The organism is Streptomyces sp. NPDC017979, from assembly GCF_044328175.1.
In the GTDB taxonomy this organism is placed as follows: domain Bacteria; phylum Actinomycetota; class Actinomycetes; order Streptomycetales; family Streptomycetaceae; genus Streptomyces.
On the sequence record NZ_JBIRGU010000012.1, the window covers coordinates 1 to 56,896 of the forward strand.

Genomic DNA, 56,896 nt, shown 5'->3' on the forward strand with positions numbered 1-56,896 from the left:
ACCGCCTACCAGCGCGCCGCCACCGCACTGACCGACGTCACCCGCGACGACGAAGCCCTCGCCCTCCAGATCCCCAGCGACGGCAGCCAACGCGAACTCCGCGCCATCCTCGACTGGCTCGACTCCACCAACGTCCAAGCCGACGAACTCACCCTCCACACCCCCGACCTCGACGACGTCTTCTTCGCCCTCACCACCAACACCCGGCAGGCGGAGCCCGTCCGATGAGCACCTTCACCCTCGCCGTCCGCGACTCCACCACGATGCTCCGCCGCAACCTGCTGCACGCCTGGCGCTACCCGGCGCTGACCCTGAACGTCGTCCTGATGCCGATCGTCCTGCTGCTGCTCTTCGTCTACGTCTTCGGCGACACGATGAGCGCCGGCATCGCGGGCGGCGGCGCCGACCGCTCCGACTACCTCGGCTACCTCGTCCCCGGCATCCTCGTGATGACGCTGGGCACCACCCTGGTCGGGACCTCGGTGTCCATCGCCGACGACATGACCGAAGGGATCGTCGCCCGCTTCCGCACCATGGCCATCCACCGCGGCTCCGTGCTCATCGGACACGTCATCGGCAGCGTGGTGAAGGCGCTGACGAGCGTGACCGTCGTCGGTGTGCTCGCCGTCGCCATCGGCTTCCGCTCCACCGACGCCACCGCCCTGGAGTGGCTGGCGGCCTACGGGCTGCTCGCGCTGGTCGCCCTGGCGCTGACGTGGCTGGCGATCGCGGTGGGCATGGTCAGCCGCAACGGAGAAGCGGCCGGCAACAACGCCGTACCGCTGGTCATCCTGCCGTTCGTCTCCAGCGCCTTCGTCCCCGTGGCCGCGATGCCGGGCTGGTTCCAGCCGATCGCCGAACACCAGCCCTTCACCCCGGCCATCGAGACCCTGCGCGGACTGCTGCTCGGCACCGGGGTCGGCCCCAACGGGTGGCTCACGGTCGCCTGGTGCCTGGCCCTGACCGCACTCGGCTCGTACTGGTCGAAGCGGTTGTACGACCGGGACCCGCGATGAGCGCCCGGGCCGCCCCCCGCAACTCCTGACGTCCCAGGGCGGCGTACGTCGACACCGCGTCGGCGTACGCCGCCCCGTCGGCTCCTTCGGCCGCCCGCCGCGCATGGGCCGTGGACATCGTCGGCTGGAACTCCCGCAGCACCCGCAGCCGTTCGGCCAGCGCGAGCGCCCGAACGCCACCGGTGTCACCGGCCGCGAGCCGGGCCGCCCCGAGCGCGTGCAGCACCGTACCGATCACCGGGAGCTGCCCGGGCGGGCCCGACGGGCCGGACAGCAGCGCGTCGAGCCGCGAACGCAGCCCGTCCACGAGATGCCCGACGGGGTCGAGCCGCCCGGCGTACGCGTGCGCCGTCACCGCCACCGACTGGACCTGGAGCGCCCACGGGTCGAGCCGGACCTGGCCGGAGGCGGCCGCGGCGACCTGTTCCACCGCGCTGCGCCACAGTGCGAGCCCCTCCGCCGTCCGCCCGCGGGCGAGCGCCAGTTCGGCACGCCCGCCGAGGTCGGGGGAGCCGGCGCCCTCCGCCAGCAACAGCCACTGCTCGGCCTCGTCCCACGCGCCGCGCTGGAGGCAGGCGAGCGCGAGGCCCCTGCGGATGCCGATCGCGTCGTGCTCGTCACCGAGCTGCGGCAGCGCCTCAAGCGCCGCCTTGAGGTGCCCGTACGCGGCCTCGCCCCGCTCCGCGTGCAGACACATGTCGCCCAGCCTGGCGTACGTCATGACCTGCACGGACGGCTGTGGTACCGACGCCAGGACGAAGGCCGCCCGGTGCGCCGACGCAAGCGCCCGCTCGATGTCGTGCGCGCCCTCCCACACGTGGCCGGCGACGTACTCGGCGATGCCGGCCACGAGCGGCTGCTCGCTGGCGCAGAGCCCGCGCAGCACGCCGTAGTCGGGCGGCACCATCTCGGGGACGGCGCCGAGCACCACGGCGGCGGCGCGCAGCAGCGTGTCCGGGGGTGCCGGGGGCAGCCGGCGCAGGGTGACGAGTTGGCGTACGGCTCCGGCGTGCGGCCGGTAGCCCATGAGCAGGCTCGCTGCACACAGCACCGCGGCGGTGCGGACGACGTCGACGTGCTCGGGCGCGGGGCGGAAGTGCGACAGCGACCGTCCGGTGTCGGCGGCGAGGGCGGCGAGCCGGGGGTGGTTGGAGTCGGTGGTCCACAGCGCGGCGAGGACCGCGGTCACGGCGGCCGTGGTCGGCCCGTCCGCGCGGGCCAGGGCGTGCCGGAGGGCCAGTACGAGGTTGTCCTTCTCGGCCCCGATCCGCGCCCAGGCGGCCGACGGTTCCGGGCCGAAGAGCACGTCGTGGTGCGCGCCGCCGAAGTCCCGGGCCCAGGCCAGGAGCCGGCGCACGGCCACTTCGTCCTCGCCGGCCTCCGTGCGGCGGGCCGCGCTGAACTCGCGGACGGTCTCCAGCATCCGAAACCGTACGCCGCCCGGGCCGTCGACGACGGTGAGCAGGGACTGCCCGGCCAACTGGTCCAGCAGGGACAGCGCGTCTTCGCCGAGCACGTGCTCCGCCGCCTCGGCGCAGAAGCCGCCCGGGAAGACGGAGAGCGTGCGCAGCGCCGTTCGGGCGTCCGGCGCGAGCAGGTTCCAGCTCCACTCCACCACCGCGTGCAGGGTGCGGTGGCGCGCCGGCGCGTCCCGCGCCCCGCCGCGCAGCAGGGCGAACCGGTCACCGATGCGCCGGGCGATCTCCGGCACCGACAGCACCCGCACCCGGGCCGCCGCCAACTCCACCGCGAGCGGCAGCCCGTCGAGGTGACGGCACAGGTCGGCCACGGCGTCCGGCGGAAGCGCCACACCCGGCCGCGCGGCCCGTGCGCGCTGGCCGAAGAGCACCTGCGCGGTGTCGGGGGCGAGCGCCGGCAGCGCGTACACCGCCTCCGACGTCAGGCCCAACGGTGCACGGCTGGTGGTCAGCACCCGCAGGTCCTCGACGGCCCCGAGCAGGGTCCGTACGAGTTCGGCGGCGCCCCGGACCACGTGCTCGCAGTTGTCCAGCACCAGCAGCACGGAACCCGGGCCCAGCGCGCGCAGGATGCCGGGCAGCCGGTCGGTCGCGCCGTGCCGGCCCTCGCCCGCTCCGAGCACGGCGGCCACCTCCGCGGCCACGTCCTCGTCCGCACCGACGCCCGCGAGCGGTACGCAACACACCAGGCGCTGCCCGGCGCGGCGGCTGACGGCGTGGGCGAGTCGCGTCTTGCCGAGCCCGCCGGGGCCGAGGACGGTGACGGCGCGGGAGGCGCCCAACAGCCGTTCCACCGCCGCGACGTCCGCGTCCCGCCCCAGCAGCGGGTTCGGTTCGTGCGGTACGCCGTACCTGGCCGCCGGCGCCGTGCCGCGCAGCAACTCCCGGTGAACGGCTCCGAGCGCCGCGCCGGGATCCGTGCCGAGGTCTTCGCGCAGCCCGCGCCGGTACGCCTCGAACCGCGTCAGGGCGGCGGACGGGCCCGCCGTCGCCGCCTCGCAGCGCAGGAGCTCGGCGAGCACTTCCTCGTCGTGCGGACGTTCCGCAGCGGCCAGCGCCAGCGGCCCCGCGGCCTGCGCGCGACGCCCCAGCCGGGCGAGCGCCAGCGCCCGGGCCCGGGCCAGTTCGCGGCGGACGGGCGCGCGTTCGGCGCGCAGCTCCGCCACGGGGCCGCCGAGGGCGCCGGGTTCGTCGGGGATGTCGTCCCACAGCGCGAGCCCCGCCTCGGCCGCGGCCAGCGCTGCCGCGTGGTCCCCGGCCCGGGCCCGGTCGCCGCTGGCGGCCGCGTGCAGCAGCAGCGCAGAGCTGTCGATCCGGTCCTCGGCGAGCGCGAGCCGATAACCGGCGGGGGTGGTCACGAGGACGTCGGGGCCGAGTTGCCTCCGCACCCGGGCCACGAGGACCTGCAACGCCTTCGTCGGGCGCTCGGGCAGCACGTCCGGCCACAGCCCGGCCACGAGCCGGTCGACGCTGCACCCCCGGCGCACGTCGCCGGCGAGCAGTGCCAGGAGCCCACGGAGCAGGGGAGCGGTGACCTCCCGCCCGCGGTAGGCGACGCGCGACAGCAGGGTGAGATCGGTGGTCACCCGATCAGACTAGGTCGGGTCCGGAAAGCTCCGCCCGGCCCATGGGCGGGAGGGGACTGACACGGGGAAGCCGGTTGGCGGCGACGCACGCCGCGCCCTTGCCCGTACGGGCAGTCAATTCGGTCCGCCCGGTCCGCCGGTGGTGCGCGTGCACACCTGGCGCCGACGGTTTCCCACCGGGTATCCACGAAGGGCGACGACCATCAACAGAGCGAGGCTTCCTTGCACGACCACAAGAGCGCCCGGGACAAGAGGGCCGGCGCCGGCCGCACCCCGCCCCGTGCGTCATCCCCCGCGCCGCCGCACGCTCTGCTGAAGCTCCAGGGCGCGGCCGGCAACGCCGCCGTCGTCCAGATGCTGCGCGCCGCCGGGCACTCGTGGGTCCAGGAGAAGCACGAGCACTCCGCGGGCTGCGGCCACCAGGAGAGCGGAGGAGGCGCCGCCGCGGTGCAGCGCTCCGCCGTCCACGACGTGCTGCGCACCCCCGGGCGTCCCCTGGACGCGACCACCCGCACCGACATGGAGGCGCGGCTCGGCGCGGACTTCTCCGACGTCCGCATCCACAGCGACGGTGCCGCCAGGGCCTCCGCGGCGGAGATCGGCGCCCGTGCCTACACCAGCGGCAACCACGTCGTCATCGGCGACGGGGGAGGCGACCGGCACACCCTCGCCCACGAGTTGACCCACGTCATCCAGCAGCGTCAGGGCCCCGTCGCGGGCGCGGACAACGGCTCGGGGCTGAAGGTCTCCGACCCCGCCGACCGCTTCGAACGCGAAGCCGAGGCCAATGCGCACCGCGCCCTCAGCGGCCAGCCGCCCGCCGTGGAGGCCGGCGCGGGCCCCGCACCCAAGTCCGCGCCGGCCGCCGTGCAGCGCCTTTCCAAGGTCCAGGGAAGCGTGCTGGTCAAGTCGGGCAGGGCCGGATGGGTCAATGGCGTCGACAAGTACATGACGTTGGTGACGGGCAACGCACGCTGTCACACCATCTCCTACGAGGAGATCTGCAACAGCGTCATCGGGCCGGTCAACCGGTACCTCCAGACCGGCCGGACCGACCAAGGCGGCTTCCTCTACGGGCTCGTCGATGCCGTCTTCCCCCACGGAGCCACGGCGGACAGCCACGCGGGCACGCCCAACGCCACGGCGCTCAACAACGTGGCCAGCATCAGCCATGGGCAGGCGGTCGCGCAGGTGAGGGCCATCGACAGCCTGATCAGCACGGCCGGGAACACCGCGGCGAGCCTGCAGACGCCCGTCGACGACTTGATCACCGCCCTGAACAGTTCCCCCGACAACCTTCGGGAGGGCAACGGCTCCACCAACAGCTCCATCGGCTCGGCCCTGGACGTGACCCAGAACGGCACCGTCGTTCTGGACAAGGGCACGAAGATCATCGATCAGCCCGTGGACCGCGGACCGCGGGGCGGTCTGACCTACACGACCCAGCCTCTGCAACAGCCGATGCTGGTCCTGCGTGCGATCAAGCTCCACAACGATCAGGTGTGGACCCTGCTGACCCGGACCGAGAGCACGGACGGGGTGGTCAAGATCTTCAGCGGTGGGCGGATCCTGCAGAGTTCGAACAACGTCGGCCAGACCAGCGGCAAGATGAGCACCAACCAGCCCACGGCCCTGGCCATTCAGAATCCCAGCGGTGCCAAGGAGTACTTGCTGTTCACCACCCACTGATCCATGAGGTGACGAGGGCGTGGTGGCCCACTGCGAGACGGCGGGGCCCCCCGCCTGCGGGCGCCCGCGACTCAGCGGCCGCTGATGGTCCGGCGCGCCGTCTTCCCGAGCCACCACGCCATCCCGGCGCCGACGGCCAGCGGCCACAGGATCGCCACCACGCCCAACTCGGCGCCGCGCAGCGGGCCGTCCACGACGGCCAGGCACCCGAGGGCCACCAGCGGGCCGCGCGCCTGCCACACGAGCGCCCCGAGCGGGCCCGTGTCGCCGAGCGGCGTCATCGAACCGATCATCAAGTGGACGGGCACGGGGCCGCGGTACGCGCTGATCAGCGCGGCACCGACCAGCGCCGGCACCAGCGCCGGCAACACCAGCAGCCGCTCCGACCAGACGCCGGCGCCCGCGGCTGCCCCTGCGCCCGCGGCGAACAGGACGAGCAGCGCCACCGACGGCACCAGAGCGTGCCAAAGCGCCAGCACCCGGGCGGGCCACGGCAGGTGCACCGAGCGCCGGATGTCGTCCGTCTCCAGCCGGGCCGGCTCCACCAGTTGCGCCGCGGCCAGGTAGCCGGCCGGCAGCGCCATCAGCAGCACCGGAGCGGGGGCGTCGGCCGGGCAGAGCAGGGCGACGGTCGCCGCTGCCCAGACCACCGCCCACACCACCCGCCCCGGCGCCCGCAGCAGCGCGGTCGCGTCCCGCCAGGGCACGAGGAGCCAACCGCGGCGGGGGAGGGGCAGCCGCAGGGAGATCGCGGCCCGGGGGCGCGTGGCGCGTACGGCCGCCCGCGCCTGCCGCAGGTCCAGGGAGTACAGGGACGCCTGGACGCGCAGCGCGGTGCCGGCCTGCTTGCGCAGCACCCGGGTGGGGATGCGGGGCGCCGCGGCGGCGCCGACCCGGCCGGCCGCGACCAGAGCCAGTGTCGACAAGGCGACCCCCGCCCAGCCGACCACCGGCGGCGGGCCGCCGTCCACCAGGGCCGTCAGCGGCAGCGCGGCCCAGCCCCACGGGCCCGACCAGGGCACGACGTGCTCCGCGGCCCACTCTCCGTGCACCAGCGAGACGCCGGCGAGGAGCCACAGGACGGCCACGACCGCCCACGCCGTGAGCCGGATCCACGACCGGCGCGCCAACTGCGGCTTCTCGCAGTGGCGCTGGACGGCGGTGGCGAGGGACGTTCCGACGAAGCCGACCGTGGCACCCGCCACCGCGCCCGCGCCGGTCGCCACCCACCAGGAGCCCGCGCCGATGGCGTGCAGCAGGAATCCGCCGACGGCGCCGACACCGGTCGCGATCGCGGTGCTGGTGACCGCGGCGACGACGAAGCGGGGCAGCAGCAGGGCGCGGCGCAGCACGGGCTGCGGCAGCAGCCACGACAGGGCCGCCCGCTCCAGCAGCACCGGCCCCTGCCACAGCGCCCGCCCGGCCATCAGCAGCGTCACGGTGGCCAGCACGGCCGGCAGCGCCGTCGGCAGCGCGGACAGCACCCGCTCGGCCGCAGCGCCCCGCAGCCGGCCGTCCGAGCCGGCGTCCGCTGCGGCGAACAGCAGCGGCAGCCCCCAGATCACGAACAGCAGCGCCGTGCAGTACAGGGTGTACGCGATGCTCTTGCGGCGCTCCTCGCGGCGCAGCGAGCGGACCATGCGCAGCCGTGCCAGCACCGCGCCGGTGACGCGGGCGGCTTCGGCCTCGTCCAGCGTCGGCCCGGGACGCGTCTCCAGCTCAGTCACCGGACCCGCCCGCGACCAGCAGGCCCTCGCCGGAGACGGTGTACTCGGCGTCGGCCACGGCTTTCGCCAACTCGCGGTTGTGGGTGGCGAGGAGCACGCCGGTGCCCTGCTCCTTCAGGGACTGCAACCGCTCGGCGAGCCGGCGGCGGGCGTCCGAGTCGAGCCGTTGTTCCGGCTCGTCGAGCAGGAGGAGTTCGGCGGGGCGGATGAAGGCTTGGGCCAGCGCCAGGAGCTGGGTCTGGCCGGATGACAGTTGGTGCGGCAGCGCGTCGGCACGGGCGGTGAGATGGTGCTCGGCCAACATGTCGTCCACCGCTTCGTCCGCGTCGTCGGCCAGTCCGTGCGCGAGGGCGACGAGCATCAGGTGTTCGCGGACGCTGAGGTCGGGATAGCCGGTGCCGGTGTCCATGACGGCCGCGACGGTGGCGCGCACGGCCCAGTCGTCCTCGTCGACGGCGGTGCCGCGGAGCGTGACGCTGCCCGACTCCGGCACCTCCCGTCCGGCGGCGAGCCGTAGCAGGGTGGACTTCCCCGAGCCGTTCTCGCCCAGGAGGACGACGCACTCGCCGGCTTCGACGCCGAGGCTGACCCCGTTGAGGACCGACTGGCCGTCGTATCCGTGCTGCACGTCGGTGAGCTGCAACAGGACGCTCATGACGCGGCACCGGGGAGCTGCACTTCGTGAGTGTCCGCGGGCAGATCGTCGTACGCATTCCCCATGGGGAACGAGCCTAGAGGATCCCCCTGTCGTGCGGATCAAGGGAGACGGGGGGATCTGGAGAGAAACCAACGGCGGACGACGGGGCGTCGGCGGCGCGGTGACGTGCGATCGCGACGGCCGTGTGCCGTTGGTCGGGTGCCTTTCACCGGACCGGTGGGCTCGACGATGGGCTGGGCACAAAGACAGCAGTATCGCTGTTCGGTCATGCCCATTTCAACCATGGTCAACGGTGTGTTGACGGGGTATGTTGTCGATCGCACTGCGGACACGGAGGTCCGATAAGCGGCGACCCCGCTCCCGAACCGCCGTGTCGGAGCGCGACTCTGACAAGCCGTCACGAGGGACGGATGGTCAGGTCCGACGGTCCTCGTCGCCGTCCTCCGTCGCCGTTCCGCCGTCGTGCCGCGCACCATCACCGCCGCCGTAGCGGCGAGCTGTCCCACCTTCCCGCGCCCGAGTCCGGCTCGTCCGAGGTCCCCCAAGTCCTCTGCGACCCGGGTGCGTTCCCCCACTCCCCGGCCCACGGCACCCGTGCGGCCGGACGACGAAAGGTGTCAGCCCTCCATGCGCAGAACCCACCTCGGCGGCGTCGCCGCCGGAGCCCTCGGCCTCGCCCTGCCGCTCGCCCTGATCCCCTCCACCGGCTCGGCCGCCCCTGCGCCGACCCCGCTGGTCGCGGTCGCCGAAGCCCCGGCCGCGAGCGAGATCAAGGGGAAGTACATCGTCACCGTGAAGGCGGGCGCCGACGCGGCGGCCGTCGCGAAGGCGCGGTCGATCGCCCCCGACTACGTGTACGACGAGGTCATCAACGGCTTCGCCGCCTCCCTCACCCCGAAGCAGCTCACGGCGCTGCGCGGGGACGCGCGGATCGCGTCCATCGAGGAGGACCAGCAGACCGCGTCGGCGGCGACGCAGAGCAACGCGCCCTGGGGCCTGGACCGCATAGACCAGCGCACCGGGCGCAACACCACGTACACCTACAACGGCACCGGTGCCGGCGTCACGGCGTACATCATCGACTCCGGCATCTACACCGCCCACCCCGACTTCGGCGGCCGGGCGCGCAACGTCTTCGACGCCTTCGGCGGCAACGGCCAGGACTGCAACGGCCACGGCACGCACGTCGCCGGCACCGTCGGCGGCTCGACCTACGGCGTCGCCAAGGGCGTGCAGCTGCGCGGCGTGAAGGTGCTCAACTGTCAGGGCTCCGGCTCCTTCTCCGCCATCATCGCCGGCTTCGACTGGGTCCGGCAGAACGCGGCGAAGCCCGCGGTCGCCAACGCCTCCCTGGGCGGCGGCTACTCGGCCGCGCTCAACAACGCCGCCACCGCGCTGGCGAACTCCGGCGTCCACACCACGGTCGCGGCGGGCAACAACAACCAGGACGCCTGCAACTTCTCCCCGGCCAGCGCGCCGAACGCGCTCTCGATCGCCGCGTCGGACTCCGGCGACAACAAGGCGGGCTTCAGCAACTACGGCCGGTGCACCGACCTGTACGGGCCGGGCGTGAACGTCACCTCCACCCGGATGGGCGGCGGCACCACCAGCATGAGCGGCACGTCGATGGCCGCGCCGCACGTCGCGGGTGTGGCGGCGCTCTACAAGGCGGCCAACGGCGAGACCGCCAGCACCACGCTGAACAACTGGCTCATCAACAACAGCACGGCCAACGTGATCCGGGGCAACGTCACCGGCACCCCGAACCGTCTGCTGTTCAAGTCGACCCTGTGACCGCCTGAGGCGTGATCCATCGGCCCGATCGCTGAATCCGATCGGGCCGATGCACGTTCAACCTATTGACTGTTCACCATCAATAGGGGGTATGGTCCAGACCAAATGGGCTCGACGACGGCCCTTCCGGGGATCCCCCGGCGGCTGGTGCCCCACGCCCGCCGCCGTACCGGCCGACCGCCGTCGCGCCCTGCACGCTCCTCCCCACACTTCTAGGAGCTGACATGCAGCGAAGCAAGAAGTTGGCCGTCGCCATCGGTGCGGGTGTCGCCCCGCTCCTGGCGGTCATGCTGCCGGCCAACACGGCAAGCGCGCACGGGTACATCTCCTCGCCACCGAGCCGCCAGGCGCAGTGCGCAGCCCGCACGGTCCCCTGCGGGGACATCAAGTACGAGCCGCAGAGCGTGGAGGGTCCCAAGGGACTCCGGAGCTGTAGCGGCGGAAACGGCCGCTTCAGCGAACTCGACGACGACGGCAGGGGCTGGAAGGTCACCGACGTCGGCCGGTCGACCACCTTCAACTGGCGCCTCACCGCGCAGCACGCCACCAGCACGTGGCAGTACTACGTCGGCGGGCAGAAGGTCGCCGAGTTCAACGACGGCGGAGCCCGGCCGGGCGCCACCGTCTCCCACTCGGTGAACTTCGGCGGCGCGAGCGGAAAGCAGAAGGTCCTCGCGGTGTGGAACATCGCCGACACGCCGATGGCCTTCTACGCCTGCATCGACGTCAACATCCGCTGACCGACTGACCGACTGACCGACTGACCGACTGACCGAATCGGTCGCCGGCCGGTCGCGGTCGAGCAACGGCAACGGACCGCCCCGGGCCCTTCGCCCGGGGCGGTCGCGCGTACGGCCATCGGAAGTGCTCTGCGTTCGACCTCGGCCGCGCCGAGCGGGCGGAACGGGGAGGAAACGTATCCTCTAGCCCGTTCACCGCCGAGCGGAGGAGCAGCAGCACGTGATGCGGATCGTCGTCGACCTCAACCGGTGCCAGGGCTACGCCCAGTGCGTGTTCCTCGCCCCGCGGGTGTTCGAACTGCGCGGCGACGAAGCCCTGGGGTACGCCTGCGCACCCGCTCCCGAGGAGTACGAACGGGTCCGCAGCGCCGTCGCGGCCTGCCCGGTGGGCGCCGTGTCCTTCGGCGAGCGCGCCGGAGCCGACGGTGCCTGAGGCCGCACCGACCGGCGACGCGGACGGCCGGATCGTCGTCGTCGGCGCGTCACTGGCCGGCCTGCGGGCGGCCGAGGCGCTGCGCGACGCAGGGTTCGCCGGGTCGCTCACCCTGATCGGGGACGAGCACCGGGCCCCGTACGACCGACCGCCGCTGACCAAGCAGGTGCTGTTGGGCCGGGTCCGGGCCGCGGACACCGGGCTGCCGCGCCGACGCCCCGTCGACGCCCGCTTCCACCTCGGCGTCCCCGCGGCCGGCCTCGACGTGGCCGCGAAGAAGGTGCTGCTCGCCGACGGCGAGAAGGTCCCGTACGACCGGGTCCTCATCGCCACCGGAACGCGCGCCCGGCCCTGGCCCGACGCGGTCGAGGCCCGGCTCGACGGGGTGCTGACGGTCCGTACGGACGCGGACGCAGCAGCCCTCGCCGAACGCCTGGACGCCGGGCCGCGCCGGGTGCTGGTGATCGGAGCGGGTTTCACCGGCTCCGAAGTCGCCTCCGCGTGCCGGGCGCGCGGCATCGAGACCACCGTCGCCGAACGCGGCCCGGCGCCCCTGGTCGGCGCCCTCGGCGGCCGGCTCGGCTGCTTCGCCGCCGACGTGCAGCGGGCCCACGGCGTCGACCTGCGCTGTGGAGTGACGGTCACCCGGCTCGTCGGCCGCCGGGGCCGGCTGACCGGCGCGCAGTTCTCGGACGGGCGGAGCATCGAGGCGGACGTCGCCGTGGTCTGCCTCGGCGCCGTGCGCAACGTGGAGTGGCTGGACGGATCGGGGCTCGCCGCCGGCGTGCGCGGGCTGGCCTGCGACGCCGGCTGCCGGGCCTTCGACATGTACGGCATCGTCACGGACGACGTCTTCGTCGCCGGCGACGTGGCACGCTTCCCGCACCCGCTGTTCGAGTACCAGATGCTCTCCCTGGAGCACTGGGGCAACGCCGTGGCCCAGGCCGAGGTCGCCGCGCACAACATGGTCAGCCCGCCCTCGGACCGCCGCCCCCATCTGACCGTGCCCGCGTTCTGGTCCAGCCAGTTCGGGCTCAACATCAAGTCCGTCGGGGTGCCGACCTTCTCCGACCGGGTCGTCTTCGCCCAGGGATCGCCCGACGAGGGACGGTTCGTGGCGGCGTACGGCTACCGCGGTCGCATCACCGCCGCCGTCAGCGTCAACCGCGCCAAGTGGCTCGACCACTACCTCGCCCTGATCGAGGCCGGCGCGCCCTTCCCGCCGCACGGCGCGGCCGACCAGGACCCGGCGGCGGCGCCCCTGCCCTCCGAGGTCCCGGACCCCGCACTGCTCTCCCACGGCCCCACCGTCGCCCTCACCGGCCACACCCCCGACCGGCGGCTGACGCTGCTGAGCGGCGAGACCTGAACAAGGCACCCCAGGAGTTCCCCGATGCCCGCCCCCTCTCCCGCCGACTCCTCCGACGTCCCCTCCCAGCCGTCCGCGGCCACGCTCTTCGAACGGATCACCAACTACGCCAACCGCGCCGACCCCTACCCCCTCTACGCGGAACTGCGCGAACACAAGGTCGCCGAGCAGCAGGACGGCAGCTACCTCGTCGGCACCTACCACGAGATCAGCGCCCTGCTGCACGACCCCCGCATCAGCTCGGACGCGCGCAACCGCACCGACCCCGATCCGCTCGTCGTCGGCCCCGACGCCCGCACGCCCGCCTTCATCAGCCTCGACGACCCCGAGCACGAACGGCTCCGCGGCATCGCGATGCGCCCCTTCGGCCCGCCGCACACCCCCGGGCGCATCGACGCCCTGCGCACGTCGATCACCGACATCGCCCGGGACCTGATCGCCGGCTTCGGCACCCGGGACCGCATCGACCTCGTCGACGACTTCGCCCACCCGCTCCCCGTGACCGTCATCTGCCGACTGCTCGGCGTACCGCACGAGGACGTGCCGCAGATCCGCGAGTGGACCGACACCATGATCGCCGCGACGGATCCCACGCCCGGCCAGGACCTGGCCGAACAGCGCCGCGCCGCCGTGGCCGCCAGGGACGCGATGGCCGGGTACCTCGGAGCCCTCGCCGACCGCCGCCGCGGCCACCCCACCGACGACCTGCTCTCGGCCCTCGTCAACGACCACGGCCCCGACGGCGGGCTGACGCAGAAGGAGCTGATGAGCACCGCCGTGCTGCTGCTCATCGCCGGGCACGAGACCACCGTCAACCTGATCGCCAACGGCATGCTGACCCTGCTGCGCCACCCCGACGCCCTGCGGCGACTGCGCGCCGAGCCCGAACTCGTACCCTCCGCCGTGGAGGAACTGCTGCGGTACGAGCCCCCCGTCCACCTGCTGCCCCAGCGCACGCCGCTGGTGGACGTCGATGTCGCCGGCGTCACCGTGCCGCGCGGCGTGCCCCTCATCCTCGCGCTCGCCGCCGGCAACCGCGATCCCCTGCGCTTCACCGACCCGGACAGGTTCGACCCGACGCGCGCCGACAACCAGCACCTCGGCTTCGGCAGCGGGATCCACTCCTGCTACGGCGCGCCGCTCGCCCGCGTCGAAACGCAGATCGCCCTCACCGAACTCCTGCGGCACCTCGTCGAGCCGAGCCTGGTGGCGGACCCGCCGCCCTACCGCCGCAGTCCCCTGTTGCGCGGCCCCCGACACCTCGTCGTCGCGCGGCGTACGTGACCCTGGGGACGGACCACCCGCACGCCACGGACCCCTGGAGCCAAGCGCGATGAGCACCGACCCCGCCGAGTCCGCCAACCCGTCCGCCGCGTCCGCCGAGTCGGGGGACGCCCGGCCCATGCGCTGTCTGGTCACCGGCGCCACCGGATACATCGGCGGACGCCTCGTCCCCGAACTGCTGGCCGCCGGGCACCAAGTGCGCTGCCTCGCCCGTACGCCGGCGAAACTGCGCGACCACACCTGGGCGGGGAGCGTGGAGGTGGTCCGCGGCGACGTGACCGACCCGGCGTCGGTCGCCGAGGCGATGCGGGACGTCGACGTCGCGTACTACCTGGTGCACGCCCTCGGCACCGGGAAGGACTTCGAGGCGACCGACCGGCGCGCCGCGCGCGTGTTCGGGGAACGGGCCCGGGCCGCGGGCGTCCGCCGCATCGTCTACCTCGGCGGACTCACCCCGCGCGGCGTCCCCGAGCACACCCTCTCGCCCCATCTGCGCTCCCGCGCCGAAGTCGGCCGCATCCTGCTGGACTCGGGCGTCCCCACCACCGTGCTGCGGGCCGCCGTCATCATCGGCTCCGGCTCAGCGTCCTTCGAGATGCTGCGCTACCTCACGGAGCGACTGCCGGTCATGGTCACCCCGCGCTGGGTGCGCAACCGCATCCAGCCCGTCGCCGTACGGGACGTGCTGCGGATCCTCGTCGGCAGCGCCCGCATGCCCGAAGACGTCAGCCGCGCCTTCGATGTCGGCGGCCCGGAGGTGCTGACCTACCGCGAGATGATGCTGCGCTACGCGGCCGTGGCGGGCCTGCCGCGCCGGCTCGTGCTGCCGGTGCCGGTGCTCACCCCGAGGCTGTCCAGCCTCTGGGTCTCGCTGGTGACCCCGGTGCCCGCCTCCATCGCCCGCCCGCTCACCGAGTCGCTGCGCCACGAAGTGGTCTGCCACGAGCGCGACATCACCCGCTACGTGCCCGAGCCGCCGGGCCACCCCCTCGACTTCGACACCGCGGTGTCACTGGCCCTGCGGCGGGTGCGCGAGGCCCAGGTGACCACCCGCTGGTCGTCCGCGGCCGTGCCCGGCGCCCCCAGCGACCCGCTGCCCACCGACCCCGACTGGGCCGGCGGCAGCCTCTACACCGACCGGCGCGAGATCGCCGTGGACGTCCCCCGCGAGGCGCTGTGGCGGGTCATCGAGGGGATCGGCGGCGAGAACGGCTGGTACTCCTTCCCCCTCGCCTGGGCGGTCCGCGGTTGGCTGGACCGACTGGTGGGCGGGGTGGGGCTGCGCCGCGGCCGGCGCGACGCCGCCCGGCTCAGGACCGGCGACTCGCTCGACTTCTGGCGGGTGGAGGAGATCCAGCCCGGGCGGCTGCTGCGGCTGCGCGCCGAGATGCGGCTGCCCGGACTCGCCTGGCTGGAGATGAGCTGCGAACCAGGCGCCGACGGCCGGACGCGCTACTGCCAGCGCGCCTTCTTCGTCCCGCACGGACTCCTCGGGCACGCGTACTGGTGGAGCGTCGCGCCCTTCCACTCCGTGGTGTTCGGCGGGATGGCCCGCAACATCACCCGTACCGCCGCCGCACACGCCAGCCGCGCAGAAGCCACCCGCTGAGCCGCCGAGGTCCGTGCGGCGTACGCCCACGACCGTGCCCGATGGCTCCGAACGGGTACACGTATCAGCATACAATAACGCAACGTAGTGAATCCCTACGGACGGTCATGGACTCGTCGATCCCCGTTTGCTTGGGTCGCAGCCATGTCCACGCATACGAGGCTTCGTGCCTGTGCCGTGGCAGCGGTCGCCCTCGTCACCGCCGCCACACCCCTGATCGCCACCGGCTCCGCGTCCGCCGCCCCCGAGCCGGGGCCGTCCGTCAGCACGGGAGCCACCCGTGCCGAGCCCGCGCCGCTGCGCCGGGCCGCAGCTCCGATCCCGGGGCAGTACATCGTCACCCTGAAGAAGGGGGCGAGCCCGGAGTCCGCAGTCAAGGAAGCGGCCCCCTCGGTGGAGCCGATCTTCACCTACTCCGCGGCGCTGAACGGCTTCGCCGCCAAGCTCACGCCCGCCGAACTGGCCGCCGTGCGCGCACTGCCGAGCGTCGAAGCGGTCGAGGAGGACGGCACCGCCGCCGGAGGCCCCGTCGAGGCGCCGGAACCCCAGTACCACGCGTACAGCTGGGGCCTGGACCGCATCGACCAGCCGTACCTGCCGTTGAACCAGGAGTTCGACGTCAACGGCAGCGGCGTCGGCGCCACCGCGTACATCATCGACTCCGGCATCGACTACGGTCACCCCGAGTTCGGCGGGCGGGCCGTCTTCGGCTTCGACGCCATCGGCGACGGCCAGGCCGGCGCCGACTGCGCCGGGCACGGCACCCACGTCGCCGGCACCGTCGGCGGCGCCACCTACGGCGTCGCCCGCCAGGCGCGCCTGGTCAGCGTGCGCGTGCTGGGCTGCAACAACCGCGGCGCGTGGTCCGGCATCATCGCAGGCTTCGACTGGGTGGCGCGCAACGCCCGCCAGCCCGCCGTCGTGAACGCCTCCCTCGGCGGCGGCCGCAACCAGGCCGTCAACGACGCCGCTGCCAACGTCGCCAACCAGGGCGTCCTACCGGTCGTGGCCGCCGGCAACGACGGCAAGGACGCCTGCGACTACTCGCCGGCCAGCGCCTCGGGCGTGCTCACCGTCGGCGCGACCGACCACAACGACGTCGAGACCGACTTCAGCAACTTCGGCTCCTGCCTGGACGTGTACGCCCCCGGCAAGGCCATCTTCTCGGCGAAGCTCGGCGGCGGCAGCATCGCGCTCGACGGCACCTCGATGGCCAGCCCGCACGTCGCCGGCGTCGCGCTGCTGTACAAGGCCGCCAACCCCGCGGCCAACCCGGCGCGGGTCTCCCAGTGGCTCCTGGAGCAGTCCACCAAGGACATCCTCACGGTGAGCAAGACCTCACCCGACCGACTCCTCTACGCGGGCGGGATCTGACCGCCACCGCCTTTGGCGGGCTTTGCGCCCCGGCCGCCGTACCCACGGCGCCCGGGGCGCCCCCTTTTGGCTGGATTCAGCCGCCTGTGACCTGACGGTCATGCAACCTCCCCACTTCCTGCACGTGGTTGTATGAGCAGCTCTGCACCTCGTAGCAGAATGGGCGCGTCGACGGGCCCGACAGGTCGAGGCCCCGACCCCGGCTGGTTCGCGTCGCTGCGCGGCGCGCCCGGCGAGGGGCGGGAAATGGCCGAAAGGGGCCCGCCGGCCGCACAGCGCACCACCAACGGGGAGGAGGTCCCGCCATGGCGTGGGACGAATGGGAACAGCTGAAGTCGGACGCTGCGGAGCGGCAGTCGACCCAGATGCAGTTGAACCGGGTGCCCGACGAGCCGGGCGACGGCAAGTCGCTGGCCACGAACAGCCAGGGCGACCTCAAGGTCGACCAGCAGCACCTGGCCAAGGTGGGGGACCACGCGTACAAGCTCTACAACCGGCTGTGGAACGAAGCGCGCGTCCACGAGCGGAACACGGACGGCGCCGGCACCGACCTCACGACGCAGGGCTTCGAGCTGGGCGGCGCCCTGTCCCACGTCAGCATCAAGTGGGCCTCCTCCCTCGCGGACCTGATGGACGCCTGTGCGCACATCTCGAACCACATGGACTTCACGAAGAACGCGCACGCCGGCGACGAGACGTTCATCGAGCGCCGCATGAGCAGCATCACCGCGTTGGAGTCCGGCTTCGACGAGCGCGCGGGCGCCCCGGGCAAGCGCAACGACGTCTACGGCGAGGACGAGAAGAAGAAGGACGACAAGTAATGGACTTCGACACTCTCCTGCACGCCAACTTCGGCAAGCTCGACGCGGCCGTCTCGGACTGGAACACCCTCGTCGGCAATCTGGAGAAGCTGGACACGGACGCCAAGGACGGGCTCAAGAAGACCGCCTTCGGCGGCGACTGGCGGGGCGTGAACTCGGACGTCACGCGCAAGTTCATCAGCAAGACCGTCGGGGAGTTCGCGGACGCCCACACCCAGGCCGACTCCATCCGCAACATCCTCCGCGACACCGCCAGTGAGCTGCGCACCTTCAAGGGCGATCTGACCGAGGCGATATCCAACGCCCAGAACCGGAACATCTCCGTCCGCCCGAACGGGACGGGTTTCATCGTCCGGGCCGTCGACGGCGACGCCGGCAAGGACGTGAAGCAGGGCGACGTCGACTCGGTGCGCGACCAGATCAAGGGCATCCTCGACAAGGCCAGCGAGAGCGACAGCACCGCGGCACGGGTGCTGCGGTCGCTGGTCGACCAGGCGGACAAGGGCTTCGGCGACGCCTCGTACAAGGACCGCGACCAGGCGGCGGACGCCGTGAAGACGGCCGAGGACCTCGCGGAGCTGGCGAAGAAGGACCCCAGCAAGCTCACCGTCGAGGAGTTCGACCGCCTCAACGCCGGGCTCGCCAAGTACAACAAGGACGACCTCTTCGCCGAGGCGTTCGCGCAGAAGCTCGGCGCCCAGGGCACCCTCGACTTCTGGGCGAAACTCAACGACGCGAACGCACGCGACTTCCCCATGGACGGGAAGCGGCTGGACCAGTACTCGGAGCTGCAGAAGAACCTCAGCCTGACCCTGGCCAACGCCACCCAGAGCGCCTCCCCGGAGATGTCCTCCTGGAAGACGGACATGCTGATCGCGGTCGAGAAGCCGGTGAACGGGGTCTCCGGCTACGTGGTGATGAGCAACCTCATGCGCTGGGGCGACTACGACGACGACTTCCTGACGAGCTACGGCTCGGGCATGATGGCCAAGGAGCAGGAGGGCGTCCGCAACGGCCGCAGCCCCGACCAGATCTGGGGCTACAACGGCGGCGGTCTGTGGCCGCACCTGAACTCCACGGGCACCGACCACGGCTTCGACCCGATGACCGGCTACATGAAGGCCCTCTCCAACAGCCCGGACGCCGCGACGCAGTTCTTCAACTCGGAGTTCATCGACAAGGACGCCGACGGCAACCCGTACAAGCGCGACACCGACGGCAACGGCAAGAAGGGCCACGTCGACCTCACGAACTTCCAGTACCTCTTCGAGGAGCGGGACTGGATGCGCGAGCAGGACTCCAAGGGCGACGAGAGCATCTCCGGCAAGAACTACCTGGCCGCCGCGCTGGAAGCCGCGACGACGGGCCACCCGGCCGGCGAACTGCCGACGTCCGAGACGGTCGCCCACTCCAAGGAGCAGGCGGACCTGTACAAGAGCGTCGTCGAATCGGTGTCGAAGAAGCCCGACCTCCTCACCGGCAACGGGTACATGTCGGACAGTTTCGGTCAGATGACGGCGGAGTACATGCCGGACATCAACCGTGCCCTCGCGCCCGAGCAGGAGAGCAAGGCCGATCTGTTCATCGCCCCTGGTGCGGCCTCGGAGCTGAAGGAGAGCGATGTGACGCGCTTCCTCTACACGCTCGGGCGCAACCCCGAGGGCTATGCCGCCGTCACCCTCGGTCAGCACAACTACTCCTCGAACCTCTTCGAGTACCACGCGGCCAATCCGAACACCTTCATCCCGGACGAGAAGGCCCTTAGCGCGTTCGAGCGGGTCGGTGAGGTCTCCGGCGAGGTCCAGGGCATCCTGGGCAGCGGTCGTGCCTACGAGTCGGAACTGCAAGGCGGCGAGCAGGACGCCAAGTACAACGACGCGTTGGACAAGGCCAGCGAGTGGGGTGGCGCGCTGGCTGGCACCGGTATTGGCCTGCTCGTGGCGCCGACCGCCGGGCCCGGTGCCGTCATCGCGGGTGACCTGGCGGGAACCTTCGCCGGAGAGGCCATCAGCGCCATCACCGGCGGAATGAAGAAGGACAGCACGGACGACGTCATCTTCCGCAACGGCAAGGAATGGGACGATACCTCCACGGAGACGTACCGCCTGCTGGAGCGCCAGGCCACCGCGGCGGGCGAGGCCGCCGGGTCCGGCGACATCGCGCGGGAGCGCAAGGTGGCCGCCGCGGCGGAGGACGGTTTCAACAACGCCGGGACGAATGTCGGAAGGTACCTCAACGGCGAGGGGGTCCCCCAAGCCTTGGAGACGAAGAAGTGAACATGCGTAAGAAGCGGGTGACCGCTGGTCTGGCCGTCGCGGCCGTCGTGGTGGGTGGTGGTGTGTACTACGCGGCGGGGGGCCCTCCCTTCGGCGCGGACGCCACCGTCAGCGCGGGCCAGATGTGCAAGCAGGTCGGTCCGGCGGAGGCGGCCGCGGAAGTGCTGAACAAGGCGCTTCCTGCCAGCGGCTCGTACGCGGTGGGCTCGAACACGACGAAGAGTCGTATCGACGACCGTGACGGCTACACCACCTACTGTTCCGTCGACAACGCCGACAAGAGGTCGGTCTTCGACCTGCAAGTCGAGATGCGCCGGTACGACTCAGTGGACGACTGGTTCGCGCACGCCGCGATCGACGAGGACTACCTTCCGAAGGGCGAGGTCCGGAAGTTCGGCCCGGAGGACAGGGGGCGACTCTCTCCCCGGGCCGGAATGTTCCTGCTGCCGTGCGCGTCCAAGGAACAGTCCCCGGGAGGGCAACGCGATCTGCACGTGTCTCTCCGGTTCCCCAAGGGGACCCGCGTCGACAGCACGGATGCTTCGCGTGAGGCTGTGAAGGAGTTGCTGATCGCGACGGTGAAGCAGAGCCACACGGACGCCAAGTGCGATCTGCCCTTGGCTCTGTCCTGACGCGCTGAACGGCGGGTACGGCTCGGGTCTTCTCGGTCCCGAGCCGTACGCAACGCATCGACGATGGTCCCCGATGGGGTTCCTGGAATGAGAAGCGTGACGAGGATGCGCAAGAAGCGCGTGATCACCGGCGCGGCCGTGGCCGCGCTCGTGGCGGGCGGCGGTGTGTACTACGCGGCCGGGGGGCCTCCGTTCGGCAAGGACGGCACCATCAGCGCGGACCAGGTGTGCAGTGACTTCGGGTCGGCCGACGCTGCCGCCGAGCAGTTGAACAAGCTGCTCCCGGCGAGTGAGTCGTACTCGGTGGACTCGAGGAAGAACCTCCGAGTGCAGACCAGGGACGGGTTCACCAGCAGTTGCTTCATCTCCGGCGACGGGAAGCAGGTGCTGTCCCTGGTGTCCGAGTTGCGCAACGGCGAGTCGCTGGACGAGTGGGTCGACCACGTGAGCGTCGGCACGGACTACCTCCCGAAGGAGGAGACGAGGAAGTTCGGCCCGGGGGACCACGGACTGGTCTCCCGCAAGGCCGCTTCGATCCTGGTGCCGTGTGTTTCCGAGAAGCAGGACCCGCGGATGCCACGGAACCTCGGGGTGTCCCTGCGGCTGCGGGAAGGAACCCGGATGGAAGGCGGCGACGCGATACGTGCCGCCGCCAAAGAGTTGGTGACCGCGGCGGCGAAGCAGGCCCACGAGAAGGCCGAGTGCGACGTGCCCTTGGAGCTGTCCTGACGCACGACACGGCGGGCTGACGCCCCGGGGGTACGCCCCGGGGCGTCAGCCCGCTCAGCTTCTGCTCGGTCGCCGACGGAGCTTCCGCGTCGCCCCAGACAGCGCCGCGTCCAACTCCGTCAGCTTCAGCGGCCGGGCGAGCAGCGCGAAGAGCAGTCCTATGACGGCCGCACCGGCGATGGCCGCGGCCACCGGGCCCGCAGCGGATGCCGCCCGGGTCGTCAGATGGCCCAGTGCGGTCGCCGGCACCGCCGCCAGCAGCAGGCGGAACAGGGCTGCCGCCGAGGCGGAGTGCACCATCGGCTTGTGGCGCCAGGGGCGGGGGCGGCCGGAGTGCTTGCCGCGCACGTCGCCGTGGCGCGGCACGAGACGGCGCCGCAGCACCAGTGCCGTCGCCATCCACCCCACGGCGAGCGCCACCGAGTACGCCCCGGCCATGCCCGTGACCGCCCAGCGCGCCGGCAGCACCGCGTACGCCACCACCGCCAGCCCCGCGTTGAGCGCGACGATCACCAAGTTGAGCAGGAAGGGCGTACGGGTGTCCGACAGCGCGTAGAACGCGCGGGACAGCACGTACTGGCCCGAGAAGGCGACCAGTCCGGGGGCGAACGCCATGAGGATGCCCGCCATCAGCACCACGTCGTCGGGGTCGGTCTGCCCGTACCCGTACACCACCGCCATCACCGGCTGCGCCAGCGCGAGCAGCGCGCAGGCCGCGGGGACGATGAGGGCGCCGCTGGTCCGCAGGGCGTACGACACGTCGCGACGCACTGCCAGCGGGTCGCCGTCGGCCGCGGCCCGGCTCATCCGCGGCAACAGCGCCGTGACCAGGGAGACGGTGATGATGCCGTGCGGCACTGCCCACAGGGTGTACGCGTTGTTGTACGCGCTGAAGCCCGCGCCGCCGTCGATGCCCAGCGCCGACGCCCGCGCGCCGGCCTTCGTCGCCAGCCGGGTGACCACCCAGTACGCGGCCTGGTTGGAGAGCACCAGCAGCACCAGCCAGCCCGCCGAGCGCAGCGGCCGGGTCAGCCCGCTGCCGCGCCAGTCGAAGCGGGGGCGCCAGCGGAAGCCGGCCCGGCGCAGGGCGGGGGCGAGCGCCAGGGCCTGCACCGCGATGCCCGCGGTCGTGCCCGCGCCCAGGAGCGTCGTCTCCGCGTCGGTGAGGGTGCTCCCGCCGTTCGCCGCCGTCCCCAGGTAGAGGCCGAACACCGCGATGACGACCACGTTGTTCAGGACCGGCGTCCACATCATGGCGCCGAACCGGCCGCGGGCGTTGAGCACCTGGCCGAGGATGGTGAACAGCCCGAGGAAGAAGATCTGCGGCAGGCAGTAGCGCGCGAAGGCGACCGTCATCTCGGCCTGTTGGCCGCTGTAGCCGGTGTACGCCTCGACGATGGCGGGGGCCGCCCACACCGCGGCCGCGGCGAGCGCCAGCAGCGCCACCGTGCAGACGGTCAACAACCGGTCGGTGTACGCGGCTCCGCCGTCCTCGTGCTCCTTGGCGGCGCGCACCAACTCCGGCACGAAGACGGCGTTGAGCGCGCCTCCGACCAGCAGCATGTAGACGATGGTGGGGACGGCGTTCGCGACGGCGTACCCGTCCGCCGTCATGCCGATGCCGAGCGCCGCGGCGACGACCGAGGCGCGTACGAACCCGGTCGCCCGGGACACGAGGGAGCCGGCCGCCATGATGGCGCCGCTCCGGGCTACTGAGGAGCCGGGCTGCGGACCGCCGCCCTTCGCGGCCACGCCTTCCGCGCGTTCCGCGCCTGCGCCCGCCGTTCCGTCGCCTTCCGTTGTCGCGTCGTCCGTTACGTCGTCGCTGTCGTCCCGACCCGGCCCCCGCTGCGCCGGCACTGTCGCAGTCGTCGGCGTCCCGGACGGGCCGGGCGTTCCCGAAGCGGTGTGTCGTCGGCGATTCCGCCCAAAGGTCTTCCCCATGTCCCCAGATGTCCCCAGCGTTTCCACGAGACGCCCCCGGCGCCGGACTTGCAACAGAGCAGCCGTACGAACGATCCACGGGGCGAGTGTGGAGAGTACCGCGCACCGTTCGAGCCCCGACGCACCGCCCGGCGAGCAGTGAATGTGACGGAATGATGACCGTTTTTCATCAGTGCCTGTTACACAGCCATTACGGCCTTCACCTGCGCTTTTTCGGCATTAGAGTCACGGATGTCCGCTGGTTCCGCACACTTACCGACTTCTGACGGAGGTCTCCGTTGCGCCCGATATCCGCGCGCCCCGTACGTCACCGCTCCGCGCGCCTCGCGGTTGCGGCTGCCGTACTCGCCCCGCTCGCGCTCACCGCCTGTTCCTCGGACGACTCCGCGACGGCGTCGGACGGGAAGGCGAAGGGGGTCAAGGACGGCGGCAAGCCCGCCACCGTGACGGTGACGCCCAGCGGACAGCAGGTCAAGCCGGGTGAGCCGGTGCGCGTCACCGCCCAGGGCGGCAGCCTCGCTTCGGTGACCGTGACCGACGGCAAGGGCGCGACGCTGAAGGGCAAGCTGTCGGAGCAGAACACGGTGTGGACCTCGGACCGCAAGGCTGCGCCCGGCAGCACCTACCAGGTGACCGCGGAGACGAAGACCGAGGGCGGCACGGCGGACACCCAGAAGGCGTCGTTCACCACGGCGAAGGCGGAGAAGGTCAACAAGGTCAACTGGTGGCCGGGGGACAAGACCACCGTCGGCATCGGCCAGCCGATCTCCCTCGTCTTCGACGAACCCGTCAAGAACAAGGCCGAGGTGGAGAAGCAGCTCAAGGTCACCACGTCCAACAACACCGAGGGCTCCTGGGGTTGGATCAAGGACTGGACCGGCAAGGACCGGGTGGACTGGCGGCCCAAGGAGTACTGGAAGCCCGGCACCAAGGTCACCGTCAACGCCGAGCTGAACGGCACCGACTCCGGCCCCGGGGGCGGCTGGTTCGTCCGCGACTACCCCGTCTCCTTCACCATCGGCTCGCAGCAGGTCGTCAAGGTCGACCTGGACAACAAGAAGCTGACGCTGGAGCGCGACGGCAAGCAGGTCCGCACCATCCCGGTCTCCGGCGGCACGCCCGGCGGCGAGAAGCGCTCCTGGCGGGGCACCACGGTGCTCATGTCCAAGGAGGGCACCATCAACATGAACTCCGAGACCGTCGGACTCGGCGACGCGTACAACAAGATGGTCGACTACTCGATGCGGCTGACCTGGTCCGGGATGTACGCGCACGCCGCGCCCTGGAACGCGTCCTACTTCGGCCGTGCGAACAAGAGCTCCGGCTGCATAGGCATGAGCACCGGCGAGGCGTCGTCCTTCTACAAGCAGGTCCAGGTCGGCGATCCCTTCGTGATCACCGGCAAGGACACCAAGGGCGTGCCCGACCTCGGCAACGGGTTCAGCAACTGGAACCTGTCGTGGGAGGAGTGGCAGAAGCTGAGCGCCGTGCGCTGAGGCTCCGCGCCACGACGCACGCGAGCGGACGCCGCACCGAAGGCACTGGCCTTCGGTGCGGCGTCCTTACTGTCAGGGCGTCCCCGCCCGATCGCGCCGGCGGGCGGCCCGGCTCACTCCGCGGTCATCACCGCGGCGAGCCGCAGGTGCGGCGCGGCCTCCGCCGGGCGCCCCTGGCGCTCCAGCGTGCGGCCGAGCATCAGGTGCGCGTAGGACTCGACGGGGTCGAGCTCCAGCACGCTCCGCAGCTCACCCTCGGCCCGGCCGAGCTGGGCGGAGTGGTAGTAGGCGCGGGCGAGCAGCAGCCGCTGCGCCACCTGCCCCGGCGCCTCCTCGACCAGCCCGCGCAGGATGCGCGCGGCCGTCAGGTACTCCTTGGCGTCGAAGAACAACTGCGCACGGTCCCACCGCTCGGCGGCGGTGCCGAACTCGTAGTAGGTCTCGCTCACTGGTCCTCCTTCGCTCGGGCCGTCCTGCTCGGGCCTTCGTGTGGCATCAACGGAGGATGGTAGTTGAATATTCCACTACGCTTCGAAGCGTGGGGAGTGCCCGCCGAGAGCCCCACGGGAATAGGTTGACTGCCATGAGCAATCTCGATCGTCAGGCCGCCCTCTCCGTCTGCGGCGGCCGCGGCTTCGTCGTCGCCGAGCCCGTGCGCGAGCTCCTCAGTCCGCGCCGCGTCCCGCTCGGCGAGTCCACCGAGGTCCGCCGGCTGCTGCCGAACCTCGGCCGCCGGATGGTGGGCGCCTGGGCCTTCGTCGACCACTACGGCCCCGACGACATCGCCGACGAGCCCGGCATGCAGGTGCCGCCCCATCCCCACATGGGACTCCAGACCGTGAGCTGGCTCCACGAGGGCGAGGTGCTGCACCGCGACAGCACCGGCAGCCTCGCCACGATCCGCCCCCGCGAGCTGGGCCTGATGACCTCGGGCCGGGCGATCAGCCACTCCGAGGAGAGCCCCCGCTCCCACGCGCGCTTCCTGCACGGCGCCCAACTGTGGGTGGCGCTCCCCGACGCCCACCGCCACGTGGAGCCGCACTTCCAGCACCACTCCGACCTGCCCACGGTCACCGCACCGGGCCTCACCGCCACGGTCATCCTCGGCTCGCTCGACGGGGCGACCTCGCCCGGCACGACGTACACGCCCATCGTCGGAGCGGACCTCGCCCTGGCGCGGGGAACGGACACGGCGATCCCGCTCGACCCCGATTTCGAGTACGCCGTGCTATCGATGTCCGGCGAGGCGCACGTCGACGGCGTACCGGTCCTGCCGGGCTCCATGCTGTACCTCGGCTGCGGCCGCGCCGCCCTCCCGATCCGCGCCGAGTCCGACGCGGGCCTGATGCTCCTGGGCGGCGAGCCCTTCGAGGAGGAGCTGATCATGTTCTGGAACTGGATCGGCCGCTCGCAGGAGGAGATCGTGCAGGCGCGCCAGGACTGGATGACGGGCACTCGCTTCGGCGAGGTGAAGGGCTACGACGGCGATCCCCTGCCCGCTCCGGAACTCCCCCCGGGGACGCTGAAGAAGCGCGGACGAGTGCGCTGAGCTGGGGTTTTGCGAGGGGGAGCGGGTGCGTGATCCGGCCGGCCGGTGTGGCGCCGGGGGAGTGGGTGCGATGTGTCGACCGTGCCCCCGTCACCCCGTCACCCCGTCCGCCCGGGGCGGGTCCTTCCCTACTTTGGTCTTCTGTGGTCGAGTCAGGTGTACCCAATGCTGACTTTGGTGACGGGTTGTCAGGTCATGGGCTTCTGTCCGCACCTCTGCTTCCCGTCGACGGCGCCCGACGTGGCGGGGGAACAGCTCGTCCGAGCCGCGAGGCGGACGGTCGGTTGAGAAGAGGTGACGAGACCTGCGGAAGCAGGCTCCTACGCGATTGTGGAAGACCTACAAACGATCCAACGGCGAGCCGTGACCAGGGGATGCACACAGCGGGTCTTCCACACGGGCAAACGGATCAGTTGGCTTCGGGAGGCTGATCAGTGCTCGGCTTTCGCGGTTCGGGACATCAGTTCCTTGACGGCGCTCTGGGGGGAGATGCCGTCGTGGATGATGCGGGACATCGTCTCGACGATGGGCATGTCGACGTGGTGGCGCCGGGCGAGGCCGAGCACGGATGTGCAGGAGGTGACGCCCTCGGCGGGGATCGCGTCGACCAGTTCGGGTCGGCGTGCCCACAGGGTGACGTCGCATCCGGCGTCGGCGAGGATCAGCGCGAACGCCGTGCCCCAGGATCCTGATCCGAAGACGGCAACACGCGTTGGCACCGGATAGCTCCCGTTCCGTTGGTTGTCTGATCACGTCGTAGCGTGACGCCCAGGGGCACCCGGTGCGGCCGCGGGTGAACTTCCGCGGCGAGCTGGTGTTCGTCCGAGCGTTCTACCAGGACATCGCCCGCTGGGCCGCCGACGACCCGGCGCGGTGGGCGCCCTGGGTGGCGCCGTGCCCGATCAAGGCGAACGAGTGCGCGACGAAGAAGTCCCGCTCCGGGGTGAAGTTCCGAGTGGACCAGCGGCCCCGGACCCAGCTGCTACTGCTGCCCGCCTTGCTTTGCGCCGTCGACCGGCAGCACAAGGACGCCGAGGTTCGCATCGCCGCGGCTCGCGCGACGCCCGCCGGTGGACGGTTCCTCGTTGCCGAGGAGGAGTTCGAGCGCTGCGGGTCCGGGCAGGTCCGCCGCGTCTACGTCACCGAGGTGGCCACCGGCACGCGGTGGAACCTGACCCACGAGGAGGAGGCTGCGTCCGTCGGATAGGCACGTCGGCCAGCCATCCCCACCTCCCCTACGTGCAGGAACTACCAAGTCGCCTGCCCTGAACAGGGCTTCTCAGACAGCCACTAGGAGGATCGGATATCGCGGCGTACGGCGTCGAGGTAGTCGGTGACGGCTCGGTGGTTCTTGGTGAGGCATTCGATTTTTTCGGCCATGCGGTCGCGTTCGTGTTCGAGCGTTGCGACCATGTCTGGCGTGACGTAGGGCATGTGGATCGTGCGGGGGGTGTTCAGGCAGGGCAGGATCTGCTTGATGATCCGTGTGGGCAGCCCTGCGTCGAGCAGGCCGCGTACCTGGAGAACCCGGTCAACGACGTACTCCTCATAGTCCCGGTATCCGTTGGGCAGTCGATCTGACGCGATCAGTCCCTGCTCCTCGTAGTAGCGCAGCAACCTCACCGGAGTCCGCGTGCGCGTCGACAACTCACCGATCCGCATATCGCTCTCCTCGCCCTCTGCGGCTGGCGTCGTGTGACTCAGCGGACACCGACTTGACCCTCACACTGATGTCACCCTTCGATCATAAGGCCATGACACGAACACATGCTGTGGCATCTCCCTCGATAACGAACGCCCGGCTCCCACTGGCGGGTCTTCTGGCCTTGGCCGCCACCGGGTTCATCACGCTCCTGACCGAGACGATGCCAGCCGGGCTGCTTCCCGGGATGAGCCGAGACCTGGGTGTGAGCGAGAGTGCTGCCGGGCAGAGCGTCACCGTCTTCGCGATCGGGGCGATCCTCGCCGCGATCCCGCTCACCAAGGCGACGATCGGCTGGCCGCGCCGACACTTGCTGCTGGTGGCGATCGCAGGATTCGCGATCGCCAACACCGTCACCGCGCTCTCCGAGAGCTTCGCACTCACGCTAGCCGCCCGGTGCCTCGGCGGCATCGTCGGCGGGTTGCTCTGGGCGCTGTTGGCCGGGTACGCGGTACGGATGGTTCCCTCACATCAGCGCGGCAAGGCAATGGCGATCGCGATGGGGGGCGCAATCGTTGCCCTGTCCGTCGGAGTTCCTGCTGCGGCGTTTCTGGCCAAGCTCGTCGAGTGGCGATACGCGTTCGGGATCATGACAGTCCTCACGCTCGCGTTGATCGTGTGGGTCGTCGCGGCGGTGCCGAACTTCTCCGGACAGCCCAAGGGCTCGCGGCTCCCGCTCACCCGTACCTTCCGCATTCCCGGCGTAGCGCCCGTGCTCTTCGTGACCCTCACGTTCGTGCTCGCCCACAGCATGCTCTACACCTACATCGCCCCGTTCCTCAAGCCGCTGGGCATGGCAGGTCAAGTCGACGCCGTGCTGCTCACCTTCGGTCTGGTGTCGCTGGTGAGCATCTGGATCGCCGGAGCGCTCGTCCATCGGCACCTGCGCCTCCTCATGATCCTCGCGTGTGTGCTCTTCGCGACATGCGCGCTGCTGCTCGGCATCTTCTCCGGCGTGCCTTCACTCGTCTACGCCAGCGCAGCGCTCTGGGGGCTCGCGTTCGGCGGCACCTCTACCCTGTTGCAGACCGCAGTCGCCGAAGCAGCAGGCGACGCCGGCGATGTCGCCCAAGCACTCCTCACCACCGGATGGAACGTCGGAATCGCCGGTAGTGGCATCATCGGAGGCATCGTCCTCAGCGGATTGGGTGCATCCTGGCTGAGTTGGGTCACGCTCGCACTGCTCGTCCCTGCACTCGCCACGGTGCTCGCGGCCCACAAACACGGGTTCACCAAGGGAGAGCTCGGCAGCCGCTAAACCACCGCTGCCCCTGACTGAGACACGGGAGTAAAACCCAGTGGATCGCTCATGGGCCCGGCCCGCCGTTTGTCGTAGGGCTGGGGCCGTGGCGTTTGGGGGGAGCGGGGTTGGGTGCGCCGGAGGGGGTCAGGGGACCTGTGGAGGGTTGGGGTGGTCGCTGAGCCAGTGCTGGAGTTCCCGGTGCCGGTACTGATACGCCGCCCCGCTGTACCGCAGCAGTCCCGCTTTCACCGCCCAGTCCAGGAACCGGCCGAGCCGGAACGGCAGGCGCCCGCGTGACCAGAGCAGGAACACGAGGTACCGCCGCGAAGCGACGCCGCCGAGCGCGGTCATGGACACGAAGATGAGGAGGATCCCGAACATGCTGAAGTCCGGGATCGAGACCTGCGTGCTGAAGTCCCAGACCTTGCCCACGTGCTCGCGCGTGATCGGACTCGTGGCTAGAGATGCGACCGTGAGCACGATCACGAGCGCTCTCACGTCCACGCGTCGGAACGGGGAAGCGAACACGGTGATGGTAATGAGCGCGAGCACTGAAGCGAGCACGACGAGGATGCCCGAGTTCATGACCGCGAACCCGTCTGTGACCTTGCCGGCGCCTGCGCCGGCGGTCCCGAGCGCGATCGCACTCGGAACCCCAATTGCCGTTCCGAGAAGAGCGTCGTTCCTGATGGCGGACCGCCCCCCGGGGCTCGCACCCGGCTCGGTCCTGAACCCGGAGATCGTCACGACCCCGATCACGCCTGCCATCGCGATCGTCGTCCCGAGGTCTCTCCCACCGATGGCATTGCCTCCGATCGCGGCCAGGCACACGCCCGCCAGCCAGCCCGCGAATCCGGGTGTGAGCACGGTCGTCCGGAAAGGCCGGAACGGGAACGTCCAGCGCTGTGGCGCCTCCATGCGGTGGGGGAGGTATCCAGCCGCGGCGGCAACCAATACCCCGAACAGCCAGAGCGCTGGTCCTGATGTGAAGGCGAGGGGGAGGGTGATGAACGCGCCGAGGAGCGCGACCCCCGCCTGGACCCGTTTCCGTCCGGCGACGGGCCACAGTTCGTGCAGGAGCAGGTCGGTGGCCTCCGGGCCCCGGGTGGCCGTGCGCGTTTGGGCCCTGCCCGCTGTGGTGGGGGCGAGGTGCCGGGTGAGGTGGTGGAGCCACCGGTGGACCTGGTCGGCCTCGTATCCGTGAGATGCGACGGCGGTACGGGTGGCGGCGGGGATGTAGCGGGCGAGGAGATGGGAGTCCACCGCCCCGGCGTCGGGAAGCGCGAGGAGTTCGCCGGGGTCGCCGTCGTGGTGGTAGACGGTGGCGGTCAGGCCGAGCCGCCACGGTGTGGACAGCACCCCGGCCAGCATCCCGCCGGGTTCGGCAGCGAGGTGCTCGGTGAGTGGCCGCCATCGCGCCGGGTCCAACGCACGGCCCGTGAGGTAGGCATGTGCGTCCGCGGAGTCGACGGGGTCGATCGAGATACGGGCCGCGTCCACGACCGCGATGTGCGAGGCGAGTGCGTCGTAGTGCCCGGCACGGCAGGTCAGCACCAACGGCCCCGCCGCCCGGCTCCGCTGATACGCGTTCAGCGCCTCCACCACCGCTGTGGCCCGCGGTGCGCGTGGATCGGGCCGGCCACCGGGGCCCGCGGCGTCCATCTCGTCCAGGCCGTCCAGCACCGGTAGCACCAAACCGTGGCGGACCAACCCCTCAGCCATGTACTTCGGCCGGTTGTACGCTTCCACCAGCCACGTCTGGAGCAACTGGGGCAAAGTCTGCCGGTCGGTGTCCCACCGTGACAGCGGAATCCGCACCGGCACGGGATCGTCTTCGGCGCGGCTTTCGACCAGGGCGAGCAGGAGTTCCAGGACGGAGACGGTCTTCCCGGCCCCCGCAGCCCCCGTGACGACCAGCCGCAGCGGCTTCGTCGCACGGTAGAAAGCGGCGATGTCCGGAACCGCTGGCCCTCCAGGCCCATCCGTGAACAAGCGCCCCGCGCCCGGCGCGGCAGCCGACCGGGCCATGCCCGACGGCACGAGGCGGTAGGCGAGGTTGATCTCCTGTACATCGCCCCCGAGCAACTGCCGCCGGACCGCGCCCTCTTCGTTCCTCATGTCCGCGGCCAGCGTCTTCGCCCACCCGCTGACGAGTGCCGCGTCCGCGAACGCGGCCGTATCGGCCTGCGACTGCTTCCACAGCGCGACGACCGCCACCAGTCCCGTCACCACCGTCAGCGCGAGCGCCAACAACCCCGCGGTGTCGGCCGTCTCCAGACCACCGTGGCTGAGCTGCCGTACGACGTACACCGCGCTGGCCACCGCCACCACACCGCACACCACACAGGCCAGCAGCCACACATGCCGCCGTCGGCTCCCTCCGAGTCGCGTCACGTTCCGATCCTCCACCACCCGCCCCCGCCATGCTGTCGCTTCGCGCATTCGTGACGGGACTGACGGAAACCCACCCCCGCCCCTGGACCACTGCAAGCCCGGAGAAGCCGAGCAGGGCAGGAGTGCTGCTCATCGCCATGAACGTGCCCGGCCCGGTACCGCCTCAGCGGAGTTTCGCGCCCAGGACGACACGGGACGCCGGCCCCAGGAACGTCGGCCACGCACTGCCCGCCGGCGGCGGGCCGGCCGGGTGGGCGCTGCCGCCGGTCCCGCACGGCGTCCGGTCTCGCCCTGGCCGCCCTCGCCGCTCCACCCCGATGACACGGTACGAAACGCAGCGCGCGGGAAGCCGGAGCGCTGGGCGGATGCGGCCGCCCGACTCGGCGCCGGTTGGATCTGGCTTCTCACCGCCCACCGGTCGACCCCGACGTCTGGATGGGCCGGTCCGGCTGGTGCCAGGCCAGGGGAGGTCTCAGTGTCTGTGGGCGGTTTCCCAGGCTTCGAGGAGGTTCGGGGGGATGCGTCCTCGCATCGGTACGGCATAGCCGTGCTCGCGGGCCCAGGTGCGGATGACCGCGGCGTCGACGGGGGGCGGGGGAGGAGCATCGACGGGTTCGGTCTTGATCAGCACCGGGTGCGAGGGCGTGAACACCGGCGGGGACTGGAGCAGGCCGACGGGGAACTGCGGCACCTGGATTTGACCGGTGAGGACGGACACGAGGAAGTTGGTGATCGTTCCGTGGTGGGCGTACCAGAGCGGGCCTCGGGCCTCGTTGACGGCGATCTGCCAGCTGTCGGGCTCGCTCGTTGTTTCGGTGATCCAGAGGAGGTACTCGCCGTTGCTGGTCACGCCGCAGGCGAAGAGGTGGTCGGGGTGGTGGGGCACGGGATGGGTGTCGTGGTCGTAGTCCGTGCGCAGTTGGGCGCGGATCCGCTCCGGCATAGGGCCGGTGAGGTTCACGTACTCGGTGGGGCCGTGCGGGTGGTAGAGGGTGAGGTAGTCGCAGAACGTTCCGGGCCCGTACCGTTCGGCGAGGGCCTTGTAGTCGTCGGGCAGGCCCGACCCGACGTCGGCCTCGACCTCGCTCCAGTCGATGGTCATCGGCGGGTTCGGGGGAGGACACAGGCGGATCAGGGCGTCCAGGTCGGTCATTCGATTCCCAGTCGGCGTCGGTTCCGCTGCGCTGCGTGGTCGGGGTGTGGTGGCGCTGCCCGGCCGGGCACGAATGGCAGGAGACTATCTCCAACCGCACCGCGCTGCTGAAGTGGAAGAACGGCGACGTCGCGGCATGCCGTGAGTGCGTCGGCTACACAGTCTCCAACACCTACCCGGAGAGTGGGTGCACCGCGATGGTCACGCCGGAGGCAGCGGCGAAGAAGAGGACGCGCTGCTGGAACTGCTACCAGAAGTGGTACCGGAAGAACGAGGCACGGCTGAAGGCCGAGTTGTCGGCGGTGGTCAAGGCTGCTGCCGGCAGGGCGGGCGAACTCCTGGAGACGGTGCCTCTGCCCGCGCACATGCCCGCGCCGCTGGCGACGGAGTGGCAGCGGTGGGCGTCCAAGCACCTCCAAGGCGCCATCGCCGCTGAAGAGATCCTGGGCAACGAGGGAGCATGCGAGGACATGCTGTCCACGGCTCCGCGATGGGCGCGCGGCCGCTGCGGTCGCAGGAGGACGCTGGGCGGGCCGCGGCCGGCGACGTGGTGCTGCGGTTGCTCGACCCAGCGCACTGAGCGGAAGGCTGGCTCTACGTCCGCGCCGGGGGCGCCACGCGCCCGGCGCTGGGGGGCCTCCATGTCTTTCGTCAACTGAGGTGTGGGGTATTGGGTTCGTAGAAGGTGCCGTCGCGGAGCATTGTGAACAGCACGTTGATCCGCTGGCGGGCCAGGCGGAACAGGGCCTGGGTGTGGGTCTTCCCGCGGGCCCGGCAGCGGTCGTAGTAGGTGCGGGAGGCGGGATCGTGTAGGGCGGCGAAAGCGGACAGGAACGTCGCGCGTTTGAGCTGCCGGTTGCCGCCTCTGGGCGCGTGTTCGCCGTGGATCGAGGTCCCCGAGGACTTGGTCGTCGGGGCGAGGCCGGCGTAGGAGGCGAGGTGGGCGGCGGTGGGGAAGCTGGTGCCGTCGCCGACGGTGACCAGCAAGGTGGCGGCGGTCCTGACCGCGACCCCCGGAATCGAGGTTAGGACCGCGGAAAGAGGGTGAGCCTCCAGCAGTTGCCCGATCTGCGCTTCCAGGGCCCGTCGTTGTTCGTGGACGGCCGCGAGCGAACGGGCCAGGGACGGGATCACGACGTCGAGGGTGCCGGTGCCCGGGACCACGACGGTCTGCTCGTCGAGCGCGTCGAACACCTCGTCGATCAGTCGTTGAGTCATCCGCGGAGCCTTGGGCCGGATCACCTCAACCAGCCTGCGACGACCGGCCTTTCGCAAGCTGGCTGGGGATCCGTGGCGTTCCAGGAGCCAGGTCACCGCGGGGTGGTCCAGGCGTGGGCCGAGGACGCGCTCCAGGCTGGGGTGGAACTGGGTGAGCAGGCCGCGTATCCGATTCGAGGTGCGGGTCGCCTCGGCCGCGAGGTCCTGGTCGAAGCACACCAGCACGGTCAGCTCGGCGGTGATCTCATCGGTCAGTTCCAGCGAGCGCAGGGTGTGCGGCATGGTCCGGGCGGCATCCGCGATCACCGCGGCGTCCTTCGCGTCGGTCTTCGCCTCGCCCGGGTAGAGATCGGCGATCCGCCGCATCGACAGGCCGGGCAGGTAGGCGACCTTGCAGCCGACGTCCCGGGCGACCATCAGGGGCAGGGCTCCGATCGAGGCGGGCTGGTCCACGATCACCCAGCATGGGTGCCGAACTTCACCGTCAGCTTGTCGAAGACGGCCCGCAGCTTCGGCTCGCTGTTGGGCAGCTGCTTGTCGAAGACCTTCTTCCCTGCCGGGGTCAGCCCGTGCCCGTGATGGGCGCTCTTGCCGACGTCCAGACCGAGGAAGACGCCCACGTCGTCGATGTCGTTCAACCCATCCTCCCGAACGGGGTTCGTGCGGCGCTGGCCAAGGCGTCGGCGTCGTATGCGCGCATCCACGTTATGCAGACCTGCCGCCCGCGAGCGGCCAGGCATTGCGCCAGGCCAGGGAGGAAGTCGGGGACCAGGACCACGAGGTCGAAGGCGCCCCGGCCGTGACGGACCTCGTCCCTCAGCGGGGTGCCCTTCCTCTGACCCGGCCCGGCGGCCCCGGTGTGGCAGTCAAAGTTCTGCTCGACCAGGTACCCCGCGCTGGGTGCCGGAGCCGAATGCCAAAGGGGTTTCGAGAACGCGCCGGGTGGCGCGGGCGGTTCCTCGGAGACCCACCGTCCCGTGACCCGCTTCACCGTCGGCCTGCGGATCTCGTTCTTGCGCTCGCACAGGAGAGGCACGCGCAGCCCAGCCCGGGCCCACGCGGCGGCGATGCCTCCGGCAACGTAGATGTGTTCGTCTGGGTTGCGTGCGAGGGACTGGACGACCTGTCCGGACAGCCGGTGCACATCGCGGTCCGGGAGGCAGCGAAGAAGAACGGCGCCACCACCAGGAAGCCGAAGCGGCGTCCCACCACCGTCGTACGCCGCGACGGGCGCGAACCGCTCGGGCTCGGTGCGGCGATCGGGACCCGCTGCCGTTCGGTGCGGCGATGAACTGTGCACAGGCCGCGACCAGGTCGATGAACTGGGCACTGTGCTCCATGCGCTCAAGGACCGCGGCCTGATCGTGGGTGAACTGGACCTGCTGGCGGAACCGGCCGAACTGCGCTTCGTCCCGCTGCACTGAGCCACAACAATCACTGCGCTCCTGAACAACCGCGGACGAGACGGATGTGCCAGGGTTGTTTCCGGGGTTCGGACAGGGAGAGCGAGAATCTCGTGCTTTCCACCTATCGCGAGTAAGCAGGGTTATGGGGGTGCGATGTCGGTTCGAGTGCTGGCCGGTGTGGTCGGACGGCGCAATCTGCTGCGCTACTTAGCCGTGGGGGTGGGCGCGGTCGTCGTGTCGGCCTGCAGTGGCAATGGATCTGCCGGCGGGGTGCGTGCGCAGGCCCTGCGGGCGTTCCTGGAGGGAACCTGGGAGTGGGAGGCCAACCGGGACCTCGACGTTGGGGAGCGCACCACATCCGGCAGCATCACTATCGGAGACGGCACCTGGTCTCTGCCGGTGATGTCCGGGACCTGGACCTACACCGACGGCACCCTCGACATCCTCCACGAAGGCCAGGGCAGCCACTTGAAGCTCCTGGAAGTCCCCGGAGAAGTACTGCCCAAAATGAGCAAGTCCCTTGCATGCAGCGGCGAGTTCGGAAGGGTCCAGGCCGCCTACGACGGTACGGAACTGCGGCTTTCGTTCGACGACGACAACCTGGTCCTCAAAGGCACGCGCGTACGACGGGATTGACGGGGTGGCGCGGGAAACGGCCGGGTCCGGTACGGCTGAGATTCCTCTGGACCCGCCGGTTTCCTCGTCCTGACGTACGACCCTCCGCCTGCGCCAGCCCGGACGCCGCCTGCGGTGGACCTCATGGGGGAAGAAATCAAGCGGGCTGCCACGTTGCTCGACTCGATGTCCGTCGACACCTCGTCGACCATTACACGGAGGCCCTGCACGAGGTGATCGAGACGAAGGGCTGCGGGCTCCAGCATCCCGTAGGTGCCGGCGCCCACGACGTAGGCTTGGGTCCGCCCGTCATGGAGTCGCGCGATGACTTTCGGTGGCGGCTCAGGATTCATCCGCTGAGGCTAACGCCCAGCTCAGGAACCTCCTGAGCCGGGGCAGTGTAGGCACGAGCTGGGAAGCATGGTCGAGCACCGCAGTTGGCCCCACTGGACAACTGTTGCACAACCACAGACCGGTTGCTCAGAACAAGGAGTCCCAGAAGTCCTCTTCCGGGTCAGGTTCTTCTGGGTGGAGCATGCAGCGTCTGCACCGCAGGAGTCCTGGTTCGTTGGCGCCCGAGGCAGCGCTCATCCACGGCAGGGCCTCCATGGTGCGCACGCGCTCGTTGTCGGCGAAGGTGTCGACGGTCCGGCGGAGGTCCTCCGGTGCGGATTGGTCGCTGAGGCAGAGCCAGCCGACCGCCGCTGACAGACGGGCTTCGGGGGCCTCCGCCCGGTCGTGCCACCGCTCGCGCAGCCACCTGACAGTCGGCGGGTGCGGGTGGGCCCGAGTGATCTCGGCGGTGGCCAGGAGCAGGGCGGCGCGGACCACGGCGTCGCCTTCAGTGGCGAATGCGTTGGCCAAGGCAGTCCGGATGGTGTGGGTGGGGTCGGCGGCGGTCGCCAGGACGTAGGCGGCGTCGATGCGGACGGTGGGGTCGGAGTCTCCAAGAAGGGGCAGGAGCGTGGAGGTGGCGGTGGTGATCGCGGCTCGGGCGGCGGCCACCGACCAGCCAGCCGGGTAGCCGGTCACCTCGTAGCCGTAGTCGTCGTGGGTATCGGGGGCGTGGCGCCGGGGATCGTTGCGGTGGAGGAGGAATTCCTCGCGAGAGGCGACGCCGTGGTGCCTGGCGCGGGCTGGGCTGGATAGGACAGCGAGGGCGGCGGTGCGGTGTGGGTGGTGGGCGTTGATGGCGAGAGGAATGAGGAACGGCACGGCGAGGGCGGCGGCGGCCCGGCTGTCGTCGGCGCACAGGCCCCTCAGCACACCCGTCGCGTCCACGGCTGGTTCGCCGCCAGCACGCAGGAGGGAAACCGCCTCCCGGACGTCGTGCCCATGGGGGAAGTTACCCCACGGGACGGCATCGAAGTCCAAGCCCTGTCGGGGCTCGGGCAGGATGCCAGCCACCACCGTCCGCACGTCGAACGGACCCCCCGAGAACGCGGCCAGGTCCGCCCCGTCCGTGATCTTCCAGCACATCGCGAACGTCGGATCGGTCCGCCAGTCCTTCACGTCACACCCCAACCGTCGAATCCCCGGAACTTGATCATGGCTGGCCCGGCGGCCCACCGGAAGCCTCTCGGCGGTGATCCACCGGCTCTTTCGGGGCTAAACGTCATGTACAGGGGTAAACCGGAATGCTCAAGGGGTGCCTACCGGGCTCAGTCGCAGGTAGGCGCAGGTGCGGTCGTGCAGATACCGGTCCAGGGCGGTGACGCTGCCGGGCTTGTGGCGGCGGAGGCGGAGGGAGCTCTGCAGGGTGGCGACGAGTCCCTGCCACTCAGTGTTGTAGGGCAGCCGGGCGGTGGGGACGAGGGTGAAGCGTCCGGCGATCTGCTGCCCGCGGGTGCCGTCGAACAGGCCCTCGCGTTCGACGTTGATCCCGGCACAGACGAACGTGGCCGGGATGCGTTCCGAGAAGTGCTCCAGGGTGTCGGCGACCTCGGCTCCGGCCCGGGTCATCAGCGAGATGTTGTGCAGCTCGTCGACTCTACCGACTGCAGGAGCTCGTGAACCGGCTCTGATCGACGGCACCACGGGAGCACGCCTCCACCCCTACGCCGACCTACAGCCCGCGGGCATCCGCTCCGCCGACCTCACCCGCCTCGGCCACACCAGCCCCGGGAGCGCCGGATGACCACTAGCAGCTCGCCGCGGACGCCGCGCGCGATCCTGCGCATCCACTTCCACCCTCCCGACCGCAGCGAAGGGCTCTACGAGCACCTGCTCGCCGTCCTCTGCGGGATCAGCTCCCGGATCGAGCCGCGTTCCGAGGACTTCTCCGCCTACGCCAATCTCTCCGAAGCACTGCGCTTCTTCGACCGGGACGTCACCGGCGTGGTGGACATGATCCGCCTGCGCCTCCTTGCCCTCCCCGCTAGCGCCGGAGCCGCCCCGGTATCTCGCCTTCATGGCCGCCGCGGTCACCCCGCCCGGCAGCGCCACCATCATCAACGACGATCCGTACGCGATCGCTGCCTTCCTCCGCCCCGCCCCACCGTGGCGCTCCCCGGAATCGGGCCCGCCACCGCCCGGACCCTGACCCGCTACGCCATCCGCACCGTCGGCGACATCGACGACACCCCCCTGACGACCCTGCAGCGCATCGCATCCTCGGGATCACCGCAGCCCGCTAAGCACTCGAACGCGCCCACGGCCTGGACAACCGGCCGGTGGTGCGGAACTGGCCCATGATCGAGGCGGCGGCCATGGAGTGGCCCATCACGGTGCCGACGACCAGGGCGACTCGGCTGCCGGGCAGCGGGATCGAGTCGTACCAGTCGCCGCCCACTCGTGCGGTCTCGGACGCGGGCAGGTAGCGCGAGGCCAGCTTGACCCGGTGGGCTGCGGCAGGGAGTCCGGGAGCATGGTGTGCTGGAGTGCGTCGGCGGTATGCGCCTCGCGCCCGTACAGCAATGCCTTCTCGATGACCAGTGCCGTGTACTTGGCGATCTGAGAGGCCGTGGACAGTTGGTGCGGCTTGAAGTCGGAGCGGCCGGAGTGGCGTAGGAAGACCACAGCCCCGATCACTCGGTGTCGTCGCCCTCGCAGCTGTGCCAGGATCACCTGGTAGTCGCGCGAAACGGGTTGCCTGGTGCCCAGCAACTGCAGCAGGGCGACTCGGGATGCCGCCGAGTTACCGAAGACCGGTCGCAGCCCGTGCAGCACGTCCGACAGTTCGCTCCCTACACGTACTTGACTGACCGGTGCCCGCCTTCCGACATATCTGTGCGAGCTTGCGCGCCGACGCAGGCGGAACGGGGTGATGAGGGGCTCGTCGCGAGGGGCTCGCGTAGGTAAACCAGGATCTCGTCGGCGAACACGTGTAGCGTCGGCCGGCACAGCCTCAGCGCGATCTCGTCGAGGTCGACGCCGCGCGAAATCTGGCCGGTCGCGGAGTGCAAGTACGTCGTGTGCGCAGGGGCGATTCCATCGCCTGGAAGGTTGTACGGAACAACCTCGGACAACCCGCCGGGAGGGTGCGCGAGCACGGTGCCTTCCTGGACAACCACGACCACCTTGTCTGCTTGCCGCGTCAGCTCGCGGCACCAGCCGAGGTCATCGGCGACGGTCTGCACCGCCTCATGCTGGAAGTCCAACACCTCCCGTGCCTTCTCCAGCACCTGGTCGACCGCGTCGAACGCTTCCGTCCCCTCCGGCTCGACGACGTCCGGCATCACCAACGCGGCGCTACTGGCCGAGGAGGAAGCGCTGGGACCCGAACGCAGCTGTGCTTCGAGTTCGTGGATGCGGCGGGCCGCGAGATCCGCCACGCGCTGGGCCTGGTCCCGCTCGGCCTCCGCCCGTAGAAGCTGACGCCGCAGGTCCCCTTCCTGGGCCCGGGCACGGTCGACCTCCGGCGGCTGCGGCACCGTGACGGTGAGCGCGTCCAAGCGCCGCTTCAACTCCGCCACCCGTTCCTGGGCCTGCCCCAGCATCCCGAAGAGCAGCTTCGCCATCTGCAGGGCCTGAGCGCGGGCCTGCTCGTTAGTGGTGTACGCCTGCCGAACCCAACCCAGCTCCTCCAGCGCGGCGATGGTGGCGCGCTGCGACTCCACCAGCTCACGGGCAGGCACCGCGTCCTCACAACTTCCTCTTCCATGTTGCGCGTTGGGGCGCAACCCTCCCACGCGCCAGCACTCCACCAGGCCCTCGTGACCGGTTGTCCGGTGACAACTGCGGGTTGTCACCAGAACAACCCGGCCACGCCCCCCGGACGCCGCCACCACGGTCATCGCGGCCCTGCTCGCGGGGAACACTGCCCTCCGCGAGCAGATCGCCCAACGCTCAGCCGTCGTCATCCCGCTCGACCGAACACACGCCACTCGCGAGTGAAAGTGGCTCGGAACCAGCCTGGGGCCGGCGGGCTGACATGGTGAGGTGTCGTGATCAATCCTCGTGGCGCCGACGCGCGAGATGGACGGTGATGTCGGCGGCCATCTCGACTCTGTCCGGCAGTACCTGCATGATCTGGCTGAATACCTGCTCTCGCTCCGCGGTCGGCAAGAGGAGATAAGCCGAGATGGTGGAGAGATGACCAACATAGTCGCGAGCGCTCATCGTCACGCGCCGTTCGATCACGGACTGCTGAACGCCGGTGAACCACTCAGACTGCTGCAACTCCGTACCTGGCCACTGCATCTCATGATCCGGAGGCGTCCCGTCAGGTGACGGAATCTCGTCACTCTCCAAGAATGGTGCTCGCGCCGCGCGGACAGCTTCCTCCACAGCCGGGTCAGCCAGTTGACACGGCCCGCCGCATGAGGCGAATACGCCACCCGGTTCCAGCAGCGCGGCCACGCGCGACCACCGGCTCTCCGGGTTCGTCCAATGCAGCGCTGCTGCCGCATAGACCAGCCCGTACCGTTCGCCCGGTCGCAAGTCCTCGAACGCGGCTTGCACCGTTCTGACGTTTGTCGGCACGTGCTTGCGCAGTTCGGCGAGCATGGCCCCGTCAGGTTCGGTCGCGGTGACCATGACCCCTCGTTGAGCGAACAGGCGGGTTGCCTTGCCTGTCCCAGCGCCGATCTCGAGGGCGGTCCGAACCGGGCGGCCCGCATAGGCCATCACCATGTCGAACAGCTCCACGGGATACCCAGGCCGGAACCGTTCGTATGCTTCCGCCACCACTCCGAAACTCAGCGCGCGACCAGACATGCCCAGCATCCTGACACGAGCGGCCCATGCGGTGCTTGATTTCTTCTGGGGGCACAGACGCGAGCTGATGTCTCATGAAACACATCGAAGTCTGGCGAAGGGCGGGCACCGTACCGTGCTCTGGCGCATGGAGGACGGGGTGCGGCTCCAGTCCCGCTCCTGGCGGGACGTCACCGCGGCCTACTTCGATCCCGCGTGGACGAGCAGTTCCCCACCCACCGGACCCGCGCCGCCCTCTCGCCACACCGAGGGAGGGCGGCTTCGTCGTACGGTGGCGCGCGCCACGAACGCCCCATCACCAGCCGCCCGCACGCGGCGCACCCTACGACGTGCTCGTGAGCCATCCGGCGTGGACGACGCCGGGCGACGGGCGTACCGGCACCTTCTCCCGCAGACCGGTGAACTGGTCGAGGACCTGGCGGGCGAGCGTCAGGTCCTCGACCGCCTCAACGACACGGGGACGTCAAGGCCGGAGCATGCCATCCGCAGCCGCATGGAGGAACCGAGGCACGGGGGTGACCTACTCGAACGGGCTGAGACGGTCACCCGACACCGGCTGGGTCGGTGGTCAGGCCGCGGCGCACACGGCCGGCACAAGAATTCACTGGAAAACGGTTTCGTGCAGGTGCCTTGGGTCGGTGGTGCAGGTGAAGACGCTCATCGTCCCGCGGGCCGGTGAAACGCCAGTCGGAGCGTTCGCACCCTTCACCCTGACCAACTCACGGTCCTCGACGGGGACCCAGCTCTGCGAACCGGCGTCCCACTCCCGGTCCGTGGCCGTCAACAGCAGGCGCATGGGCGTGCCGCAGGAGGAGCAGACCACGGGGGTGGGGCCGGTGAGGTGCCAGGAGGCGAAGCCGCCGACCTTCCACCCGGGCGCGATCGACAGGTCACCGGTGTAGGTGACGACGGCGTCGGCGCTTTGCTCGGCGGCGCGCATCGCCGCTTCGTACTCCTCGTACGTCGCGTAACTCGCCGGCGCAGCGGTGCCGTCCGTCGCGTCGTCGGCGGCCTCCTCCAGGCTTTCCTCCCACTCCTCGACGGCTTCCTGCAACTCGTCGTCCAAGTGTTGGATGTGCTCGTGCTCCGCGACCTGTTCAGGGTGGAGCACGCACTCGTTGGGTAGCCCGTGGGCGCGGCCGATGACAACCGGTTCGGGCCGGTCGTGCAGGACGTCCCTCACGTCCGCCGAGCGCCGCCACTGGAGCACGACGTCGAAGGCGTTGCCGCGGGGGCCGTGCGCCTCGGCGGGGCACCACAGCACCTGGAGGAGATCGCACCCGTCGGGCCCCACCAGAGCGGGGACGTCCCGCGTGAACAACTGTGCGAGGGCGACCAGCGGGATCGGATCGCGCTCGCCGAGGTGCGGCGCGTACGGTCCGGGGACGAGGGAGGCCAACTCCGCCCGCTCGGCGTCGGTCAGTCCCTGCGGGGCCTCTCGCCCCCATGCCTCGGCGAGGATCGCCCGCTCCCGGCGCACGTCGGCCGGCCGGTACCCGGTGGTCCGGTCGTGCGGCACCGTGCACACCGGCCACGGCTCGTCCGCCGGCCACAGAAACGGACCACCCACCGAACTATCCCCGACGCCCGGAGAGCCCAACCTCGGATGCAACCGCGCCGCCGCCCCCCGATACGCCGCGAGAGCAGGGAACACAGCCTCGATGTCCAAGGGCCGTTCAGGCGTGGTACGCGTCACGGAACTCCTGCTCCTTACCTGCTGTCACGGTGCGCGCCGTCGACGCTCCTTGAGGGCGGGGCAGCCCGCCGGTGCCGTAGACAATCGAACTGTCCAACCTATCCGCCAGGTTTCGGCCGGGGAGAGGGGTGGGGGCACGGATACCAATCCAATTCCGGGGCTGGATGCCGGGGACCTTCCCACCCACCCCTCATGGCCGCGAGTCCCTCACGATCTCCGTCCGGCCCATCACTTCGCACCGTATCCCGGACCGCTGACAATGCCGACGGTGGTGAGCGGCGCCGACCAGAGCACCCATTGTCGTCCGGTTTCACTCCGTGCAGCGGGGTTCGCCTCTCTGGATCAGTGATTCCCACCGGGCCCGGTCGGGTCCGTCGAACCGCCGGTGAAGCGAGGGTGCGTCGAGAGCCATTGCTCGATGTGTGCCCGTACGCTCGGCTGTTGGAGCACCTGGTCGGGATAGGCCATGAGGTGCCGTACCTGGGCCCGTGCTCGCATCACGACCGGGTCGTCCCAAGCGAATGCCTCCATGGCCGCAGTCTCGGGTGAGGGCAGTACGGTTTCGCCCGCCGCGCCGCACGGAGCCGTGCCGCGTACGCGTGGTCGGAGGTGACCTGGTGTTCGTACCAGGGCCGGAGTTCGCGCTCCGTCCACTGGCGATGCCGTGCGGCGAGCAGCGCGGGTTCGTCCGGGTGCTGGTCGACGAGTTCGGCGATCCACTGGGCGGTGCGCAGGGCGAGCGCGGTGCCCTGGCCGAGGGTGGAGACCTCGCCGGCTGCGTCGGCTGGATGTCCCAGGACACCGCCCACTGGCCCGCAGCCATCCGCTACCTCACCCTCGCCATCCACGCAGCCCGGGAAAGCGGCGACCGCAACCTCACCGCCCACCTCCTGCAATGCCTCGCCCGCGTCTGGGGCTACCTCAGCCACCCCGACACCGCCGCCGACTGCATCGCCCTCGCCCTCTACGGCACCCGCAACTCCGCCCACCCCGTCCTGCGCGCCGGACTCCACTGCCTCGCCGCCCGCTTCGCCGCCCTCCAAGGCGACACCCCCGAAGCCCTCCGCAACATCCGCGACGCCCAAGAAATCTTCCACCGGTCCACAACCGAACCCCTACCGCCCTACACCACCTACCTCGACCAGGCCGAACTCTCCTCCACCCTCGGCGAAGTCCTCCTCTTCCTCGCCCGAACCAGCAAGCAACCAGGCCACGCCCACTCCGCCGCCGACCACCGCGACCCCGCGCGAGCCCGCTCCCGCGCCTTCAACGCCGCACGCGCCCTCCTCGTCGTCGGCGACCTCGACGGCGCCGTCCACATCGGACACCGCGCACTCGACGTCGGCCGCGCCGTCGACTCCGCCCCCGTCCAACGCCGATTCCAAGACCTCGCCCGCGAAGCCGAACCCCACACCACCGAACCCGCGATTCGCGACCTGTGTGACCAGCTCAGTAGCACCAGGCGACCCCGCTGACACCACACAGGCCCGACGACCGGCATCCACGACGCACGACCCCGTGTCGCCCAGCCGGCCACCGCCCCCCTTGGAGGAGCGTGGAACGCCGACCCCTCCTCACCCTCTCCTTCGCCACCACCGCCACCAACACCCCGCTGACCCGCTGGCTCGCCCCACCCGCCGACGACACGCCACCTCGACACCGCCACGGCCACCGCGTCGGCCGCGCCGACGTCACCGACCTCTGGGAAGCCGCCGCCACAGCCCGCCGCGCCGACTCCCGCTACGGCGGCGGCAACTGGCGCACCTCCTCCGTCCTCACCTGCCTCCAACAGACCACACCCCTGCTGCGCGGCACCTACACCGAGACGGTCGGCCAGAAACTGTTCAGAGCCGTCGCCGAACTCGCCCGCGTAGCGGCATGGACAGAAGTCGACACGGGCCGACACGGGCCAGCACAACGCCACTTCATCCAGGCACTGTGCCTCGCCCGAGCCGGTGATGACGTGCAGGCGGGCGCCTACGCCACCGCCAGCCTGCAGCAATTCCTCCTCGGCCACACAGCCGACGCGGTGGAGATGGCCGAGTCCGCCAACGAGGGAGCCCGGCACGTGGCGGCCCCCAGGACGCCGGCCGGGCCCTGGTCGAGTCCTGCGGACCGGGGGACCTGTGGACCGAACGCGTGGAGCTGACCACGCCCTGGGTCGACGCGGGCCGCCCCGGACCCGGCGTCTACACCCTGACCGTCAGCTCTTTCGGCACTCACCTGCTCAAGCGCATGGGAGGATCCCACATGTCCTGGACACTGTGACCCAACGACGCACGAAGTGATCCACCGACCCACCAGCCCGTTCCGCGGTGTGCTACCACGGCACCCCGGATATGGCCTTCACCGTGTTCTGGGTCGTGTCCAGGGGGGCGGACGGGGCGTCAGGCGGCGGGAGCGCGGGCGGTGATGATCTCCACCGACATGATTCCCTCTTCGCCCAGAGCGGAGGTGATCCGGCAGAGGCGTTCCATCAGCGCGGTGGGTTCTTCCCCGATGCGCTGGGCGAGATCATCACGATTGCGGGCGAGATTGAGAAGCTGCGCGGCGTAGGTGGGGCGGACATGAGCTTTGATGTCGTGCACGGATACGCCGGTGAAGCCCTCGGCTGCCAAAAGCGCCGCCCAGGTGTCACTGGTGATGAACGAGACGGGGATCAGGCGGTTGACCTCGGCCCATCGCCCGGGGTCAGCTCCGCGGGAGGTCAGCACATCCTCCAGCACCAGCCGCCCGCTCGGCACCAGTACACGACGGATCTCCCTCAGCGCCGCGGTCTTGTCCTCGAAGTGACAGGCGGACTCCATCAACAGGGCGGCATCAAAACTCGCATCGGGATAGGGCAGGGCGGCCACGTCGGCGACCTGGAATCCCACCCGGCCGGCCAGGCCCGCCTCTGCTGCCGCGGCTGTCGCGGTGGAGATCTGGAATGCGCTGACCGACACCCCCTCGGCGTGGGCACCGGTCGCCGCGGCGAGCCGCAGTGCCGCCCGGCCCCGCCCGCACCCCACATCCAGCAGCCGCTGAGCGGCGTCCAGTCCCGTGGCCAGCCCGACCACATCGATCATCCGGTCCTGCGCCTGCTCCAAGGACACCGACACATCATTCGGATCGTCCCAGTACCCGTGGTGCGTGGACTTGCCCAGCGCGGCCTCCCACGCCAGCTCCGTGGCATCGTAGAACGCGCCCACGGCCTGAGCGACCCCTTCGACAGCCGCCGTGCCACCCTCACTGTCTGCCGACAACCTTGGTACCGCCCTTCGGTCTCCGGTGCTGGGCAGCCCATCGTCTGCCGTTGTTCCGGCACGGCCAAGGGCGCACACAAGCAGCACAGGAGCAGCCGGACGGCCCACACGCCCCCACCCACGTGCTAGTCGTCGTCCCCGAGGTACTCCCGGGCCGTATCGAGGAACGCCGCCCGGGCTGCCGTGGCCTGCCGGCCAGACTCGTCGAGCCAGCGCTCCTGCAGCAGCAGGTGGTCCCCGTCGTCCAGGACCAGCTCCACCAGCTCCCGGTGGTACTCCGGTACGGCGAGCAGCGCTTCCTCCAGGCGGTGTTCGGCGGCGGCGAGGCCGTCGCCGTTCCCGTCGAGGCCGACGTGCACTCCGGAGGGTGTGCCAGGCTGGCATAGCCACTCCGGGGGGAGTGCTCCCGCAGCGCTTGCACGGCGGCGAACGCCTCCCCGGCGGCCCTCAGCGGAACTCCCGCGCTCAGGCCATGAACGGGTCAACGGGGACACGGCCGCCCCATGAGGTCAACCTCTGGCTGACCCACGGCCTCCTCCCCTGATCCGGCCTGCTGCGACGGCCCGGACGGGCCGTCGCACAGGTAGGCGTGGCCCTGGCGGATGAGGGGGGGGCGGGGTGGTCGTGCTGGCCGGGCATCCTGCGCGACTCGCCGTCACCTGCTTCGGTGTCGGCGCGGAGATCGAAGTCTCCGGGTCTCTCCGAACGGGAGCGGCCAGGGCAGCTGTCCGTCAGCAGGCCGGGCGGTGCAGGACGGCGAGGCGGTCACGGTCGTCGAGGCTCGGCGATTCGGTGCAGGAAGCGACCAGCCCGTCCCCCGAGGCGAGAGCCGCACGGGTGTTGTTCTCGACCCGGGACGCGAAGTCCTCCAGCAGCCACTTCGGGCCCTGGAGCGTCCACGTCGGTGCGGTGACCCGTGCTGTTCATCTTCTTGGAGCAATGAGATCTCGGTCGGACGGTGGCCGTCCGACCGAGATCTCAAGGACGGTCGGCCGTCCTACGCCGGATCGATGCGGGACACGCTGCCGCCGATGGCGAGCACGTACAACTCGCCGTCGCCGTCCTGGACGAACGAGATGACTTCGCCGCCGTTGACTCCGAGGTCGCTCTGGCCGGTCACCTTGCCGTTGCGCATCTGCAGAGCGCGGACGGTTCCGTCGCAGTAGTCGCTGAAGAGGTACTGCCCCTTGAGGCCCGGGATCTCATCCCCCCGGTAGACGTATCCGCCGGTGACCGAGCAGCCCAGCCCGTTGCGGTCGTATTCGTAGACCGGCGGCACATGGTTGGCGGGCTCGGGCCGCCCTCGGAACGGGTGGGTGCCCTCCATCTGGGACCAGCCGTAGTTCTCGCCGCCCTTGCTCCGTCCGGACGCCCAGTCGATCTCTTCCCAGTCGTTCTGGCCGACGTCGCCAATCAGCATGTCGCCCGTGCGTGCGTCGAAGGAGAACCGCCACGGGTTGCGCAGCCCGTAGGCCCAGATCTCGTCCCTTGCGTTCGGGTCGTTGACGAACGGGTTGTCCGGCGGGATCGCGTACGGCTTGCCGCCGGTCGGGTCGATCCGCAGCACCTTGCCGAGCAGCGTGTCGAGATTCTGACCGTAGCCGTGCGGGTCGCCCCCCGCGCCGCCGTCACCGAAGGCGATGTAGAGGTATCCGTCGGGGCCGAACTTGATATCACCGCCGTTGTGGTTCGAGTACGGCTGCGTCTGGGTGAGTACGGTGCGCCGGGTCTCTGGCTGGATCTTGCCGCGCTTCACGGCGAACTCGTCGATGGTGCTGGTGCCTTCGAGGTTGGTGAACGAGATGTAGAAGTGTTTGAAGTTCTTGTCGAACGCGATGCCCAGCAGGCCGCGTTCGCCCTCGACCGTGGTCTCGCGGGATATGTCGAGGACCGGTTTGCCGAGCCCCCTCTCACCCAGGACTCGCACGGTGCCCGCGCGTTCGGCTATCCAGACGGTGCCGTCGGGACCGGCGGCACCGGCGATGGGGTTCTTGGCTGTGGCCACTTGCGTGAGCACGGCCTTCGTCTGTTGATGTTCGGCGACGGGCTCGTCGGCGGACGCCGTGGTCAGAGCGAGGGACGCGATGAGACAGATGGTGCCGATGATCGCCGAGCTTCTGGTGTGAATTTTCACCGTAAGCCTCCTGGAGGCGGCGAGTGGGGAGGTCACCCGGCTGCCAGGGCATGGTGCTGCTGGGGGATGCCCGTGCGCCAGCACGCAACTGGGTGTGGGGGTGTGCCGCTGGCTACGGTTGAGGATACGGGGACGGTGCGGCCTGGCGTAGACCAATACCCGATCCACCACAGGCTCCATACCCGATGAAAGCTCCTATAGCGGCAAAAACCCCTGCCGGACTTCCCCGACGGGGCGTCGCAGTCGAGGCGGGCAGCACGAACGGCGCCCCCAGATCCGGTGAGGGTGAGGCGCTGTGACCTCGACCTCACTCAGGTTCAGTGGACCGTCTCCTCCTACAGCGGAGGCGGAGGCGACTGCGTTTAGGAGGTCGGCGGTCGGAACCAGATGGGATTCAGCTCCGGGTACCTGATCGCACCGCCTCTGGTGCTCACGGCCGCCCATCTCCTTGAGAGGTGGAACCGGCCCGCGCTTCGGTGCGGGTGACTCTGACCGGCCGATCGGCACCCTGGCCGCCCGATGGGGCTTCCCCCTGCCGACCGAGTTCAGCCGGGCCTTCCGGGCCGTCTACGGGCTGAGCCCGAGCGAGTGCCGCGCCCGGGAGACAGGCGGTGCGGGATCCGCACGGAATCACAACCCGTCGCGCACGCGCGCACAGGGCGGGCCGACGGGTCCGCAGCACCATGGAGGCACCGAAGACCACCCCTGAGGGACGGGCTAAGCAACCATGCTGAAGAGCTTGCACCGCAACCAGAACGGCACGTCCTGGGCCAACGGGTACTCCAGAAGGTGACCCACGTCCAGGTCTCGATCACGAACGGCGCCGAACACCACGACCCGAACGGCTGCAGCGCCTGGAGCTCACCGACGCGGCCCGCCTCCGCGCGGCGCTGAAGCCACGGCCCGTCCGGCGCTCCTCCCGGCAGTACCCCGGCCGTAGGCCGAACTCGTGGCCCCCCGCCCGTACGCACCGGCGCCGCCAGAGGCGAGTGGGCGCGGTGCGCTCCACCGGGCCGTTGGGTGGACCGGTGGCTGCGGGGTGGCAGTGACCCTCCGCCAACTGCAAGACGCAGTTCAAAGGGCTGGTGTGACCGATCCCCGGGGAACTCTTGCTGGTCGTGGGCGGAAGCCCGCGGAGAAGATCGTTTGTCAGCATGGTTGAGCCGAAGAGAAAGGCGATGCAGCAGCGTCCGCGGATGTGCGAGCCTTCTGTCCCCAGACGCCGACCGAGAAGACTCTGATGACCCGCGATGATGCCCTCAAGCAGCTCGGCCACATCGCGCGCGAGCGGGCATTCGGTCGGCATGTCGGGTCCGACCGGCTCATCCAGGTGGGTCTTGGCGCCCTCATTGCCGAGGTTGAGAGTCCCTCCCTCGCCATGCTGGCCGGCCTCCTCCGGAGCGAGGAACCCGAAGCGCCAGCGCTCTTCGACCAGGTGCTGGAGGAACTGGGACTTCTCTTCCATCCGCCCGCCGACCCTCGGGCCGCAAAGTGGGCGCTTGCCGACTGGATCGCTGGTCAGATAGCGGACGGAACCCTGGATCCCGCCACCGGCACCCACCTCATCTGGGCAGACGTCGCCTACGACCTCGGCTACCCCGAAGAGCTGCAGTCCCTCGTCTCGTGTCACTTCGACCTGGACGAATGGGAGGAGAGCTGGGACGTGTCCGTCGAGGAGCTCAACAGGGAAGCAGTCGAGGCGGCGAAGCAGTTCCTTCGCAGGAGGCCGGCAGCAGAAGCGGGGAGTTGATCGTCCGGTTCTTGCTCGCCGCGGTTCGGCCGCCTCCCACGGTTCCCGTGCATGCTGGATCCCGAACTGCTGGAACGGATCACTACGTGCCGTGCAGACCTGGACGAACTCGAAGAACACCTGGCCAAACAACTTGTCGAACGCGTTGGACTGGGTGGCGAGGCCGGCTCCGTGCCGTTCCATGGTGCGGATGAAGCCGTCCATGACCTTGTGGTCGAAGGCGTCCATGTGGCGGCTGCCCAGGGCCGGGTGGAGGTGGTGCTCCAGCAGCGACTCGATCTGCCGGCCCGCTGTGTTGCGATACCTGATCGTGTAGGGGTGGGGGCAGCGAGACCATCCGGTCTTGGGGTGTTCGCAGTCCTTGAAGAAGCCGCCCATGCCGTATGGGCTCCACCACGACAGTGAGCGCAGGCCCGCGCTGTCGAGGTCGAGCCGACGGCGAGGCGGAGCGCTCGGCTCGTTGACGTGTGGGCGTCGGTGCGGGCGTGGGTTCGGACCCCTTCCGCCGGGGCGGCCTGACGGTGGAAACTAAGCGCTTGCATAGTTACTATGCGATTGCTTAGTCAGGCTTGTCGCCGCCGAGGGGAGAACCATGCGACGCGTCCTGTTCAACGCTGATCACGATGCCTTCAGGTCCGCAGTTCGGACGTTCGTCGACCGGGAACTGCAGCCCCGACAGGAGCAGTTCATCCGGGAGCGTTCCATCGACCGGTCCGTGTGGCTGTCCGCCGGCGCACAGGGGCTGCTGGGTCTTCTCGTGCCTGCGCAGTACGGAGGTGCGGGGGCCGGGGACTACCGGTTCAGCGTGGTCTGGAGCGAGGAACTCGCCAGGCTCTCCGTCGCGTTCGCGTCCTCCTTCACCATCCATTCCGAGGTGGTGGCCCCCTACCTGGTGGAGCTGGGGACGGCCGAGCAGCGCGAGCGCTGGCTGCCGCGGTTCTGTGCCGGGGAGTTGCGGACGGCGATCGCGATGACGGAGCCGTCGGCCGGGTCCGATCTCGCGGCGTTGCGCAGCACCGCCGTGCGGGACGGTTCGGACTGGGTCCTGAGCGGGTCCAAGACCTTCATCACCAACGGCTTCGGGGCGGATCTGGTGGTCGTCGCCGCTCGTACGGGTCCGGAGAAGCGCGCCAAGGGCATCACCCTCTTCGCGGTGGAGGCAGGGATGCCGGGGTTCGAGCGTGGACGGAAGCTGGAGAAGGTCGGGCAGCCCGAGGCGGACACCGCCGAGTTGTTCTTCGACCGGGTTCGGTTGCCCGCCGAGAACGTCATCGGCGAGGTGGGCCGCGGCTTCGTGCACATGATGGAGCGGCTGCCGCAGGAGCGGATCGGCGCCGCCGTCACCAACGTCGCCCACGCCGCGCAGATCCTCGCCGAGACCGTCGCCTACACCAAGGAGCGCCGCGCCTTCGGGCAGCCGGTCGGGTCCTTCCAGTACAACAAGTTCCGCCTGGCCGAGTTGGTCACTTCCGTCGAGGTCACCCAGGCGTTCGTCGACCGGTGCGTGGCCGCGCACGCGGCGGGCGAGCTGACCGCGGTGGACGCGGCCAAGGCCAAGTGGTGGTCGGCACAGGTGCAGAACGAGGTCATCGACGCCTGCGTCCAATTGCACGGCGGTTACGGCTACATGAGCGAGTACCGGGTCGCACGGGCCTGGCAGGACGCCCGGGTGACCAAGATCTGGGCCGGTTCGAACGAGATCATGAAGGAACTCATCGGCCGTGACCTCGGGCTGTAGCGCCCGCCGTCCGCCGCGACCCCGGGCCGCAAGCCCGCGCGGACCGCACGGCGGAGCGGACCGCCGCCACCCATCCGAAGCTCGACACGACCCAGGGGGGTCAACTCGTGAGCATTCTCGACCGCTTCCGGCTCGACGGCCGCGTCGCCATCGTCACCGGAGCCTCCTCAGGGCTGGGCGTGGCCTTCGCCAAGGCGCTCGCCGAGGCCGGCGCCGACGTCGTGCTCGCCGCACGGCGCGTCGAGCGGCTGGACGACACGGCGCGACTCGTGGAGGAGGCGGGGTGCCGGGCGCTGTGCGTACGGGCCGACGTCTCCTCCCCGGAGGACTGCCGGAGCGTGGCGCGGGCCGCCGCCGGGTTCGGCACCGTCGGCGTGCTCGTCAACAACGCGGGCGTGGCCGAAGCGGTGCCGGCCAGTCGCGAGCGTCCCGAGGAGTTCCGGGGCGTGCTGGACGTCAACCTCTTCGGCGCCTACTGGATGGCCCAGGCCGCCGCCGCGGTGATGCCGCGGGGAGGGTCGATCGTCAACGTCTCCAGCGTCCTGGGGCTCGTGTCGACGGGGCTGCCCCAGGCCGCGTACGCCTCCTCCAAGGCCGGTCTGCTCGGCCTGACCCGGGACCTCGCGGCGCAATGGAGCAGCCGCAAGGACATCCGGGTCAACGCCCTCGCCCCCGGCTACTTCGCCTCCGAGATGACGGCCCGCCAAGAACCCGGATACGTCGACGACATCGTCCGCCGCATCCCGATCCCCCGCACCGGACACCCCGAGGAGTTGGCTGCGGCGCTGCTCTTCCTCGCGTCCGACGCCTCCGGATACGTCACCGGAAGCACGCTCACGGTCGACGGGGGCCTGACCATCTCCTGAACGGGGGAGACGCACAATGAGGGCGTGACAGCGACAACGGACACCGACGACCCCTGGGCCGGAGCGGGCCCGGGTCCGCGCAGGCTCCTGGAGGCGGCACTTGCCGCCTTCGCGGCCCGCGGCTACCACGGGGCCTCCACCCGCGACATCGCCGCCGCGGCCGGAATGAGCCCCGCCGGCGTGTACGCCCACCACCGGACCAAGGCAGACCTCCTCTTCGCGATCAGCGAGGCCGGCCACCGGCACGTCCTCGCCGTCTGCGAAAGGGCCGTCTCGGAGGAGGCCGGCGCGCTCGCCCGGGTGCGGGCCCTGGTGCACGACTACGCCGCCTGGCACGCCCGCCACCACCTCCTCGCCCGCGTCGTGCAGTACGAGATGGACGCCCTGCTCCCGGAACACCGCTCGGTCGTCGTCGAACTGCGCCGACGCACCGAGCGGTTGTTCCGTCAGGAGATCCAGGACGGCGTCGACACCGGTGCCTTCGACACCCCGGACGTGGGAAGTGCGACGCTCGCCGCCCTCTCCCTCGGGATCGACGTCAGCCGTTGGTACGCGCCAGGGGGCTCCCGCACCCCGGTCGGCATCGGACGGGCGTACGCGGGGCTGGTCCTCGCCATGCTCGGCGCCGGGCCCCCGGCTACCGGTCCCGGCGGGCGGGTGCCGTGATGCGGGCGCCCATGCTGTCCCGCTCGTCCTGCGGCCAGTCGGCCCGCACCTCCAGCAGTCCCCGTCCCGAGGCGTGCGCCCGCGATTCGGAGGCCGCCCAGGCGAACACGCCCTTCGCCATGGCGGAGGTGGCCTTGCGGGCGCGCTGCTCGTAGACCTCGGCTCGGGCGGCGGAGATCGCCGTGTCCTCGGGTGCGGCCCGGACCGCCCATTCGACGAGGTGCCCGGCGAGCCGGTCGGAACCTTCGGCGAGCAGTTCCCGAGCCCGGGCGGCCAGCGTTTCGGCGCCTCCTGCCAGGGCCGCCACCTCCGCGGCGACCTCGGACTCCGGCGCGGGCTTGAGGTGGGCCGGGTTCTGGTCGTACCACCCTCCGTACAGCCGCCACAGGTTGCGGACGACGAACTCGGGCTCGTCGTAGGACGGCTTGAGGTACGGCAGGTCCCGCAACTCGGGCGGGGGCGCGACCGCGTGCAGGACCTGGTCGAGGGCGGCTCCGGTGTTCATGAGTTCCAGGGTCTGGGTGACGAGGGACTCCAGGTACGCCGCCGTGTTGTCCAGGGCTTCGCGGACGCGGTCCGCGCCGAGGATCGGCACGCCGTGGCCGGGCAGCAGGGTCTCCGCCCCGAGCAGCGCCATCTGTCGCAGGGCTCGGGCCCAGTCCTCGGCGTAGCGCTGGACCTTCTGCGGGTTGCCGGCGTTGGGGGAGCTCCAGATGAAGAGGTCGCCCGTGCACAGGGTGCGTAGTTCGGGTATCCACACGTAGGTGGCGTCGTCGGTCTCCCCGCGGGCGTGGACCAGTTCGAAGGTGAGGTCCCCCCGGCGCAGGGTGAGGCCCTCGCGGTACGTGGTGTCCGGCGCGCGGTAGTCGGTGGGCCAGGTCAGGCGGGGCTGGCGGAACTGGCGGCGGTTGATCGCGCCGTTGTACCCGGCGGTCCGGGCGTAGCGCTCGAACCGGTCGACGACGGCCTCGTGCGCGAACACCTCCGGCCGTGGCGTGCCGCGCTCGTCGGCTTCGGCGTCGAAGGGGTGCACGCCGAAGACGTGGTCGAGATGGCCGTGGGTGAAGACGACGGACGTCACCGCCGCGGACGACCAGTTCCGCACCGCGGCGTGCAGTTCGTCCGCGCTGCGCCACTCGCCGGAGTCCACCATGACGAGGCCGTCGCCGGTGTCGAAGACGGCGACGTTGGCGAATCCGGTGAACAGGCCCGTGCGTTGGCCCATCGGGATCAGTCCGAGGTCGCGCCAGCGGCCCGAGAGGTGGTCGAGCAGCGGCGCCCGGCCCTGCCAGACACGGTCCACGTACCCCAGGTAATCCGTCGTGTTGTGCTGTGTCACAGGATCCTCCGTCAAGGAATCGTCTCCAGCGGCTCACGTATTGGCCTTTTCACCTCGGAAGTCTCATGAGTTGGCGAGGTGGGTGCCAGTGCCTTGCTCCACAGGAGTGCCGGGGCGAGACTGTGAAGCGTCACAGAAACCGGCAGTTGCGGAGACGGCATGAGCGACAGCGACGCGGTGCGCGCGATCACCGAGCGCTGCGAGCGCCGGCTGAACGAGATCGCCCGCCGGATCACCGCCACGGAACTGGCCTCCGTGCCCGGCCTGCGCGAACTTCCCCGCGAGGCCAGGGACACCGAGTTGGCCGCTTCGGTGCGGCACGGCCTGCGGCTCTTCCTCCGGCTCGCCCGCGGTGAAGACGTACCGGGCTCGCGCGGCATCGATCACTTCCGCGAGCGGGCCGCCGTGCACGCCGAGGAGGGGATCGCCCTCTCCGCCGTGATCCGGGGGCACCTCGTGTGCAGTCAAGCGCTCTGGTCCGCCCTTCAGGAGTGCGCGCGACCGGAGGAGTCGACCGCACTGCTTCGCCTGGCCGACCAATTGCTCGCCGCCCAGGCGAGAGTGCTGGGCGAGGTCACCGACACGTATGCCGCCACCCGCGCCGTACTGGAGTCCGAGCGGCAGGAGGAACTGCGGGCCCTTGCCCGGGCGCTGCTGGCCGGCACCCTCCCCGTCGAGCGCTGCTTCGAACTGGGCGTGACCGACGGGGGTCTGGTGATCGCCCTGCACCTCGCGCAGTTGGGCTCGGCCGTCGCGGCGCAGCGTCGGCTGCGTCGGCTGCGCACCGACGTGGAGCGGCTGGCGGGCGCTCGACCGCTGATCCACTTCGAGGATCCACGAGGTGGTCAGGGGCACGTCGTCCTGCCGCAGGGGCCGGGCGGAGGGGGCGAGGTGCCCGGCGAGTTGGCCGCCCGGCTGGAGCGTGGTCTCGGTGAATCGACCCACCTGGCGTGGGCGGAAGCCGCCGGGTTGGAGGGGATCGCCCCGGCGGCCCGGACCGCCGCCGAGGTTCTGCGGGTGGTCCGCTCGCTGGGCCGCCCTCCGGGCGCCTACAGCCTGGACGACGTCCTGTTGGAGTACCACCTCTCCCGGCCGGGGGAGAGCGGACGGGCCCTCGCGGGGGTGCTGGATCCGGTGAGCGGCCACCCCCAACTGATGGAGACGCTGAGGGCCTACCTCGACGAGGGCCAGGACCGCCGTGCCACCGCGGAGCGCCTCGCCCTGCACCCCAACACCGTCGACAACCGCATCGGCAGGGTCCGCGCCCTCACCGGCGTCGACGCCTCGACACCCCACGGCTTCGCCCGGCTGCTCGCCGCGCTCGTCGCCCGCGACCTGCGGAGCGAGCCGTCGTCCCGGACGCCCCGCTGAGGCGCGCAGGGCGCCGACCGCGCAGGCGTCGGCGCGGTCGGCCGGAGGCTTCCCACCTCCGGGGCGTCAGGGGTGCGCGAGCCGTACGACGTCCCGCTCCGGCCGCAACCACACCAGGCTGACCACGGCCGCGACGACCAGCAGCCCGGCCGACAGCAGGTATCCGTCGCGGTAGCCGGCGGCCGGGCTCGCCGCCGCGTCGACCACCGTTCCGACCGTCCACGGGGCCAGGCCGCCGGCGAGGGAGAAGACGAAGGACAGGGCTCCGAGCGAGACGCCCCGCCGGGCCGCGGGTGCGATCCGTCCCACCGCGGCCTCGGCTGCGACGAGCGCCACCGCCCCGGCGGGCATCAACCCGATGAGCAGGACCAGCTTCAGCGCAACCGGGTCCACCACCCCGAACAGGGCGGTGCCCACGGCGGACACCAGGAGCAGTGCAGCGCACCACAACTCGGCCACGCGGGTCCGCCCGGCCTGCTGGAGCCTTCTGGTGAGGAACGCGAAGCCGATCACGAGGGCTCCCGCTGCGGCTGCCTCCCCGCCCACCGCGTAGCCGGCCTGCTGGGTGCTCAGTCCCGAGACGCTCTGGAGGTAGTCGGCCGTCCAGGTGAGGAAGGAGGCGAGGTGCCAGTAGACCGCGAAGGCGACGAACGCCGAGGCCAGCCAGGTGCCGCAGAGGATGATCCGCCGGTAGGGCACGTCGGGAGGACCGTCCGTCCGCAACTCACCGGCACCGTCGGCCTTCCCGGTGCCTTCCGCCCGCCCGGTCAGTCCGGAGTCCGGTCCTTCCCTGCCGAGTCGGGCCCAGACCGCCGCCCACACCAGGCCGATCACTCCGACGGTGCCGAACGCGGCGCGCCAGCCGAACTGGTCGATGACGACGGAGAGGACGGGGCCGGCGACGACCACCCCGGCGACGGCTCCGACGTTCACGATCGCGAGCGGAAGCTGACGTTCGCGGGGCCCGAACCAGCCGAAGAGGTGGTGGAACGCCACGGG

Annotated in this window: 48 protein-coding genes and 6 pseudogenes (1 of these 54 cut by a window edge); 30 read left to right on the forward strand and 24 right to left on the reverse strand. The window is 70.7% G+C overall.

The features are described 5' to 3' along the window. Together ACH4E8_RS26595 and ACH4E8_RS26600 are read left to right on the forward strand one after the other, a co-directional pair. A pseudogene (locus ACH4E8_RS26595) lies at positions 1–228 on the forward strand (ABC transporter); the annotation flags it as partial. Continuing rightward, a complete protein-coding gene (locus ACH4E8_RS26600) occupies positions 225–1,016 on the forward strand; it encodes an ABC transporter permease (protein WP_398452590.1) in 792 nt (263 codons plus the stop codon). The pseudogene ACH4E8_RS26595 and the gene ACH4E8_RS26600, both read left to right, overlap by 4 nt. On the opposite strand, the gene ACH4E8_RS26605 is transcribed toward ACH4E8_RS26600, so the two are convergent. Then, the gene (locus tag ACH4E8_RS26605) at positions 937–4,080 is read right to left on the reverse strand and encodes an ATP-binding protein (RefSeq protein WP_398452592.1); all 3,144 of its coding nucleotides are present in this window, start codon (positions 4,078–4,080) and stop codon (positions 937–939) included. The genes ACH4E8_RS26600 and ACH4E8_RS26605 overlap by 80 nt on opposite strands. A gap of 222 nt (positions 4,081–4,302) precedes the next feature. Here ACH4E8_RS26605 and ACH4E8_RS26610 point away from each other — a divergent pair, with 222 nt between their 5' ends. After that, the gene (locus tag ACH4E8_RS26610) at positions 4,303–5,769 is read left to right on the forward strand and encodes a DUF4157 domain-containing protein (RefSeq protein WP_398452594.1); all 1,467 of its coding nucleotides are present in this window, start codon (positions 4,303–4,305) and stop codon (positions 5,767–5,769) included. A gap of 71 nt (positions 5,770–5,840) precedes the next feature. Here the strand turns inward: ACH4E8_RS26610 and ACH4E8_RS26615 are convergent, their stop codons facing one another. Together ACH4E8_RS26615 and ACH4E8_RS26620 are read right to left on the reverse strand one after the other, a co-directional pair. Further along, positions 5,841–7,496, reverse strand: coding sequence for a DUF6297 family protein (locus ACH4E8_RS26615; protein ID WP_398452597.1), 1,656 nt, complete (start codon positions 7,494–7,496; stop codon positions 5,841–5,843). Continuing rightward, the gene (locus tag ACH4E8_RS26620; RefSeq protein WP_398452599.1) at positions 7,489–8,151 is read right to left on the reverse strand and encodes an ATP-binding cassette domain-containing protein; all 663 of its coding nucleotides are present in this window, start codon (positions 8,149–8,151) and stop codon (positions 7,489–7,491) included. Before ACH4E8_RS26620 ends, ACH4E8_RS26615 begins: the two co-directional genes overlap by 8 nt. A 630-nt stretch (positions 8,152–8,781) precedes the next feature. Between ACH4E8_RS26620 and ACH4E8_RS26625 the strand changes: the two genes are divergently transcribed. From ACH4E8_RS26625 to ACH4E8_RS26675, 11 genes are all read left to right on the forward strand, one after another. Beyond that, on the forward strand, positions 8,782–9,948 hold the full coding sequence (locus ACH4E8_RS26625) for a S8 family peptidase (RefSeq protein ID WP_398452601.1): 1,167 nt from the start codon (positions 8,782–8,784) through the stop codon (positions 9,946–9,948). Between the two features lie 224 nt (positions 9,949–10,172). Beyond that, the gene (locus ACH4E8_RS26630; protein WP_361547264.1) at positions 10,173–10,688 is read left to right on the forward strand and encodes a lytic polysaccharide monooxygenase auxiliary activity family 9 protein; all 516 of its coding nucleotides are present in this window, start codon (positions 10,173–10,175) and stop codon (positions 10,686–10,688) included. A gap of 223 nt (positions 10,689–10,911) precedes the next feature. Then, the gene (locus tag ACH4E8_RS26635) at positions 10,912–11,121 is read left to right on the forward strand and encodes a ferredoxin (RefSeq protein ID WP_398452603.1); all 210 of its coding nucleotides are present in this window, start codon (positions 10,912–10,914) and stop codon (positions 11,119–11,121) included. Beyond that, positions 11,114–12,490: an NAD(P)/FAD-dependent oxidoreductase gene (locus tag ACH4E8_RS26640; RefSeq protein WP_398452604.1), complete on the forward strand. Its 1,377-nt coding sequence runs from the start codon at positions 11,114–11,116 to the stop codon at positions 12,488–12,490. Before ACH4E8_RS26635 ends, ACH4E8_RS26640 begins: the two co-directional genes overlap by 8 nt. 24 nt (positions 12,491–12,514) lie before the next feature. Beyond that, entirely contained in the window at positions 12,515–13,774 is a 1,260-nt protein-coding gene (locus tag ACH4E8_RS26645; RefSeq protein WP_398452606.1) for a cytochrome P450, read from the forward strand. A gap of 118 nt (positions 13,775–13,892) precedes the next feature. Beyond that, positions 13,893–15,383 (forward strand): SDR family oxidoreductase, encoded by a 1,491-nt coding sequence (locus ACH4E8_RS26650; RefSeq protein WP_398452998.1) that lies wholly within the window; start codon positions 13,893–13,895, stop codon positions 15,381–15,383. Between the two features lie 144 nt (positions 15,384–15,527). Next, a complete protein-coding gene (locus ACH4E8_RS26655; RefSeq protein WP_398452608.1) occupies positions 15,528–16,757 on the forward strand; it encodes a S8 family peptidase in 1,230 nt (409 codons plus the stop codon). Between the two features lie 305 nt (positions 16,758–17,062). Continuing rightward, complete coding sequence (locus ACH4E8_RS26660; protein WP_398452610.1) at positions 17,063–17,578, forward strand: hypothetical protein; 516 nt, start codon at positions 17,063–17,065, stop codon at positions 17,576–17,578. After that, positions 17,578–19,854 carry a DUF6571 family protein gene (locus tag ACH4E8_RS26665; protein ID WP_398452613.1) on the forward strand — a complete coding sequence of 759 codons (2,277 nt, stop codon included), beginning with the start codon at positions 17,578–17,580 and terminating at the stop codon, positions 19,852–19,854. The genes ACH4E8_RS26660 and ACH4E8_RS26665 overlap by 1 nt, the downstream gene beginning before the upstream one ends. A gap of 2 nt (positions 19,855–19,856) precedes the next feature. Continuing rightward, positions 19,857–20,486, forward strand: a complete 630-nt coding sequence (locus tag ACH4E8_RS26670) for a hypothetical protein (RefSeq protein WP_398452615.1) — start codon at positions 19,857–19,859, stop codon at positions 20,484–20,486. Positions 20,487–20,591: 105 nt separating this feature from the next. Next, positions 20,592–21,215: a hypothetical protein gene (locus ACH4E8_RS26675; protein ID WP_398452618.1), complete on the forward strand. Its 624-nt coding sequence runs from the start codon at positions 20,592–20,594 to the stop codon at positions 21,213–21,215. 54 nt (positions 21,216–21,269) lie between these two features. On the opposite strand, the gene murJ is transcribed toward ACH4E8_RS26675, so the two are convergent. Beyond that, positions 21,270–22,907 (reverse strand): murein biosynthesis integral membrane protein MurJ, encoded by a 1,638-nt coding sequence (murJ, locus tag ACH4E8_RS26680; protein ID WP_398453001.1) that lies wholly within the window; start codon positions 22,905–22,907, stop codon positions 21,270–21,272. A gap of 539 nt (positions 22,908–23,446) precedes the next feature. On the opposite strand from murJ, the gene ACH4E8_RS26685 reads away from it, so the two are divergent. Next, on the forward strand, positions 23,447–24,655 hold the full coding sequence (locus tag ACH4E8_RS26685) for an Ig-like domain-containing protein (RefSeq protein ID WP_398453004.1): 1,209 nt from the start codon (positions 23,447–23,449) through the stop codon (positions 24,653–24,655). 113 nt (positions 24,656–24,768) lie between these two features. On the opposite strand, the gene ACH4E8_RS26690 is transcribed toward ACH4E8_RS26685, so the two are convergent. After that, on the reverse strand, positions 24,769–25,104 hold the full coding sequence (locus tag ACH4E8_RS26690; RefSeq protein WP_398452620.1) for a tetratricopeptide repeat protein: 336 nt from the start codon (positions 25,102–25,104) through the stop codon (positions 24,769–24,771). A 134-nt stretch (positions 25,105–25,238) separates the two neighbouring features. On the opposite strand from ACH4E8_RS26690, the gene ACH4E8_RS26695 reads away from it, so the two are divergent. After that, on the forward strand, positions 25,239–26,204 hold the full coding sequence (locus ACH4E8_RS26695; RefSeq protein WP_398452622.1) for a pirin family protein: 966 nt from the start codon (positions 25,239–25,241) through the stop codon (positions 26,202–26,204). Between the two features lie 431 nt (positions 26,205–26,635). On the opposite strand, the pseudogene ACH4E8_RS26700 reads toward ACH4E8_RS26695, so the two are convergent. After that, positions 26,636–26,797, reverse strand: a pseudogene (locus ACH4E8_RS26700) (glycerol-3-phosphate dehydrogenase); the annotation flags it as partial. Then, positions 26,795–26,923 (reverse strand): annotated as a pseudogene (locus ACH4E8_RS26705) (2-dehydropantoate 2-reductase N-terminal domain-containing protein); the annotation flags it as partial. The pseudogenes ACH4E8_RS26705 and ACH4E8_RS26700, both read right to left, overlap by 3 nt. A gap of 62 nt (positions 26,924–26,985) precedes the next feature. Between ACH4E8_RS26705 and ACH4E8_RS26710 the strand changes: the two are divergent. Continuing rightward, the gene (locus ACH4E8_RS26710; protein WP_398452624.1) at positions 26,986–27,411 is read left to right on the forward strand and encodes a hypothetical protein; all 426 of its coding nucleotides are present in this window, start codon (positions 26,986–26,988) and stop codon (positions 27,409–27,411) included. Between the two features lie 83 nt (positions 27,412–27,494). Here the strand turns inward: ACH4E8_RS26710 and ACH4E8_RS26715 are convergent, their stop codons facing one another. Next, positions 27,495–27,866, reverse strand: a complete 372-nt coding sequence (locus ACH4E8_RS26715) for a MerR family transcriptional regulator (RefSeq protein ID WP_398452626.1) — start codon at positions 27,864–27,866, stop codon at positions 27,495–27,497. A 68-nt stretch (positions 27,867–27,934) separates the two neighbouring features. Here ACH4E8_RS26715 and ACH4E8_RS26720 point away from each other — a divergent pair, with 68 nt between their 5' ends. Next, positions 27,935–29,164, forward strand: a complete 1,230-nt coding sequence (locus ACH4E8_RS26720; RefSeq protein ID WP_398452628.1) for an MFS transporter — start codon at positions 27,935–27,937, stop codon at positions 29,162–29,164. A gap of 129 nt (positions 29,165–29,293) precedes the next feature. On the opposite strand, the gene ACH4E8_RS26725 is transcribed toward ACH4E8_RS26720, so the two are convergent. After that, positions 29,294–31,543, reverse strand: coding sequence for a hypothetical protein (locus ACH4E8_RS26725; protein WP_398452631.1), 2,250 nt, complete (start codon positions 31,541–31,543; stop codon positions 29,294–29,296). Positions 31,544–32,015: 472 nt separating this feature from the next. Continuing rightward, the gene (locus ACH4E8_RS26730) at positions 32,016–32,696 is read right to left on the reverse strand and encodes a hypothetical protein (RefSeq protein WP_398452633.1); all 681 of its coding nucleotides are present in this window, start codon (positions 32,694–32,696) and stop codon (positions 32,016–32,018) included. Between the two features lie 35 nt (positions 32,697–32,731). Here ACH4E8_RS26730 and ACH4E8_RS26735 point away from each other — a divergent pair, with 35 nt between their 5' ends. After that, positions 32,732–33,355: a zinc-ribbon domain-containing protein gene (locus tag ACH4E8_RS26735; protein WP_398452635.1), complete on the forward strand. Its 624-nt coding sequence runs from the start codon at positions 32,732–32,734 to the stop codon at positions 33,353–33,355. On the opposite strand, the pseudogene ACH4E8_RS26740 reads toward ACH4E8_RS26735, so the two are convergent. Both ACH4E8_RS26740 and ACH4E8_RS26745 read right to left on the reverse strand, forming a co-directional pair. Beyond that, positions 33,348–34,412 (reverse strand): annotated as a pseudogene (locus tag ACH4E8_RS26740) (IS110 family transposase); the annotation flags it as partial. The gene ACH4E8_RS26735 and the pseudogene ACH4E8_RS26740 sit on opposite strands and share 8 nt — an antisense overlap. Beyond that, complete coding sequence (locus ACH4E8_RS26745) at positions 34,370–34,654, reverse strand: transposase (RefSeq protein ID WP_398452637.1); 285 nt, start codon at positions 34,652–34,654, stop codon at positions 34,370–34,372. The gene ACH4E8_RS26745 and the pseudogene ACH4E8_RS26740, both read right to left, overlap by 43 nt. A gap of 347 nt (positions 34,655–35,001) precedes the next feature. Between ACH4E8_RS26745 and ACH4E8_RS26750 the strand changes: the two genes are divergently transcribed. Then, positions 35,002–35,205 carry a hypothetical protein gene (locus ACH4E8_RS26750; RefSeq protein WP_398453030.1) on the forward strand — a complete coding sequence of 68 codons (204 nt, stop codon included), beginning with the start codon at positions 35,002–35,004 and terminating at the stop codon, positions 35,203–35,205. 49 nt (positions 35,206–35,254) lie between these two features. Here the strand turns inward: ACH4E8_RS26750 and ACH4E8_RS26755 are convergent. Then, positions 35,255–35,335, reverse strand: a pseudogene (locus ACH4E8_RS26755) (hypothetical protein); the annotation flags it as partial. 138 nt (positions 35,336–35,473) lie between these two features. On the opposite strand from ACH4E8_RS26755, the gene ACH4E8_RS26760 reads away from it, so the two are divergent. Continuing rightward, a complete protein-coding gene (locus tag ACH4E8_RS26760) occupies positions 35,474–35,956 on the forward strand; it encodes a hypothetical protein (RefSeq protein ID WP_398452639.1) in 483 nt (160 codons plus the stop codon). Between the two features lie 459 nt (positions 35,957–36,415). Here ACH4E8_RS26760 and ACH4E8_RS26765 read toward each other — a convergent pair whose 3' ends face one another. Together ACH4E8_RS26765 and ACH4E8_RS26770 are read right to left on the reverse strand one after the other, a co-directional pair. After that, positions 36,416–37,447: a hypothetical protein gene (locus tag ACH4E8_RS26765; protein WP_398452642.1), complete on the reverse strand. Its 1,032-nt coding sequence runs from the start codon at positions 37,445–37,447 to the stop codon at positions 36,416–36,418. 129 nt (positions 37,448–37,576) lie between these two features. Then, positions 37,577–37,897 carry a hypothetical protein gene (locus tag ACH4E8_RS26770; protein ID WP_398452643.1) on the reverse strand — a complete coding sequence of 107 codons (321 nt, stop codon included), beginning with the start codon at positions 37,895–37,897 and terminating at the stop codon, positions 37,577–37,579. A 171-nt stretch (positions 37,898–38,068) separates the two neighbouring features. On the opposite strand from ACH4E8_RS26770, the gene ACH4E8_RS26775 reads away from it, so the two are divergent. After that, positions 38,069–38,629 carry a hypothetical protein gene (locus tag ACH4E8_RS26775; RefSeq protein WP_398452645.1) on the forward strand — a complete coding sequence of 187 codons (561 nt, stop codon included), beginning with the start codon at positions 38,069–38,071 and terminating at the stop codon, positions 38,627–38,629. Here the strand turns inward: ACH4E8_RS26775 and ACH4E8_RS26780 are convergent. The 4 genes and pseudogenes from ACH4E8_RS26780 to ACH4E8_RS26795 all read right to left on the reverse strand — a co-directional run. After that, positions 38,601–39,342 (reverse strand): annotated as a pseudogene (locus ACH4E8_RS26780) (PP2C family protein-serine/threonine phosphatase); the annotation flags it as partial. The gene ACH4E8_RS26775 and the pseudogene ACH4E8_RS26780 overlap by 29 nt on opposite strands. A gap of 982 nt (positions 39,343–40,324) precedes the next feature. After that, positions 40,325–41,092, reverse strand: a complete 768-nt coding sequence (locus ACH4E8_RS26785; protein WP_398452648.1) for a class I SAM-dependent methyltransferase — start codon at positions 41,090–41,092, stop codon at positions 40,325–40,327. A gap of 601 nt (positions 41,093–41,693) precedes the next feature. Next, complete coding sequence (locus tag ACH4E8_RS26790; RefSeq protein ID WP_398452650.1) at positions 41,694–42,662, reverse strand: hypothetical protein; 969 nt, start codon at positions 42,660–42,662, stop codon at positions 41,694–41,696. 468 nt (positions 42,663–43,130) lie between these two features. Continuing rightward, on the reverse strand, positions 43,131–43,319 hold the full coding sequence (locus ACH4E8_RS26795) for a hypothetical protein (RefSeq protein ID WP_398452651.1): 189 nt from the start codon (positions 43,317–43,319) through the stop codon (positions 43,131–43,133). An 86-nt stretch (positions 43,320–43,405) separates the two neighbouring features. Here ACH4E8_RS26795 and ACH4E8_RS26800 point away from each other — a divergent pair, with 86 nt between their 5' ends. Then, the gene (locus ACH4E8_RS26800) at positions 43,406–44,263 is read left to right on the forward strand and encodes a hypothetical protein (RefSeq protein WP_398452653.1); all 858 of its coding nucleotides are present in this window, start codon (positions 43,406–43,408) and stop codon (positions 44,261–44,263) included. Between the two features lie 80 nt (positions 44,264–44,343). Beyond that, entirely contained in the window at positions 44,344–44,937 is a 594-nt protein-coding gene (locus tag ACH4E8_RS26805) for a hypothetical protein (RefSeq protein ID WP_398452655.1), read from the forward strand. Positions 44,938–45,175: 238 nt separating this feature from the next. Here ACH4E8_RS26805 and ACH4E8_RS26810 read toward each other — a convergent pair whose 3' ends face one another. From ACH4E8_RS26810 to ACH4E8_RS26820, 3 genes are all read right to left on the reverse strand, one after another. Continuing rightward, the gene (locus tag ACH4E8_RS26810) at positions 45,176–45,979 is read right to left on the reverse strand and encodes a methyltransferase domain-containing protein (protein WP_398452657.1); all 804 of its coding nucleotides are present in this window, start codon (positions 45,977–45,979) and stop codon (positions 45,176–45,178) included. A 179-nt stretch (positions 45,980–46,158) separates the two neighbouring features. Further along, positions 46,159–46,392, reverse strand: coding sequence for a hypothetical protein (locus ACH4E8_RS26815; protein ID WP_398452658.1), 234 nt, complete (start codon positions 46,390–46,392; stop codon positions 46,159–46,161). 638 nt (positions 46,393–47,030) lie between these two features. Further along, on the reverse strand, positions 47,031–48,167 hold the full coding sequence (locus ACH4E8_RS26820; RefSeq protein WP_398452659.1) for a PQQ-dependent sugar dehydrogenase: 1,137 nt from the start codon (positions 48,165–48,167) through the stop codon (positions 47,031–47,033). Between the two features lie 1,240 nt (positions 48,168–49,407). On the opposite strand from ACH4E8_RS26820, the gene ACH4E8_RS26825 reads away from it, so the two are divergent. From ACH4E8_RS26825 to ACH4E8_RS26845, 5 genes are all read left to right on the forward strand, one after another. Continuing rightward, positions 49,408–49,917 carry a hypothetical protein gene (locus ACH4E8_RS26825; protein ID WP_398452661.1) on the forward strand — a complete coding sequence of 170 codons (510 nt, stop codon included), beginning with the start codon at positions 49,408–49,410 and terminating at the stop codon, positions 49,915–49,917. Between the two features lie 51 nt (positions 49,918–49,968). Then, entirely contained in the window at positions 49,969–50,322 is a 354-nt protein-coding gene (locus tag ACH4E8_RS26830) for a hypothetical protein (protein WP_398452662.1), read from the forward strand. Between the two features lie 187 nt (positions 50,323–50,509). After that, positions 50,510–51,655, forward strand: a complete 1,146-nt coding sequence (locus tag ACH4E8_RS26835) for an acyl-CoA dehydrogenase family protein (protein WP_398452664.1) — start codon at positions 50,510–50,512, stop codon at positions 51,653–51,655. Positions 51,656–51,762: 107 nt separating this feature from the next. After that, positions 51,763–52,521, forward strand: coding sequence for an SDR family NAD(P)-dependent oxidoreductase (locus tag ACH4E8_RS26840; protein ID WP_398452666.1), 759 nt, complete (start codon positions 51,763–51,765; stop codon positions 52,519–52,521). Between the two features lie 24 nt (positions 52,522–52,545). Further along, positions 52,546–53,187 (forward strand): TetR/AcrR family transcriptional regulator, encoded by a 642-nt coding sequence (locus ACH4E8_RS26845; protein WP_398452669.1) that lies wholly within the window; start codon positions 52,546–52,548, stop codon positions 53,185–53,187. On the opposite strand, the gene ACH4E8_RS26850 is transcribed toward ACH4E8_RS26845, so the two are convergent. Then, entirely contained in the window at positions 53,159–54,526 is a 1,368-nt protein-coding gene (locus ACH4E8_RS26850) for an alkyl sulfatase dimerization domain-containing protein (RefSeq protein ID WP_398452671.1), read from the reverse strand. The genes ACH4E8_RS26845 and ACH4E8_RS26850 overlap by 29 nt on opposite strands. A 159-nt stretch (positions 54,527–54,685) precedes the next feature. Here ACH4E8_RS26850 and ACH4E8_RS26855 point away from each other — a divergent pair, with 159 nt between their 5' ends. Next, on the forward strand, positions 54,686–55,897 hold the full coding sequence (locus ACH4E8_RS26855; RefSeq protein ID WP_398452673.1) for a PucR family transcriptional regulator: 1,212 nt from the start codon (positions 54,686–54,688) through the stop codon (positions 55,895–55,897). Positions 55,898–55,963: 66 nt separating this feature from the next. On the opposite strand, the gene ACH4E8_RS26860 is transcribed toward ACH4E8_RS26855, so the two are convergent. Then, on the reverse strand, positions 55,964–56,896 hold the 3' portion of the coding sequence (locus ACH4E8_RS26860) for an MFS transporter (RefSeq protein WP_398452675.1). Its footprint extends 390 nt past the window's final position; the window shows 933 of its 1,323 coding nt (coding positions 391–1,323); its start codon lies off the right edge, out of view — the gene reads right to left on this strand; it ends in the stop codon at positions 55,964–55,966.

What these genes read in the sequence shown, in the direction of transcription:
- ACH4E8_RS26600 (WP_398452590.1), top strand. Translation starts at nt 225, where the DNA reads ATGAGCACCTTCACCCTCGCCGTCCGCGACTCCACCACGATGCTCCGC.
- ACH4E8_RS26620 (WP_398452599.1), bottom strand. Translation starts at nt 8,151, where the DNA reads ATGAGCGTCCTGTTGCAGCTCACCGACGTGCAGCACGGATACGACGGC.
- ACH4E8_RS26625 (WP_398452601.1), top strand. Translation starts at nt 8,782, where the DNA reads ATGCGCAGAACCCACCTCGGCGGCGTCGCCGCCGGAGCCCTCGGCCTC.
- ACH4E8_RS26630 (WP_361547264.1), top strand. Translation starts at nt 10,173, where the DNA reads ATGCAGCGAAGCAAGAAGTTGGCCGTCGCCATCGGTGCGGGTGTCGCC.
- ACH4E8_RS26635 (WP_398452603.1), top strand. Translation starts at nt 10,912, where the DNA reads ATGCGGATCGTCGTCGACCTCAACCGGTGCCAGGGCTACGCCCAGTGC.
- ACH4E8_RS26645 (WP_398452606.1), top strand. Translation starts at nt 12,515, where the DNA reads ATGCCCGCCCCCTCTCCCGCCGACTCCTCCGACGTCCCCTCCCAGCCG.
- ACH4E8_RS26650 (WP_398452998.1), top strand. Translation starts at nt 13,893, where the DNA reads ATGCGCTGTCTGGTCACCGGCGCCACCGGATACATCGGCGGACGCCTC.
- ACH4E8_RS26655 (WP_398452608.1), top strand. Translation starts at nt 15,528, where the DNA reads ATGTCCACGCATACGAGGCTTCGTGCCTGTGCCGTGGCAGCGGTCGCC.
- ACH4E8_RS26660 (WP_398452610.1), top strand. Translation starts at nt 17,063, where the DNA reads ATGGCGTGGGACGAATGGGAACAGCTGAAGTCGGACGCTGCGGAGCGG.
- ACH4E8_RS26665 (WP_398452613.1), top strand. Translation starts at nt 17,578, where the DNA reads ATGGACTTCGACACTCTCCTGCACGCCAACTTCGGCAAGCTCGACGCG.
- ACH4E8_RS26670 (WP_398452615.1), top strand. Translation starts at nt 19,857, where the DNA reads ATGCGTAAGAAGCGGGTGACCGCTGGTCTGGCCGTCGCGGCCGTCGTG.
- ACH4E8_RS26675 (WP_398452618.1), top strand. Translation starts at nt 20,592, where the DNA reads ATGCGCAAGAAGCGCGTGATCACCGGCGCGGCCGTGGCCGCGCTCGTG.
- murJ (WP_398453001.1), bottom strand. Translation starts at nt 22,907, where the DNA reads ATGGCGGCCGGCTCCCTCGTGTCCCGGGCGACCGGGTTCGTACGCGCC.
- ACH4E8_RS26695 (WP_398452622.1), top strand. Translation starts at nt 25,239, where the DNA reads ATGAGCAATCTCGATCGTCAGGCCGCCCTCTCCGTCTGCGGCGGCCGC.
- ACH4E8_RS26715 (WP_398452626.1), bottom strand. Translation starts at nt 27,866, where the DNA reads ATGCGGATCGGTGAGTTGTCGACGCGCACGCGGACTCCGGTGAGGTTG.
- ACH4E8_RS26720 (WP_398452628.1), top strand. Translation starts at nt 27,935, where the DNA reads ATGTCACCCTTCGATCATAAGGCCATGACACGAACACATGCTGTGGCA.
- ACH4E8_RS26730 (WP_398452633.1), bottom strand. Translation starts at nt 32,696, where the DNA reads ATGACCGACCTGGACGCCCTGATCCGCCTGTGTCCTCCCCCGAACCCG.
- ACH4E8_RS26745 (WP_398452637.1), bottom strand. Translation starts at nt 34,654, where the DNA reads ATGCCTGGCCGCTCGCGGGCGGCAGGTCTGCATAACGTGGATGCGCGC.
- ACH4E8_RS26760 (WP_398452639.1), top strand. Translation starts at nt 35,474, where the DNA reads ATGTCGGTTCGAGTGCTGGCCGGTGTGGTCGGACGGCGCAATCTGCTG.
- ACH4E8_RS26770 (WP_398452643.1), bottom strand. Translation starts at nt 37,897, where the DNA reads ATGACCCGGGCCGGAGCCGAGGTCGCCGACACCCTGGAGCACTTCTCG.
- ACH4E8_RS26775 (WP_398452645.1), top strand. Translation starts at nt 38,069, where the DNA reads ATGACCACTAGCAGCTCGCCGCGGACGCCGCGCGCGATCCTGCGCATC.
- ACH4E8_RS26785 (WP_398452648.1), bottom strand. Translation starts at nt 41,092, where the DNA reads ATGTCTGGTCGCGCGCTGAGTTTCGGAGTGGTGGCGGAAGCATACGAA.
- ACH4E8_RS26795 (WP_398452651.1), bottom strand. Translation starts at nt 43,319, where the DNA reads ATGGAGGCATTCGCTTGGGACGACCCGGTCGTGATGCGAGCACGGGCC.
- ACH4E8_RS26825 (WP_398452661.1), top strand. Translation starts at nt 49,408, where the DNA reads ATGACCCGCGATGATGCCCTCAAGCAGCTCGGCCACATCGCGCGCGAG.
- ACH4E8_RS26830 (WP_398452662.1), top strand. Translation starts at nt 49,969, where the DNA reads ATGCTGGATCCCGAACTGCTGGAACGGATCACTACGTGCCGTGCAGAC.
- ACH4E8_RS26835 (WP_398452664.1), top strand. Translation starts at nt 50,510, where the DNA reads ATGCGACGCGTCCTGTTCAACGCTGATCACGATGCCTTCAGGTCCGCA.
- ACH4E8_RS26855 (WP_398452673.1), top strand. Translation starts at nt 54,686, where the DNA reads ATGAGCGACAGCGACGCGGTGCGCGCGATCACCGAGCGCTGCGAGCGC.